We start from the raw sequence: 56,570 nt of genomic DNA, 5'->3' as shown, positions 1-56,570 counted from the left end.
GGGCCTCCGCCCAGTCGCCGCCCTCCGCGTCGTACACCAGCTCGGCATCCGCTTCCGCGCCGATCCGGTACGCGTCCAGCCGTACGCCGTCCGTGTCGGCGATGCGCCGGGCGGCGGCGTGCCAGGCCGCGCCCGCGCTCGACCCGGCGTCGCTGAGCAGCACCAGTGAGCGCTCGTACAGATCGAGCGTGGAGACCCGTTCGCCCGCGCGGCGCAGCCACATGTGCGGGGCCCGGCTGCCCGGCTCCGCGGTCAGGCGCATCCCTTCGGGTACGACCGGCTGGGACGGGTCGGCGCCCACGACGGCGCCCTGCGGGTAGCGGTAGGCGAGGACGATGTTGAGGATGCCGCCGCCCTTGCCGCCGCCGATGCCGGGAGGCGGGGCGAAACCGGGGTGGCTGTGCTCCACCGAGCGGGCCGAGGCACGGGCGCTGGTGGCCATGGCGACGGGCCGGCGCTCGGCCTCGTACGTCTCCAGCAGCCCGGGGCCGGCCCAGCCGCCGAGGACGGCGGACAGCTTCCAGGCCAGGTTGTGGGCGTCCTGGATCCCGGTGTTGGAGCCGAAGGCGCCGGTCGGGGACATCTCGTGGGCGGAGTCGCCGGCGAGGAAGACCCGGTCGGACGCATAACGGTCGGCGACCCGTTCGGCGGCGCGCCAGGACGCCTTTCCGGTGATCTCGACGTCGAGGTCGGGGACACCGACGGCCTGCCGGATGTGCCGGTGCAGCCGTTCCTCGGTGAACTCCTCCAGCGTCTCGCCGTGTTCCGGGTGCCAGGGGGCGTGGAAGACCCAGTTCTCCTTGTTGTCGACGGGCAGCAGCGCGCCGTCCGCCTCCGGGTTGGTGAGGTAGCAGCAGATGAACCGCCGGTCACCGACGACGTCGGCGAGCAGCTTGGACCGGAAGGTGACGCTCACGTTGGCGAAGAGGTCGCCGGGGCCGCTCTGCCCGATGCCGAGCCGGTTCCGGACGGGGCTGCGCGGGCCGTCGGCCGCGACCAGGTAGTCCGCGCGGACCGTGTAGAGCTCGTCGCTGTCACGGTCCCGGACGAACGCCGTCACTCCTTCGGGGTCCTGCTCGAAGGACTCCAGCTCGTGGAAGTAGCGAAGGTCGCCGCCGAGTGCCTGGGCCCCGTTCCTGAGCACCGGTTCCAGGTCGTTCTGGCTGCACAGGCACCACCCCGAGGGGCTGAACCGCGCGAGGCCGCCGCCGGGGTCCATCTCCTTGAACAGCCACTCACCGGCGTCCCCGACCAGGGTCGGGGTCTGCATGATGCCGTGGTTGTCGGCGAGGAGGGAGGCCGCCGTCTTGATGTCCGGCTCGATGCCGGCCACCCGGTACAGCTCCATCGTCCGCACGTTGTTGCCGCGGCCGCGGGGGTGGATCGAGGTTCCGGCGTGCCGCTCGACGAGCATGTGGCGTACGCCGAGACGACCCAGGAAGAGGGACAGGGACAGGCCCACCAGAGAGCCGCCCACGACGAGGACGGGAACCTGGTGATCGGCTTTCTGCTGCATCAAGGACTCCTGAGGCAGTGGGGGGTGTGGAGAGCGTTGGAGTTTCCATGCCCTCTGGGAGGCGTTCCGCGTGCGCAATCACCCGCGTGGTTCACGCGAGTCGCGCACTGAGGGGGACCGGCAGAGGATCAAGAAGCGCTGACGTCGCGTCATCAGCGGCCGGCGTTCGCCTCTGCCTCCAGAGAAGGAGATTGCGCAGCATGACCACCACGTCGGAAAAGGTTTCGCAGCAGCTGACGCGACAGGCGTCGAAACGGGTCTCCACCTCCGTGTTCGACGGCTCCCGCCTCCGGGTCGTCCTGCTGGTCGACGTATACGAGGGTGCCCAGCAGCAGTTCCTGGAGGCCTACGAGCAACTGTGCAACCAGGTCGCCTCGGTGCCCGGCCACGTCAGCGACCAGCTGTGCCAGTCCATCGAGAATCCCTCCCAATGGCTCATCACCAGTGAGTGGGAGAGCGCCCCGCCGTTCCTCGCCTGGGTGAACAGCGAGGAGCACGTGCAGATGGTGCGGCCGCTGCACAGCTGCGTACGCGACACCCGGTCGCTGCGCTTCCACATCGTCCGCGAGATGGGCGGCGCGGCGGCGATGGCCGACGCGGGAACGCGCCGGCTGCAGGTGTCCCCCCGGATCGGCGATGGCCTGATCCGCCACGCACTCACCTTCACGGTCACGCCGGGCAGCGAGCCGGAGGTCGCGAAGATCCTCGCGAACTACGATTCGCCCGAGACGCGGGTCGACGAGACCACCCGTCTGGTCCGCACCTCTCTGTTCATGCACGGCAACCGGGTCGTGCGAGCCATCGAGGTCCGCGGCGACCTGCTTGTGGCACTGCGTCACGTCGCCCGGCAGCCCGAGGTACGGGCGGTCGAGGAGGCCATCAACCCGTACCTGGAGCAGGAGCGGGATCTCAGCGACGACGAGTCCGCGCGGGTGTTCTTCACCCGGGCGGCGCTGCCCGCCGTGCACCACGTCAGCCTGGACGAACAGCCCGAGGGCGAGCGGTACGCCCTGCACTACCCGGCCCGGCCGGGTGAGGGCATGCGGCTGGCCGAGGCGCTCGCACGGCAGGACGAGGCGACCGCGGAGGACCCCGCCGGCCCGGTCCTGCGCAGCACGATCTTCCAGCGGGACGACGTCGTCGTACGGCTGATCGATGTGCGCCCCGGCCTGGGCACCGACGCCGCCCTGCCGAAGCCCGGGGCCCCGGCCCCGCTGAACGCCCTGCTGGACGGCGACGTCGTCCGCATGGAGCTCATCACCGACCGTCGCTCGCCGGATGCCTGACCCCGTCAGGCGCAGCACACCCACGGAGGAACGTCGTGATCAAACCCATTCCGAAGATCGTGGACCTCAGCGAGGTCGAGCCCAACACCCGGCGCGGCGGCGATCTGCGCGCCATGCTCACCCCGACGACGGTGGGCTCCACCAGCGGTTTCATGGGCGTGGCCATCGTGCAGCCCGGCGACCGCATCGCCGAGCACTACCACCCCTACTCCGAGGAGTTCGTGTACGTCGTCTGCGGGCAGCTGGAGGTGGACCTGGACGGCGAACCGCACCCGCTCCGGCCGGAGCAGGGGCTGATGATCCCCGCCCACATGCGCCACCGCTTCCGGAACGTGGGCAATGTGGAGGCGCGCATCGTCTTCCACCTGGGACCGCTGGCCCCGCGCCCGAGCCTGGGACACGTCGACACGGAGGAGACGGAGGTCATCGGGGCCGCCGCGGTGGCCACGGAGCCCGCTGCCGCGGGTGCCGCCCATGACCGAGGTCAGGTCCGGTCATGACCCGGCGCGTGGCGGTCACTGGCATAGGCATCGTTGCTCCGGGCGGGATCGGCGTACCGGCGTTCTGGAATCTGCTCGCCGACGGCCGTACCGCGACGCGGGGCATCACGTTCTTCGACCCGGCCGGTCTGCGCTCCCGGATCGCCGCCGAGTGCGACTTCGACCCCACCGCGCACGGCCTGGATGCCGAGCAGGTCGAACGGGCGGACCGGTACATACAGTTCGCCCTGGTCGCCGGCGAGGAGGCGGTGCGGGACTCGGGGCTCGACCTCGGCCGGGAGGATCCCTGGCGGGTCGGCGTCTCCCTGGGCACCGCCGTCGGCGGCACCACCCGGCTGGAGCACGACTACGTCCTGGTCAGCCATCGCGGGCAGCGCTGGAACGTCGACCACACCGAGGCCGAGCCACAGCTGCACCGGGCGTTCTCGCCCAGCACCGTGGCCTCCGCGGTGGCGGAACGTTTCTTCGCCCAGGGGCCCGTGCAGACCGTGTCCACCGGCTGCACCTCCGGTCTGGACGCCGTCGGGTACGCCTTCCACACCGTCCAGGAAGGCCGGGCCGACATATGCATAGCCGGGGCCTCGGACTCTCCGATCTCCCCGATCACCATGGCCTGCTTCGACGCGATCAAGGCCACCTCTCCGAACAACGACGACCCCGCGCACGCCTCCCGGCCCTTCGACAACAACCGTGACGGCTTCGTCATGGGCGAGGGCGGCGCGGTGCTCGTCCTGGAGGAACTGGAGCACGCCCGGGCCCGCGGTGCCCACGTGTACTGCGAGTTCGGCGGCTACGCCACTTTCGGCAACGCCTACCACATGACCGGTCTGACCAAGGAGGGCCTGGAGATGGCGCGGGCCATAGACACCGCCCTCGACCAGGCGCGGCTCGACCCGACGGCGATCGACTACGTCAACGCACACGGCTCCGGCACCCGGCAGAACGACCGCCACGAGACGGCGGCCGTGAAGCGGGCGCTCGGCCACCACGCCTACGACACCCCGATGAGCTCCATCAAGTCCATGGTGGGGCACTCCCTCGGGGCGATCGGAGCCATCGAGCTGGTCGCTTGTGTGCTGGCCCTCGCCAAGCAGGTTGTACCGCCGACCGCGAACTACGAGATCCCCGACCCCGAGTGCGACCTGGACTACGTCCCACGCGTCGCCCGCGAACGGAAGCTGACCAGCGTGCTGTCCGTGGGCAGCGGGTTCGGCGGCTTCCAGTCAGCGGTGGTCCTGACCCGGCCAAGGGAGTGAGGACAGGATGAGCGAACCACAGGACCGGCGTGCGGCCATCACCGGCATCGGGGTGGTCGCGCCCAACGGCACCAACCCCGACACCTTCTGGAAGGCCACCCGGGAAGGCCTCAGCGTCCTCGACCGGGTCACCCGCGAGGGCTGTGAGCACCTTCCCCTCAAGGTGGCCGGCGAGGTCCGCGCCTTCGACCCGGCGGCGACGATCGAGGAGCGCTTCCTCGTCCAGACCGACCGGTTCACGCACTACGCCATGGCCGCGGCCGACCTGGCGCTGGACGACGCCCGGCTCGGGCTGGCGGACACCCCCGACGCGCCGTACTCCATCGGCGTCGTCACCGCCGCCGGGTCCGGCGGCGGCGAGTTCGGCCAGCGCGAACTGCAGCGACTGTGGGGCAAGGGCAGCCGGTTCGTGGGGCCGTACCAGTCCATCGCCTGGTTCTACGCCGCGAGCACCGGCCAGGTGTCCATCCGCCGCGGCTTCAAGGGGCCCTGCTCCGTCGTCGCCTCCGACGAGGCCGGCGGCCTGGACGCCCTCGCGCACGCGGCACGGGCGGTGCGACGCGGCACCGACGTGATCGTGGCCGGCTCCACCGAGGCGCCGCTCGCGCCGTACTCGGTGGTCTGCCAGCTCGGCTACGAGGAGCTGAGCCGCGAGACGGATCCGACCCGGGCCTACCGCCCGTTCACGGACGCGGCATGCGGGTTCGTGCCGGCCGAGGGCGGCGCGATGCTCGTGGTGGAGGCGGCGGGCGCCGCCCGGGAACGCGGCGCCGAAGTCCGGGCCGTGGTCGCGGGCCATTCGGCCACCTTCACCGGCGCCTCCCGCTGGGCGGAGTCCCGGGAGGGGCTCGCCCACGCGATCCGGCAGGCCCTTCGGGAGGCCGGCTGCGCACCCGAGGAGATCGACGTCGTCTTCGCCGACGCCCTCGGAGTGCCGGAGGCGGACCGGGCCGAGGCGCTGGCGCTCGCCGACGCCCTCGGCGAGCACGGCACCCGGGTGCCGGTCACGGCGCCGAAGACCGGAATCGGCCGGGGGTACTGCGCGGCCCCCGTGCTGGACACCGCGGCGGCCGTGCTCGCGATGGAGCACGGGCTGATCCCGCCGACGCCGAACGTCATCGACGTCTGCCACGACCTCGACCTCGTGACGGGCCGCGCCCGGACCGCAGAGCTGCGCACGGCTCTGGTCCTCAGCCGCGGACTCATGGGGTCGAACTCGGCGCTGGTGCTGCGGCACGGCGCCGTGCAGTGAGCACAGCAAAGGAGGAAGGCACATGTCCCAGATCACCGTGGAGGAACTCGCCGCGCTCATGAAGAAGGCCGCCGGGGTCACCGTCAGCCCGCAGCAGCTCCAGGAGAAGCCGGACACCGGCTTCGACGTCCTCGGCGTCGACTCGCTGGGCCTGCTCGGCATCGTCGGCGAGCTGGAGAACGTCCACGGCACCCCGTTGCCGGTCGACGCGGAGCGCTGCAAGACGCCCCAGCAGTTCCTCAACCTCGTCAACAGCACCCTGATGGCAGGAGCCTGAGATGGCAGGACACACCGAGAACGAGATCACCATCGCCGCCCCGCTGGACCTGGTCTGGGACATGACCAACGACCTGGAGCGGTGGCCGCAGCTGTTCAGTGAGTACGCGTCCGTCGAGATCCTCTCCCGGGAGGGGAACAGGACGACGTTCCGGCTGACCATGCACCCGGACGACAACGGCACCGTCTGGAGCTGGGTCTCCGAGCGCGAGCCGGACCGCGACACCCTCACCGTCAAGGCGCGCCGGGTGGAGACCGGGCCCTTCGCCCACATGAGCATCCACTGGCGCTACGAGGAGGTCCCCGCCGGCACCCGGATGGTCTGGACGCAGGACTTCGCGATGAAGCCGGACGCGCCTGTCGACGACGCCTGGATGACCGACAACATCAACAAGAACTCCAAGATCCAGATGGCCCTGATCCGGGAGAAGATCGAGCAGGCGGCCGCCGGTCACCGGCCCGCCCCGGCCCTGGCCGACTGAGCCGGACGACAGGAGAAGACCGTGCACCAGGCCCTGATCGTCGCCCGCATGGCCCCGGGTTCCGCCCCCGACATCGCCAAGGTGTTCGCGGAGTCCGACCGGGGAGAGCTGCCGCACCTCGTCGGCGTCGTCCGGCGCAGCCTCTTCCAGTTCGGCGATGTGTACATGCACCTCATCGAGTCCGAACGCGAACCCGGACCAGCCATCGCCAAGGTCACCTCGCACCCCGAGTTCCAGGAGGTCAGCGAGCGCCTCTCGGCGTACGTCAGCGCATACGACCCGGAGACCTGGCGGTCCCCGAAGGACGCGATGGCGCAGCGCTTCTACCTCTGGGAGCGCGACGCCGGCGCCTGACCCCCCGTCCGGCCACCGGTGCCGGGCCCGCGTCCGACGCGGGCCCGGCACCGGTGTTCTCCGGGAGCGGGACGCTCACCCGGGGACCGAGCAGTCGAACGCGTGCAGATAGGGGTTGACCGGCCGGATGTCGCCGACGGTCAGGCCCGCGTCGGTCAGCCGCCCGACCATGCTGTCGGTGGTGTGCTTGGCCCCGCCGACGTTCAGGAGCAGCAGCAGGTCCATGGCGGTGCTGAAGCGCATCGACGGGGTGTCGTCGACGAGGTTCTCGATGACCACGACCCGGGTGCCGGGACCGCCCGCCTCGATGACGTTGCGCAGCAGTCTGGCCGTGGACTCGTCGTCCCACTCCAGGATGTTCTTGATGATGTAGACGTCCGCCGCGACCGGGACGGACACGCGGACGTCGCCGGGCACGATGCGCGTCCGGTCGGCGAGATCGCCGCCCTGGCGCAGCCGCGGCACGGCGTTCTCCACCACCCGCGGCAGATCCAGCAGAAAGCCCCGCATCGACGGGTACTTGTCCAGCAGGCTGGCCACCACGTGCCCCTGGCCGCCGCCGACGTCCGCGACGGACGAGGCGCCGGACAGGTCAAGCAGCGCGGCGACATCGCGCGCCGACTGCTCGCTGGAGGTCGTCATCGCCCGGTTGAAGACGTCGGCCGACTCCGGGGCGTCCTCGTTGAGGTAGACGAAGAACTCCTTGCCGTAGAGGTCCTCGACGACGTTCCTGCCGGTGCGCACCGCCTCGTCCAGCTTCGGCCAGGCGTCCCAGGTCCACGGCTCGGTGCACCACAGGGTGATGTCACGCAGGCTGTTGGGGTCGTCCTCGCGCAGCAGCCGGGACATCTCGGTGTGGCTGAACGTTCCGTCGGGCCGCTCGGCGAAGACGCCGTAGCAGGACAGGGCGCGCAGCAGCCGGCGCAGCGGCTTCGGCTCGGTCTTCACCGCGGCGGCGAGGTCCGGCACGGTCATGGGGGTGTCCCCGAGTGCGTCGGCGACGCCCAGCCGGGCGGCCGCGCGGACGGCGGCGGCACACGCCGCCCCGAACACGAGCTCTCTCAGCCGCATCGACGGCGGCGGGGGTGGGGGAGGAGCCGAGAGCCCGGGGGATGGTGCGGTCATGTGCCGCCTTCCTTCCTTCCGTGCGTGGGTGGGATACGGCGTCCGGTCAGCACAGACCCGCGGGCTTGGAGGCTCCGCAGGAGTTGCTGTCGAAGGTGTTGGCGCTCGCGGTGGCTTCCTGGTTGACGAGGTCCGCCGGCGTGTTGCTCAGCAGGTAGTTGCCGGTGATCAGGTTCCGCTCGCTCGTGACGCCCACCATGCTCTTGAACAGGACGATGCCGCCCGACAGCGGGGACTCGCCCGAGTGGCCGGTGACCACGTTCCGGGTGACCAGGGTGTTCTCGGCGCCGGTCAGAACGATGCCGGAGCCCTGCAGGAAGGGCAGCCTCTCGGTCTTCGCGCAGTACTTGTTGTTCCGCACGACGTGGTTGCGGCTGACGGTGATGGCGCCCGCCTTCGGCTTGTTCTCGTCGCCGACGACGAACATGCCGGCGCAGTTGCCGGCGACATGGTTGCGCTGCACGATCAGGTTCCGCAGCCGGCGGACGGTGAGGCCGATCCGGTTGTCCTCCAGGACGTTCCGGTCGATCACCGCGCCCTTGGTGTCCGTGGCGCCCACCTCGGCCTTCACGTTGTTGGCGAGGAACAGGCCCGCGTCACCGTTGCCCCGGGCGGTGTTCTGCCGGAACACGCCGCGGGTGGAGTGCTCCTGGGCGATGCCCCACTGCCCGTTGTCGTCGGCGATCACCCGCTTCACGGTCAGACGGTCGGTCCCCAGGGAGAACACGCCGACCTTGGGGAACTTGGTCACCTTCAGGTCGGCGATGGTGACGTCCGGGAGGGCCTTGTCCTTCTCCCCGATCACACAGATGCCGTTGCCGGCCTCGGCGCAGTTGATGGTGGCCTTCTTCGCCTTGGACGTGGCCTTCTGCTGGGCCGGCTGGATCACCGTGTCCTGGCCCGCGCCGCGCAGGGTCAGTCCTGGCGTCTTCACCGTGACGCTCTCGTGGTAGACGCCGGGCAGCACGAGCACCGTGTCACCGGGCAGGGCGGCGTTCACGGCCTTCTGAATCGACTCACCCGGCGCCACCACGTGGGTCCGGTGGGCGGCCGAGGCCGGGGCGGTACTGACGAGCGCGCCGAGCAGCGCGGTCGTGCATGCGAGATACGTAATATGGCGTTTTGTCACATGCCGAAGGCTAGGAGCGCATCAGCCGATTACCGGCCGGATGCTCCGTTCGACGGCGTGTCACTCCGGAGAGGTAAGTACGGGCTGGGCCCGGGCACCCTGCGCGCCCGGGCCCAGCCCGCACTGGTGATCGGTGACCGAGGTTAGCGGGCCCTCGGCCCGCCCTTCGGCATCCGCATGCCCTTGGGCATGGGCCCCTTCGGCAGCGGCATGTTGCTCATCAGGTCGCCCATCGCCCGCAACCGGTCGTTGGTGGCGGTCACCTGCGGGCCGGTCAGCACACGCGGCAGCTTCAGCATGGTCGTGCGCAGCTTCTTCAGCTCGACCGTGCCCTCGCCGGTGCCGACGATCAGATCGTGCACCGGGACGTCCGCGACGACCCGGTTCATCTTCTTCTTCTCGGCGGCCAGCAGGGACTTCACCCGGTTCGGGTTGCCCTCGGCGACCAGCACGATGCCGGCCTTGCCGACTGCCCGGTGCACGACGTCCTGGCTGCGGTTCATCGCCACCGCGGGGGTCGTCGACCAGCCCCGGCCGATGTTGTCGAGCACGGCCGCGGCGGCGCCCGGCTGGCCCTCCATCTGCCCGAAGGCGGCCCGCTCGGCGCGGCGCCCGAAGACGATCGCCGTCGCGAGGAAGGCGAGCAGCAGGCCCAGGATGCCGAGATAGATGGGGTGACCGATCAAGAAACCGATCGCGAGGAAGACACCGAAGGTGACGATTCCGACTGCCGCGAGTACAAGACCGATCTTCTTGTCGGCCCTGCGGGTCATCTTGTAGGTCAGAGCGATCTGCTTCAGTCGCCCGGGGTTCGCAGCGTCCGCTGCGGTTTCCTTCCTCGCCATGCCACGAAGTCTACGTGGCCCGCGCACCGCCTTCGACGGCGGTGCGTCGGTCAGGACCGACGGGCGAGGGCCTGCTCCACGATTCGCTGCGCCTCGACCCGGTCCTTGGCCCGGCGGCGGTCCTCCAGCACGGAGGTCCAGGCGTTGCGGCGGGCGGTGCGCTGGCCGCTGCTCATCAGCAGCGACTCCACGGCGCGCAGGGCGGTGGTGAAGGACGGAATGGCGGTGGCGCGAACGGGCGCGGCCTGCATGGTGGAGGTCCCCCCTCGACGAGACGGCTGCTGGGACGGGTGTACGTGGCGTGAGTCCAGCGTCACTGATTGGTGTTACCAGGGCGTGTCCGACCGGTCAAACACCAATGAAGCCTTGATGCGACGGCCCCGAACGCTGACGCGGCCCTGACGTACGCCCTCATCTGCGAGGACGGTCAGGACCGCGTCGTATCGGTCACTACTCGTGGGTAGCAACTTGTGCGCGAATTCACACGCTTGCCGGGCATCGTACGGGGCAGGGCGGGTGACGCCGTGTCAGACAGCCTGGGCCGCGACGTACGTGCCGCGCTTCTCGACGGCCATCTGGTACAGCCGCCCGGCGCGGTACGAGGAGCGCACCAGCGGGCCGGACATCACACCGGAGAAGCCGATCTGCTCGGCCTCCTCCTTCAGCTCCACGAACTCCTGCGGCTTCACCCAGCGCTCCACCGGGTGGTGGCGCACGGACGGCCGGAGGTACTGGGTGATGGTGACCAGCTCGCACCCGGCGTCGTGCAGCTGCTTCAGCGCGTCACTGATCTCCTCGCGGGTCTCGCCCATGCCGAGGATCAGGTTCGACTTGGTGACCAGGCCGTAGTCGCGGGCCGCGGTGATGACCTTCAGGGAGCGGTCGTAGCGGAAGCCGGGGCGGATCCGCTTGAAGATCCGGGGGACCGTCTCGACGTTGTGCGCGAAGACCTCCGGGCGCGAGGAGAAGACCTCCTCGAGCTGCTCCGGGACCGCGTTGAAGTCGGGGGCGAGCAGCTCGACCTTGGTCCGGCCGGCCTCGCGGTGCGCGGTCTGCTGGTGGATCTGGCGCACGGTCTCGGCGTAGAGCCAGGCCCCGCCGTCCTCCAGGTCGTCGCGGGCGACGCCGGTGATGGTGGCGTAGTTCAGGTCCATGGTGACCACGGACTCGCCGACCCGGCGGGGCTCGTCGCGGTCAAGCGCCTCGGGCTTGCCGGTGTCGATCTGGCAGAAGTCGCAGCGCCGGGTGCACTGGTCGCCGCCGATGAGGAAGGTCGCCTCGCGGTCCTCCCAGCACTCGTAGATGTTGGGGCAGCCGGCTTCCTGGCAGACCGTGTGCAGGCCCTCGCTCTTCACGAGGTTCTGCATCTTCGTGTACTCGGGGCCCATTTTCGCCCGGGTCTTGATCCACTCGGGCTTGCGCTCGATGGGGGTCTGGCTGTTGCGGACCTCCAGGCGCAGCATCTTGCGTCCGTCGGGTGCGACTGCGGACACGACCGGCTCCCTGTGCTTCGATTCTTCGGCGTACACCAGGGTACGCCCGTGTTTACTCAGCCCTGCCGTCAGGCCAACCCCATCGCCGCAGGGCCCATTCCCGGCGTCAGGCGGTCGCCTTCTCGATCTCCCGCGGCTTCAGTTCCGCGTTCTCCAGTACGTCCCTCAGATGGCGCTCGGCGACCGGGACCACCTCCTCGACTGTGATGTCGCGGCCCAGTTCGTTCGCGAGGGAAGCGACGCCCGCGTCGCGGATGCCGCAGGGGATGATCTTGTCGAACCACTTGTTGTCCGGGTTCACGTTCAGCGCGAAGCCGTGCATGGTGACGCCCTTGGCGACGCGGATGCCGATCGCGGCGATCTTGCGGTCCTCGCGGCGCTGGCCCGCGTTGGACGGGGCGTACTCCGGACCGTTCAGGCGCGGGTCGAACTCCTCGTCGGTGAGGCGCGGGTCGAAGTCCAGGGACAGTCCGCCGAGGGGCGGACGCTGCTCGACCGGGTCGCCCAGGACCCACACCCCGCTACGGCCCTCCACACGCGTGGTCTCCAGGCCGAACTCCGCGCACGTGCGGATCAGGGCCTCCTCCAGCCGCCGTACGTGTGCCACGACGTCGACCGGGCGCGGGAGCTTCTGGATCGGGTAGCCGACCAGCTGGCCCGGGCCGTGCCAGGTGATCTTGCCGCCGCGGTCCACGTCGATGACCGGCGTGCCGTCCAGGGGCCGCTCGTTGTCCGCCGTGCGGCGGCCCGCCGTATAGACCGCGGGGTGTTCGAGCAGCAGGACGGTGTCGGGGATCTCGTCGGCGAACCGCGCCGCGTGCACCCGGCGCTGCTCGTCCCACGCCTCCTGGTACTCGACGGCGTCCGCACCGAATCCCATACGGACGAACCGCAACTCACTCACGGCAAGCGCCTCCCTCGAAGGTCGTAAGGCATGAAACGCGCCTACGCCACTGTACGACTGTCCGAGGCGCGTCAGCCCTGGGGGCAATCCTCACACGATCGGATGAATGAACGTCGAAGTGTGCGATCAGCTGCTCACTCTCCGCTACATTCGCGCCGTTCACGAGGCCATAAGGGCTGCTCACAGGCAATCCGGGCAGCACGGCGGCGTAACCGCCGAAAGCCCGAAGGCAGGAGACCGCACCGCAGATGACGGAACGACCCGCGCAGCGCACTCCCAACCGCCAGCTCGCCGCGCTCATCGCAGAAGCGGGGTTCTCCAACGCAGGTCTCGCCCGTCGCGTGGACCAGCTCGGCCTCGAACACGGACTCGACCTCAGATACGACAAGACCTCCGTCACCCGTTGGCTGCGCGGACAGCAGCCCAGAGGGACGACCCCGGCGCTCATCGCCGAGGTTTTCACGCGCCGGCTCGGCCGCCGCCTCACCGCCCAGGACCTGGGCCTGGACGCCTGCGCCCCGGTGTACGCGGGGCTGGAGTTCGCGGCCGGTCCGGAAGAGGCCGTCGACATCGTCAGCGGACTGTGGCGGAAGGACTCCGGAAGTCATGCCGAGCTGCGCAAGATCGCCTTCACCCCGGCCGGACTGGTCGTGCCCAGCCGGGACTGGCTGATCGGCCGGGCCGACGAGAAGGTCGCCCGGGGCGAGGCCCCGGCCCGGGTGCCCGCGCAGGGCCGCCCGGTGGTGCCCCAGCAACGTGGCCGGGCCGAGCGCGGGCCCGGCCACCGGGTCACCTCCGGCGACATCGCCGCGCTCCGCTCGGTCGCCGAGCTGTTCCGCACCCTCGACAACGCCTACGGCGGCGGCCACGCCCGGCAGGCGCTGGTGCGCTATCTGGAGCACGAGCTCGAACCGATGCTGCGTGGCACCTACGGCGAGCAGACCGGCCGCCGGCTGTTCGCGGCCGCCGCCGACCTCACCCGGCTCGCGGGCTGGACGTCGTACGACATCGCCGCGCACGGCCTCGCCCAGCGGTACTTCGTGCAGGCGCTGCGGCTGTCGCAGGCGGCCGCGGACCGGGCGTACGGGGCGTACGTCCTGGTCACGATGAGCCGGCAGGCCGTGTATCTCAGCCATGGCCGCGAGGCCGTGCAGCTGGCGCGGGTGGCCCAGCAGGGGATGGGCAGCTCCGCGCCGCCCGTGGTGCAGGCGCTGCTGCACGCCGCCGAGGCGCGGGGACACGGGGTGCTGGGGGAGGTACGGGCGTGCACGGCGTCCCTCGTCCGTGCCGAGCGTGCCCTGGAGGCGGCTCGGCCTGGCGACGACGTCCCGTACTGGGCGCGGTTCTTCGACGAGGCGCAGCTCGCCGACGAGTTCGGGCACTGCCACCGGGACCTGCAGCAGTTCCGCGCCGCCGCGCAGCACGCGGAGCGCTCACTGCAACTGCGGCCGCACGGCTTGGCCCGCAGCCGCCTGTTCTGCCGCGTCGTCCTCGCCACCGCCCGCCTCGGCCTCGGCGAACTCGACCAGGCCTGCCAATTGGCCGCCGAGGCTGCCGGTCAGGCGGCGGAGATGCGATCGGTGCGGGCGGTGGAATACGTCAAGGACTTCGAACGCCGCCTGGAGCCGTACAAGGACGCGGCCCCGGCACGGACGTATCGGGACAAGGTGGCGGCGTTGAGCTGAGCGGGGTTGTCAGGTGGCGGCGCTGGGGCTGAGCGGGAGTGTCAGGTGCGGCGCTGGGCTGAGCGGGAGTGTCAGGTGGTGGCGCTGAGTTGAGCGGGATCGTCGTGTGGCGGCGCTGAGCTGATCAGCAGGTGCATGGGTGGCCGCCGCCGCGGCATGGCGAGCGTCGGTCTTTCCGGCGCGACTCACCGCCGGCGCCGGTCGTTCAGGTCCGCCGCCACGGCGGGCAACCACCGTGGCGGCTCCGGGCGGTGCCGAGTCGGGCCGCGGTCTGTCCGCGACCGCCGGTCGTTCGGGGCCGCCGTCACGGCGGGCAACCACCGTGGTGGTTCCCGGCGGTGCTGAGTCGGGCCGCGGTTTGTCCGTGATCGCCGGTCGTTTGGGGCTGCCGCCAGGGTGGGCAACCGCCGTGGCGGTCCACGGCGGTGCCGAGTCGGGCCGCGGTCCGTCCGCGACCGCCGGTCGTTTGGGGCGGTCGGCGCGGCGGGCAACCACCGTGGCGGCTCCCGGCGGTGCCGAACCGGACGCCCCCGTCCCTTACGCCGCCCGCGCCCTGGGCGCCGGGTCCGCCGTGTGCAGTGAGCCCGCCGCGCCCAGGTCCGTCAGGATCGCCGTGGTCGCCCGGTGGGCCGAGTGCAGGGCGCCCTGGACCGTGCTGGTGTCCCGGTGGTCGCCGCACACGTACAGGCCCGCCAGTAGCCGCACCGGCCGGCGCAGATCATGCGGCGGCCGCATCATCGGCACGGCCTCGGCGGTGTGGTGCACGGCGAGCGTCTCCCAGCGTGCCGTCGACGTGCCGTACAGCCGGGCCAGATGCATCCGTACCGCCGTGTCGACATCGCTCGGCGGAGCCCCCAGCACCGTCGACGACACCAGCGCCCGCCCCTGCGGCGCCCGCGTCGGATCCACCGCGCTGACCACCGCCGTGTGCGCCACCGGACCGCCCCGGTCGGCGTCCAGCAGCAGCGACGCCCCGGTCTGTGGCGCCTCGTCGGTCGTGTGATGCACCACCGTCACCGGATGGAAGCCCGGCACCCGCAGCCCCGGCAGCAGCTCGGCCGCCGTCCGCGCGTCGGTCGCCAGCAGCACCGCCCGGCACCGGAACTCCCCGTGCTCGGCCGTGCTCACCGACGTCGTGGACACCCCGGTGACCCGCACCCCGGTGCGCACCGTCCCCGGCGGCAACCCGCGCGCCAGCAGCTCCGGCAGCGCCTCGGCGCCCCCCTCCGGCACGCACATCCGCCCCGCCGCGAACGCCCGCAGCGCCAGGTCCGCGCACCGGCTGGACGTCATCAGCTCCGGGTCGCACAACAGCGCGGCGAGCAGCGGGCGCAGGAAGCCGTCGATCGTCCGGGCGGGCAGCCCGCGCGCCGCCAACGCCTGACCCGCGGGCAACTCCGGGCGGGACAGCAGCCGTTCGACCGGCATCCCGCCGATCCGGGCCAGCGCGGCCCCGAGCCGCGCCTGGTCCACGGCACTGCCCAGCGGCGCCCCCGCCAGTCCACGGCCCCCCGCGACCGGCCGCGCCGTCGAACGGGGGGCGCTCGCCAGGGCGCGCACGGCATGGAGTGCGCCCCTCGCGCTCCGGCCGCCCGCCGGGGCGCCCGCCCGCTGCCGGCGCCCGTCGCTGTGCAGCAGGACACCCGGGGTGAACGCGCGCAGCGCGAGCGCGTCGAGCCCCGGTGTCAGGCGCAGTTCGGGATACGACGTGAACAGAAGCTGTCCGATGCGGTCGAGCCGGAAGCCGTCGACCTTCTCCGTCGCCATCCGCCCACCCACGCAGGGCGTGGCCTCCAGGACGGTGGTGGGGATTCCTGCACCGGTCAGCCGATGCGCCGCGGCGAGACCGGCGACCCCGGCTCCCACGACGACGACGTCCGCCTGATACGCGGGCTCAAGCACGTGCCCCTCCTCGACGTTGCGCGGCCGGTGGAGAGCTGATGCCCTCAACCGGCTGCGGGAATACCCGAGTTCGGGTCGAGGTTAGGGCCGCGCCCGGTCAGGGGCAGTCGCGCATGAACAGGGCACGGTCGCACAGCGGTCGCATACGGTCATGTACGGCCATGGACGCAAGCCCCCACGCACATCCGCCCCACCCCTCACCCCGCCGCCCGAATCGCTTCCTCGATCCCCGGAAACGCGAAGCCGAACCCCGACTCCAACAGCCGCTTCGGCACCACCCGCTGGCTGCCCAGCACATCCCCGGCCATCTCACCCAGCACGGCCCGCAGTACCGGTGCCGGTACTGCGAACAGCGTGGGCCGGCGCAGCACCCGCCCCATCGCCGCGGTGATCTCACGGTTGGTCAGCGGCTGAGGGGCGGTCAGGTTGAACGGCCCCGACAGGTCGTCCCGGTCGATCAGGTGCCGGAGCGCGGCGACCTCGTCGTGCAGCGAGATGAACGACCAGTACTGCCGCCCGTCCCCGAGCCGCCCGCCGAGACCCGCCAGGAACAGCGGGAACAGCCGCCCCCAGGCACCGCCCTTGCGGGACACCACCAGCCCGGTCCGCGCGAACACCGTCCGCACCCCCGCGTCCCGCGCGGGCGCCGCGGCCGACTCCCACTGAACGCACACCTCCGGCAGGAAGCCCGTCCCCGGGGGCGCGTCCTCGTCGACGGCCCGCTCCCCGGTGTCCCCGTAGTAGCCGATCGCGCTGCCGTTGACGAACACCCGCGGCCGCCGCTCCGCCGGCAGCCCCGCGACGGCGTTGGCCAGCGTCGCCGTACCGCGCACCCGGCTGTCGCGGATCCGCGCCTTGTACACCTCCGTCCAGCGCCGGTCGCCCACCCCGGCGCCCGCCAGGTTCACCACCGCGTCGCACCCGGCGAGCCCGGCCGAGTCGACGTACTCGCCCTCGGGGTCCCAGCGGACCTCGTCCGCCGCCCGGGGCTCCCGGCGCACCAGGCGCACCACCTCGTGCCCCTCGGCGGTCAGAGACCGCACGAGCGCACTGCCGATGAGACCGGACGCGCCGGCCACCGCGATTCGTTCCATGCGGCCCATACTGCCGGTCAACGCCGCATAAAGGCCGCACAGGCCCTCGTACCGCCGCCGTAAAGTGACGTCATGCCGGTTCCGTACATACGTCACGCCAGGTACGCCGACGAGGAGGCGCTGGGGCGGCTCGACCGCCGGTGCTGGTCCGTGCTGCACTCCGTCCAGCCGCGCCCCAGGCCGCCGTACGAACCCTTCTTCAGCGACCGTTTCGGGCCGCGCGACCACCTCGTCGCCGAACTCGCCTCGGCGGTCGTCGGCTACATCCGGCTCGGCTTCCCGACACCGCTGGAGAGCAACGCGCACGTCCGCCAGATCCAGGGCCTGGTCGTCGCCGAGGAGGCGCGCGGCGCCGGGGTCGGCCGGGCGCTGCTGCGGGCCGTGCAGGACGAGGCACGGCGGCAGGGCGCCCGCCGGATCACCCTGCGGGTCCTCGGGCACAACACCCCGGCGCGCAAGCTGTACGAGGCCGAGGGGTTCGTGGTGGAGGGGGTGCTGCCGGAGGAGTTCTTCCTCGACGGGGAGTACGTCGACGACGTGCTGATGGGCCGTTCCCTCTGATCCGCCGTGCCGTGCCCGGGCGTTACGACGTCACCAGCGCGCCCGTGTCCACCGGCGCCGTCGCCTCCGCCGCCCGCGCCGCGTCACCGGCGACCTCGTCGGCCGTCAGGACGTAGCCCGTCTCCGCGTCGGAGGTGGAGCGGGCGAAGACGACGCCGTAGACCCTGCCGTCGGTGGTGAGCAGCGGGCCGCCGGAGTTGCCCGGGCGGACCGTGGAGCGGATCGAGTAGATTTCGCGCGTGACGTTCTCGTCGCTGTAGATGTTCTGGCCCGTCGCCCGCACCCGGTTTGCCACCGTGGCGGCCTGCAGATCCAGCCCGCCGTCCTGCGGATAACCGGCGACCACGGCCGCGTCGCCCCGCTCGGCGTCGTCGTCGAACTCCAGGACGGGCGCGCGCAGATCGGGGACGTAGAGCACGGCCACGTCCTTGTCCGGGTCGAACAGCACCACCCGAGCCTCGTACGCCGGCCCGACCCCGCCGATCCGGACGGTCGGCTCGTCGATGCCCGCCACCACGTGCGCGTTGGTCATCACATGCTCGGCCGCGTACACGAACCCGCTGCCCTCACGCCCCTGGCCGTCCGCGACGCCCTCGACCTTCACCGTGCTCAGCTTGGCGGCGTTGGTGGCGGCAGCCGTGACGCTGTCGCCGGAGGGCTTGGCCACCTCGGCGGTCGACTCGCTCTCGAACGGGTTGAACACCTGCGGGAAGCCCGCCTCGGTGAGCGCCGACGTGGCCCGGGAGAACCACGCCGGTGTGGTGTCCGGCATCGCGCTCTGCACCGCGCCGAGCAGCCGGGAGTCCCGGATCGCGCCCGTCAGCAGCGGCGACGAGGACGCCGCCAGCACGCTCGCGGCCACCCACGCCACGATCAGCACGGCGACCGAGTTCGCCGCCGCCCCGCCGACCCCGTCGGCCACCCGGAGCGGCCCCCGGGCCAGCTCCCGCCGCAGCCGCAGCGCCGGCCGCCCCGCCAGCTCGTGGCCCACCACCGCCGGCACCAGCACCGTGAGCACCGCGGTCACCGTCGCCGCCGTCGTCCCCGGCGACACCAGGTCCATCACCCACGGCAGGATCCATACGCCGATCGCCGCGCCGCCCACGAACCCGGCGAGCGAGACACAGCCGGCCACCAGCCCGCGCCGGTAGCCGGAACCGGCGTAGACCAGGATCACCAGTACCAGCAGGATGTCGAGCAGGTCCACGGAGCCGCCTTTCTGTTGGACCCGTCGGCGCGCGCGGATACGCGCCCCAGCACGCATGGGTACGCGCCGGACGGGCCCAGTGATCAGCCACGCGCGCGGTGACCGGTCGGGAACCGGCCACGCGTGCGTGTATCCCGAAAAACGTCACCGACCCGGACGATGGTTCCACCAGGTGGCACAGCGCACATCGCGGGCGGATGCGCTCGGACCGACAGTGGGTCCATGCGTGTCCTCAGACGTGGCAAGAGAAGCAGAAGGGAAGCACGGCGACACGCCGTGCCCATACCTGGCGCCGCCGTGGCGGTGGCGGGCTGTCTGCCCGGCGTCGCCGCGGTGACCGCCCTGGCGCTGTGCGCGGACGCGGTGGACCGGTCGGTGACGGCCGCCCGCACCGCCCACCCGCTCGCCGCCGCCCGGGCAGCCAACCCGCACACCGCCGCCAGGCCGCCGGTCGTCCCCCGGACGGTCTGGCTCGGCCAGGGCGCGGCACCCCGCAAGCAGCCGCCGCCGCGCTACGACGACAAGGTCGTCGCCGTGTTCGTGCACCACACCGACTCGCCCAACACCTACCGCTGCGCCGACGCACCCCGCATCATCCGCGACCTCTACGCCGGGCAGACCGGCGCCCGCGCCTGGGACGACATCGGCTACAACTTCCTCGTCGACCGCTGCGGCACCATCTACGAGGGCCGCGCGGGCGGCGTCGACCGCCCCGTCACCGGCGCCCACACCCTGGGCTTCAACCACCGCACCGCCGGCATCGCGGCCATCGGCACGTTCACGGCGGGAGCCGAGGTGCCGCGCGTGATGACCGAGGCGATCGCCGCGCTGGCCGCCTGGAAGCTGGGCCTGTCGGGCACCGACCCGCGCGCGAAGGTGCGCCTGGTCTCCAGCAACAGCCAGAGCCGTTTCGCCGCCGGCAGCACCCCCACGCTGCCCGCCCTGGCCGGCCACAACGACGGCTACATGACCAACTGCCCCGGCGCCGCCCTGACCGCGCGGCTGCCGGAGATCAGGGAGCTGGCGGCCCGGTTGCAGGGACGGTCATGAAGCCCACAGGAAGACCACAGCCGCCACGCAGGCCGCACAGATGCAGCCGCCCTACCGTCGCAGTCACAAGCCGACCGGAGGTGGGGATCATGAAGAACGGCACCCGTACATGGAGCGCGACCCTGCGCGGCCCCTGGGCAGTGATCTGTACGGCCGCGACGGTCGTCCTGGGCCCGGCCGCCGTCACGGCCTCGGCACTCGACCAGGCCAACGCGGCACCGCTGCACCACGCGGTGAAGGTGGATCAGACGCAGGCGTACATCCCCTCGGACACGAGCCGCCGCAGGATCGCCTGAGCCTGAACCCCTGACCCCCTGAACCCCGTGACCCTGGCGGCGTTCTCACTCCTTGAAGCGGTCCCACAGTCGCGGATACCGCTCCGCGAGCACCGCCTCGTTCTCGAAGTCGACCGCCGTGCCCTCCGGTTCGGCGGCCGCGGGCGCGATGCCGAGGTCGGGGGCGACGGTGCCGGTGAGCTGCTCGTAGGCCTCGTCGGCCGCGTAGCCCAGCTCCTCGCCGTCGCCGTCGACCTCCTCGTCGAAGTCGCCCAGCAGGTCGGCGAGCGAGTCGGGGTCGTGCACCCCGCCCTCGTACACCTCGCGGCCCTGGCCGATCAGCCAGCACCGGAAGAAGTCGAAGGCGTCGTCGCTGGCCCCGTCGAGCAGCACCCAGGCGGCGCCCCACAGGTCCCAGGTGTACGCGCGGTTGTAGCGGGCCTCGAAGTGACGGGCGAAGTCGAGGATCGCCTCGGGATCCAGCTGGAGGAGCCGTTCCACGATGAGGTCGGCCTGCTCCTCGGGGTCACCCTCGGCGGCCTCGCGGGTGGCGTCGATCAGCTCCCAGAACTCCGTCTCGTCCATCACGGGACAAGCATCGGGCCTTCGCGGGTGGGACGCACGTGGAGTGGGGCGGATCGTTATGTCCGGTACAGCTCGGCAAGCCGCCGCGCGTCCGCGGCGAAGCGTGCCCGCAGCGCCTCGGGGGCCAGTACTTCGACCTCCGGGCCCAGGGCGGTGAGCTGGGTGTGGGCGACTTCCTCCGATTCCACGGGGAGCGTCACGGTCACCCAGCCGTCGGTGTCCGGGGCCCCAGCGGCAGCCAGTGCGTCGCGGGCCGACTGCGGGTCGAGGGCATGCGGCAGCCTCCGTACGCCCTCCCCGGACAGCCGTACCACCACCTCCGCGCGCAGGATGGAGCGCGCGAACTGCTCCGCCCGCTCCTCCCAGAACGCGGGCAGTTCGAAGTCCTCGTCGCGCGCGAACCGTTCCTCGCCGGACTCCACCGCCGAGAAGCGGTCGATCCGGTACACCCGGAAGGCTCCGCGGTCCGCCACCCGTGCGCACAGGTACCACACGCCCGCCTTGAGCACGAGCCCGTACGGCTCCAGCTCCCGCTCCACCTCGTCGTCACCCCGGCGATAGCGGGCGACAATCCGCCGGTCGTCCCACACCGCGTCCGCGACCGCGGGCAGCAGCTCGGGCGTCCGGGGCTCCTTGAACCAGTTCGGGGCGTCCAGATGGAACCGCTGCGCCGCCGTCCTGGACGCGTCCCGCAGGGAGGGCAGCAGCGCCGCCGACACCTTCAGCCGGGCCGCCGAGGCCGCGTCCTCCAGGCCCATCTCGCGCAGCGCCCCCGGCACCCCGGACAGGAACAGCGCCTCGGCCTCGCTGCGGTGCAGGCCGGTCAACCGCGTCCGGTACCCGCCGATCAGCCGGTACCCGCCGGCCCGCCCCCGGTCGGCGTAGACCGGCACCCCGGCCTCCGACAGCGCCTGCGCGTCCCGGGTCACCGTCCGCTCCGACACCTCCAGCTCCCGGGCCAGCTCGGCGGCGGTCATGGCGGGCCGGGACTGGAGCAACAGCACCATCTTGATGAGCCGGGCAGCGCGCATGCAGCACATCATGCAGCAGGCCCCCACCGAAGCGGGGGCCTGCCGGCGACCGGGCCTTACAGCCCGTACTTCTCGCGCGCTTCCTTCACGGCCGTCGCCTTGACCTCGCCGCGCTTGGCGAGCTGGGCCAGGCCCGCGACCACGATGGACTCCGCGTCGACGCCGAAGTGGCGGCGGGCGGCCTCGCGGGTGTCGGAGAGGCCGAAGCCGTCGGCGCCCAGCGAGGAGTAGTCCTGCTCGACCCACTGCGCGATCTGGTCGGGGACCTGGCGCATGTAGTCGGAGACCGCCAGCACCGGGCCCTCGGCGCCCTGCAGCGCCTGCCGGACGTACGGCACCCGCTCCTCGCCCCGCAGCAGCGCCGCGTCGGCCTCCAGCGCGTCCCGGCGCAGCTCGCTCCACGACGTCGCGGACCACACGTCGGCCGCCACGCCCCACTCCTCGGCGAGCAGCGCCTGCGCCTTCAGCGCCCAGTGGATCGCCGTACCGGAGCCGAGCAGCTGGATCCGCGGGGCGTTCGCCGCCACCGTCACGCCCGCCGACTCCGCCGTGTTGAAGCGGTACAGGCCCTTGATGATGCCCTCGTCGATGCCGAGGCCCTGCGGCTTCGCGGGCTGCGGCAGCGGCTCGTTGTAGACGGTGAGGTAGTAGAAGACGTCCGGGTCCTCACCCGGCGCCGCCTCGCCGTACATGCGCCGCAGACCGTCCTTGACGATCGTCGCGATCTCGTACGCGAACGCCGGGTCGTACGTCAGCGCGGCGGGGTTGGTGGCCGCGATGACGGGGGAGTGGCCGTCGGCGTGCTGCAGGCCCTCACCGGTCAGGGTGGTCCGGCCCGCCGTCGCGCCGACGAGGAAGCCGCGGCCGAGCTGGTCGCCGAGCTGCCACATCTGGTCGGCGGTGCGCTGCCAGCCGAACATCGAGTAGAAGATGTAGAAGGGGATCATCGCCTCGCCGTGCGTCGCGTACGACGTCGAAGCGGCGATGAAGTCGGCCATCGAACCGGCCTCGGTGATCCCCTCGTTGAGGATCTGGCCGTTCTTGGCCTCCTTGTAGTACATCAGCTGGTCGCGGTCGACCGGCTCGTACGTCTGGCCCTTGGGCGAGTAGATGCCGAGCGACGGGAAGAGCGACTCCATGCCGAAGGTGCGTGCCTCGTCGGGGACGATCGGCACCCAGCGCTTGCCGGTCTCCTTGTCGCGGACCAGGTCCTTGATGAGACGGACGAAGGCCATCGTCGTCGCTACGTTCTGCGAGCCGGAGCCCTTGTCGAAGGAGGCGAAGGCCTTCTCGGCCGGGGCGGGCAGCGGCGCGACCGGGTGGACGCGGCGGGCCGGGGCCGGACCGCCGAGGGCGGCGCGGCGCTCCTGGAGGTAGCGGACCTCGGGGGAGTCGGCGCCCGGGTGGCCGTAGGGCACCACGCCGTCGACGAACGCGCTGTCGGCGATGGGCAGGCCCAGCAGGTCGCGCATCGTCTTGAACTCGTCCACCGTCAGCTTCTTCATCTGGTGGTTGGCGTTCTTCGACGCGAAGCCCTCACCGAGGGTGTGGCCCTTGACCGTCTGGGCGAGGATCACGGTCGGCGCGCCCTTGTGCTCGACGGCGGCCTTGTACGCGGCGTACACCTTGCGCGGCTCGTGACCACCGCGGGAGAAGTGGAAGCAGTCGAGGATCTTGTCGTCGCTGAGCAGCTTCGCCATCTCGGCGAGCGCCGGGTCCTTGCCGAAGAAGTCCTCGCGGATGTAGGCGGCCTCGCGGGTCTGGTACGTCTGCACCTGCGCGTCGGGTACCTCGCGCAGGCGGCGTACGAGCGCGCCCGTGGTGTCGAGCTGGAACAGCTCGTCCCAGGCCGATCCCCACAGCGTCTTGACGACGTTCCAGCCGGCGCCGCGGAACTGGGCCTCCAGCTCCTGCACGATCTTGAAGTTGGCGCGGACCGGGCCGTCCAGGCGCTGCAGGTTGCAGTTGATGACGAAGGTGAGGTTGTCCAGCTGCTCACGCGCGGCCAGCGCGAGGGCCGCCGTCGACTCCGGCTCGTCCATCTCGCCGTCGCCGAGGAAGGCCCAGACGTGGGAGGCTGAGACGTCCTTGATGCCGCGGTTGGTCAGGTAGCGGTTGAAGCGCGCCTGGTAGATCGCGGAGAGCGGGCCGAGGCCCATCGACACGGTCGGGAACTCCCACAGCCAGGGCAGGCGGCGCGGGTGCGGATACGACGGCAGGCCGTTGCCGCCCGACTCGCGGCGGAAGTTGTCGAGGTGGTGCTCGTTCAGGCGGCCGTCGAGGAAGGCGCGGGCGTAGATGCCGGGAGAGGCGTGGCCCTGGATGTAGAGCTGATCGCCCGAGCCGTCGGCCTCCTTGCCCTTGAAGAAGTGGTTGAAGCCGGTCTCGTACAGCCAGGCCGCGGAGGCGAAGGTGGCGATGTGGCCGCCGACGCCGTATTTGCTGCCGCGGGTCACCATGGCGGCCGCGTTCCAGCGGTTCCAGGCGGTGATCCGGGCCTCCATCTCCGGGTCGCCGGGCACGGCGGGCTCGGCGGCGGTGGGGATGGAGTTGACGTAGTCGGTCTCAAGGAGCTTGGGCAGCGCGATGCCGGTGCCCTCGGCGCGCTCCAGCGTGCGGCGCATCAGATACGCGGCACGGTGCGGCCCGGCCGCCTTGGTGACGGCGTCCAGGGAGGCCTGCCATTCGGCGGTCTCCTCCGGGTCGCGGTCCGGGAGCTGGTCGAGCTCGCTCGGCTGGATGGCGTTGGGGTCGGTCATGTCGCCGCCTTCCTCAGTCGAAGGGGGTTCCCTCATCGGTAAGGGTTCGGGGTGCCCTTGGTCTTTGGCAGGACAGGGCGTGAGGCTCGGGTGGGAGCCCGTCGGCGACTGTAACTCCCTGATCGATGATCGATCAAAGGTGTGACCGACAAAACCTCTTGATCGCGAGAAAGTCGGCACGCGGTGCCTCGGACTTGGGCACCCGGTGCCGTGTTTTTGCATGGTTTACGCAGGTGAGAGCGCGTCTGAGTGCACCCGCGCTCGCTTGTTGCCCGACCCTCATGAGGCCGCGTGCGCCGCTTGCCTCTCGCGCCCGCCGGGGTGCCGGTGCGACCAGGTCAGAAACACCGCGCAGGAGACCACCAGCCACCCGGTCAGCACCAGGAAGGGAAAGGCGTGCTGGTGATCGGCGAAGTACACCGCCGTGTGCTGCGCGTTGACCGAGGCGGCCGGCGGCAGCCAGCGCCCGATCGCCCCCAGCACGGACGGCAGCAACGGCCAGGACACGGCGCCGCCCGAGGACGGATTGCCCAGCAGCACCATCAGTCCCCACGTCGGCAGCATCGCCCAGCGCCCGATGAGCGTGTTGAACATGGTGAAAACCATCCCGCTGGTGACCATCGTCAGCGCCAGGATCAGCCACGACTCCACGAACGGCAGATCCAGCGCCCCGAGCAGCCAGTCCGCCGCCGCCGCGATCGCGAACCCGCCGAGCAGCGCGTACGCCACCGTGAAGCCGATCCGCTCCAGCGGATTCAGCTCCCGCGCATGCACGCTCATCTGGATCGAGCCGACGAACCCGATGATCACGGCCGCCAGCGAGATGTAGAAGATCGCCAGCCCGCGCGGATCGCCCTCCTGCAACGGCTTGATGTCCCGCACCGTGACCGCGACCCCGGTCTGCCGCCCCACCGCGACCGCCGCCTCGGCCAGCACTTCGGCCACCGACGCCCCGGACGCCCCCGAGACGTCGAGCGTGACGGCCCGCCTCTCCTCGCGCACGTCGAGGATCGCGAAGACCTCCTGCTCCTCGACCGCGGCCCGGGCCTCGCCCAGGGTGTCGTACGTGTGCACCTGCACGGACGCGTCCAGCGCCCGCTCCATGCCGTCGAGGAACTCCCGCCCCTGCTGCGCCTCGTACTGCCCCACCACCGCTGTCGGAATGGAGCGGGGCGCCGGGTCCGCCATGGAGTAGGTGTACGAACCGGCGAAGAGACCCGCCGCCGCCGAGATGATCAGCACCAGGACCGTGGCGGGCAGAAAGGGCGACTGTTTGAACCGGGCCCACCGCTGCTCGGGCGTGGGCGGTTTGCCGTGAACACCGTGCGCCGCATCGGACATGCCGTCACATTACGGCCGCTTCGGTGGGCCTACGCGCGCGGCGCGCACCCCAGGACGTGGGCCTTCACGATCTCCGCGATACGGGGATCCCGGCGCCGGAAGGCCGCGACCAGCTCCTCGTGTTCCTCGGCGTAGGACTGCTGCACCGTCCCGAGCCAGCGGATCGACAGCGCGGTGAACACCTCGATGCCGAGCCCCTCCCAGGTGTGCAGCAGCACCGAGTTGCCGGCGGCGCGGACCAGCTCGCGGTGGAAGGCGACCGTGTGCCGGACCTGGGCCGTGCCGTCCGACCTGCGGTCGGCCTCGTAGAGCGCGGTGACGTGCGGTTCGAGGGCGGAGCAGTCCTCGGCGAGCTTCGCCGCGGCGAGTTCGGCGGCGATGGCCTCCAGGCCGGCCCGGACCGGGTAGCTCTCCTCCAGGTCGGCCGCGGTCAGGTTCCGCACCCTTACGCCCTTGTTGGGCGCGGACTCGATCAGGCGCAGCGACTCCAGTTCGCGCAGCGCCTCGCGGACCGGGGTCTGGCTGACCTCCAGTTCGGTGGCGATACGGCGCTCCACGATCCGCTCGCCCGGCTTCCAGCGCCCGCTGATGATCCCTTCCAGGATGTGCTCGCGGATCTGTTCGCGCAGCGAGTGGATGACGGGGGCGGTCATGAGGGCTCCTTAGGGCGCGTTTGACGATTAGACAATAAGGCCGTCCTCGGGTGGGGGAGGGGCGCATGGGGGCGCTTTGGTGCAGGTGAGACGAGGCGCACACGCCTAGTGGGGTGGGGGGTTCTTGTGGTTCGGCGGGTGCGGGTTGTGGGGGGTGCTCGCGCAGTTCCCCGCGCCCCCAAACAACGGCGATGCCCTCACCCCGGAATTCCAGGGCGAGGGCATCGGTGTGTGCGTCTGGGGCGTTTACAGGCCGAGTTCTACCTCGAACTCGCCTGCCTCCAGGATCGCCTTGACCGCCGTCAGGTAGCGGGCGGCGTCGGCGCCGTCCACCAGGCGGTGGTCGTAGGAGAGGGTCAGGTAGGTCATGTCGCGGACGCCGATGACCGTGCCCTCCTCCGTCTCGATGACGGCCGGGCGCTTGACCGTGGCGCCGATGCCGAGGATCGCGACCTGGCCCGGCGGCACGATGATCGTGTCGAACAGCGCCCCGCGCGAACCGGTGTTGGAGATGGTGAAGGTCGCGCCGGACAGCTCGTCCGGGGTGATCTTGCTGGCGCGGACCTTGCCGGCCAGCTCCGCCGTGGCCTTGGCGATACCGGCGATGTTGAGGTCACCGGCGTTCTTGATGACCGGGGTCATCAGGCCCTTCTCGGAGTCCACCGCGATACCGATGTTCTCGGCGTCGAAGTAGGTGATGGTCCCCTCGGCCTCGTTGATCTTGGCGTTGATGACCGGGTGGGCCTTCAGCGCCTGCGCGGCGGCCTTGACGAAGAACGGCATCGGGGAGAGCTTGACGCCCTCGCGGGCCGCGAACGCGTCCTTGGCCCGGGCGCGCAGCTTCATCAGGCGGGTGACGTCGACCTCGACGACCGACGACAGCTGGGCCTGCTCGTGCAGCGCCTTGACCATGTTGTCGCCGATGACCTTGCGGATCCGCGGCATCTTCACGGTCTGGCCGCGCAGCGGGGAGACCTCCAGGACCGGCGCCTTCTTCGCGGCAGCGGCGGCCGGAGCGGCAGCGGCCGGAGCCGGGGCGGCAGCGGCGGCCTTCGCGGCCTCGGCGGCGGCCAGGACGTCCTGCTTGCGGATCCGGCCGCCGACGCCGGTGCCCTTGACGGTGGCCAGGTCGACGCCGTTCTCGGCGGCGAGCTTGCGCACCAGCGGGGTGACGTAGGCGCCCTCGTCGGTCGGCTGCGCGGCGGCGGGCGCCGGAGCGGCCGGAGCCGGGGTGACCGGAGCCGGGGCGGCCGGGGCGGGGGCCGGGGCCGCGGGCTGGGCCGGAACCGCGGGCCGGGCCGGGGCGGCGGGAGCCGCGGGGGCCGGGGCCTGAGCGGCCGGAGCCGGGGCGGCGGGGGCGGGCGGAGCGGCGGGCGCGGCCGGGGCCTCGGCGGCGGGCGCCGGGGCCGGGGCGGCGGGAGCCGGGGCAGCGGCCGGAGCCGCACCCGGGGCGCCGATGACGGCCAGCTTGGCGCCGACCTCGGCCGTCTCGTCCTCGCCGACCGTGATCTCCAGCAGCACGCCGGACGCGGGCGCCGGGATCTCGGTGTCGACCTTGTCGGTGGACACCTCCAGCAGCGGCTCGTCGGCCTCGACGGAGTCGCCCACCGACTTCAGCCAGCGGGTGACGGTGCCCTCGGTGACGGACTCGCCGAGCGCGGGCAGCACCACGTCCGTGCCCTCGGCGGCACCGGCCGGAGCGGCGGGGGCGGGAGCCTCAGCAGCGGGAGCCGGAGCCGGAGCGGCGGGAGCCTCGGCGGCAGGCGCCGGAGCGGCCGGGGCCGGGGCGGCCTCGGCGGCGGGCGCCGGGGCAGCGGCCGGGGCACCGGTGCCGTCGTCGATCACGGCCAGCTCGGCGCCGACCTCGACGGTCTCGTCCTCGGCGACCTTGATGGAGGCCAGCACACCGGCGGCCGGGGCCGGGATCTCGGTGTCGACCTTGTCGGTGGAGACCTCGAGCAACGGCTCGTCGGCCTCGACGCGCTCACCCTCGGCCTTCAGCCAGCGTGTGACAGTGCCCTCGGTGACGCTCTCGCCGAGCGCCGGAAGGGTTACGGAAACCGCCATGGTTTCGGTTGCTCCTTACGAATTTGCGGAAGTCTGTGTCGTCGCGCCCGATGACCGAGGGCGTCAGTCGTGGGCGTGCAGCGGCTTGCCGGCCAGGGCCAGGTGAGCCTCGCCGAGCGCCTCGTTCTGCGTCGGGTGGGCGTGGATGAGCTGGGCCACCTCGGCCGGCAGCGCCTCCCAGTTGTAGACCAGCTGGGCCTCGCCGACCTGCTCGCCCATACGGTCGCCGACCATGTGCACGCCGACGACCGCACCGTCCTTGACCTGGACGAGCTTGATCTCGCCCGCGGTCTTGAGGATCTTGCTCTTGCCGTTGCCCGCCAGGTTGTACTTCAGGGCGACGACCTTGTCCGCGCCGTAGATCTCCTTGGCCTTGGCCTCGGTGATACCGACGGAGGCGACCTCGGGGTGGCAGTACGTCACCCGGGGCACGCCGTCGTAGTCGATCGGGACGACCTTCAGACCGGCCAGCCGCTCCGCCACCAGGATGCCCTCGGCGAAGCCGACGTGCGCGAGCTGGAGCGTCGGGACCAGGTCGCCGACCGCCGAGATCGTCGGGACGTTGGTCCGCATGTACTCGTCGACGAGGACGAAGCCGCGGTCCATGGCGACCCCGGCCTCCTCGTAGCCCAGGCCCTGCGAGACCGGACCGCGGCCGACCGCGACCAGCAGGACCTCGGCCTCGAACTCCTTGCCGTCGGCGAGGGTGACCTTGACACCGTCGGCCGTGTACTCGGCCTTCTGGAAGAAGGTGCCCAGGTTGAACTTGATGCCGCGCTTGCGGAAGGCGCGCTCAAGAAGCTTCGAGCTGTTCTCGTCCTCGACCGGGACGAGGTGCTTAAGGCCCTCGATGACCGTGACGTCCGCGCCGAAGGACTTCCACGCGGAGGCGAACTCGACGCCGATGACACCGCCGCCGAGGATGATCGCGGACTTCGGCACGCGGTCCAGGACGAGGGCGTGGTCCGAGGAGATGATCCGGTTGCCGTCGATCTCCAGACCCGGCAGCGACTTCGGCACGGAACCGGTCGCCAGCAGGACGTGGCGGCCCTGGATGCGCTGACCGTTGACATCCACCGAGGTGGGCGAGGACAGCCGCCCCGCACCCTCGATGTAGGTCACCTTCCGGGAGGCGATGAGTCCCTGCAGGCCCTTGTACAGGCCCGAGACCACCTCGTCCTTGTACTTGTGGACCCCGGCGACGTCGATGCCCTCGAAGGTGGCCTTCACGCCGAACTGCTCGCTCTCGCGGGCCTGATCGGCGATCTCGCCCGCGTGCAGCAGAGCCTTGGTGGGGATGCAGCCCCGGTGCAGGCAGGTGCCGCCGACCTTGTCCTTCTCGATCAGGGCGACGTCCAGGCCCAGCTGCGCCCCGCGCAGGGCCGCGGCGTAACCACCGCTACCACCGCCGAGGATCACTAGGTCGAAAACGGTGCTGGCGTCGTTCGCCACGTCACGTCCTCCATGCATGTGCGCCGTACGCCGGTCAACGATGACCGGCTGGCGGCTGGTGTCCGGCCGCTCTACTTCGGCCCTTCGGTGGGGCCCTGTCCTGCCGAGCCCCATCTTCGCACTTGTCAGCACACAACGAGACGCGGGGCCAGGGTGTGATACGTCCCACGCTCATATGTGAAAGGAGCGGGGCGGCAGCCGACGCAAAGGGGCGCGGGGAACTGCGCGACAAGCCACAGTCCACCCGCACCCGCGATACGACACTCAGCCCAGGTCGCCGGAGGCGGTCAGCTCAGCCAGCCGCACCAGCGTCCGCACCCCGGACCCCGTACCGCCCTTCGGCGTGTACCCGAACGGCCCCTGCTCATTGAAAGCGGGCCCGGCGATGTCGAGGTGCGCCCACGTAATGCCCTCACCCACGAACTCCCGCAGGAAGAGCCCGGCGACCAGCCCGCCACCCATCCGCTCACCCATGTTGGCGATATCGGCGGTGGCCGAGTCCATCCCCTTGCGCAGATGTTCCGGCAGCGGCATCGGCCACGCGGCCTCACCGACCTCCTCCGCGGCCTCGTGCACCGCGGAGCGGAACGCCTCGTCGTTGGCCATCACGCCGAACGTCCGGTTGCCCAGCGCCAGCATCATCGCCCCGGTCAGCGTCGCCACATCCACGATCGCGTCCGGCTTCTCCTCCGACGCCGCCCACAGGGCGTCCGCCAGCACCAGCCGGCCCTCGGCGTCGGTGTTCAGCACCTCGACGGTCTTGCCGCTGTACATCCGCAGCACGTCACCCGGCCGCGTGGCCGACCCGGACGGCATGTTCTCGGCCAGCGCCAGCCACCCGGTGACGTTGACCTCAAGCCCGAGTCGCGCCGCGGCGACCACGGCCGCGAACACCGCCGCCGCCCCGCTCATGTCGCACTTCATCGTCTCGTTGTGACCGGCCGGCTTCAGCGAGATGCCGCCCGAGTCGTAGGTGATGCCCTTGCCCACGAACGCGAGGTGCTTCTTCGCCTTCGAGGAGGTGTACGACAGCTTCACCAGCCGCGGCGCCGCCACCGAGCCGGAGCCGACGCCGAGGATGCCGCCGTAGCCGCCCTTGGCCAGCGCCTTCTCGTCGAGCACCTGCACCTTGATGCCGTGCTCCTTGGCCGCGGCCTGGGCGACGGCGGCGAAGGACTCCGGGTTGAGGTCGTTCGGCGGGGTGTTGACCAGGTCGCGGGCGCGGTTGAGCTCCTCGGACACGGCCGTGGCACGCTCGGCCGCCGCCTTGTGCGTCTTGTCGCGCGGCTTGGCACCGAGCAGGGCGACCTCGGCGAGCGGGGCCTTGCCGTTCTTCTTGTCCTTGGCGTCCTTGCCGTTGTCCTTGTAGACGTCGAAGGAGTACGCGCCGAGCAGCGCGCCCTCGCCGATCGCGCCGACCGAGGCCGCGTCCACGACCGGCAGCGCGAAGGCGGCCTTCTTGGCACCGGCCAGTGCACGGGCGGCGGCACCGGCGGCCCGGCGCAGCGCCTCCGCGTCGTACTCCGCGTCCTTCTCCGGCCGGGCACCCAGGCCCACCGCCACCAGGAGCGGCGACTTGAAACCGGCCGGCGCGGGCAGCTTCGTCACCTCGCCCTCGGCGCCGGAGGCACCCAGGGTCTCCAGGACGCCGGCGAGCCCGCCGTCGTACGCCTTGTCCACGGCCTCCGCGCCCGGTGCGACGACCGGGCCCTTGTCGCCCTTGGCGACACCGATCACGATCGCGTCGGCCCGCAGGCCGGGCGCCGCGGCGGTGCTGAGAGTCAGAGCAGTCACGGTGGTGAAATCTCGCTTCCGATGTGAAGTTTCTGTGGCCGAGGGATGGGCCGGCCGGGCCCGACAGCCGACCCTAGATCCCTCGTGCGATGGAGTCTGTACCTGGACAGGTATTGACCTGGCACGAGCCTACGCCCGGTGTCTCTTCGAGCACTCCTACGGGCGTTCACCTGTCAGTGGCGTCGCCGCCATGTACCGATCCTCGCACTCCACCGAACCTGCTGGGCGCCTTCAGCCCAGGACGAGCACCAGCAGCGCCGTCGTGGCCGCCGTCTCGGCGAGCCCGCCGAACACGTCGCCGGTGACCCCGCCGAACCGGCGCACGCAGTGCCGCAGCAGGAGGTCGGCGACGACGGCGGAGGCGACCACCGCGAGGACGGCGCGCAGGATGTCGTACGTCCCGAAGAGCGCCCCACCGGCCGCGGCGGCCACGGTCACCGCGAGTGCCACGCCCACGGCCCCGCCGACCGGGACGACCCCGGCGACGGCCGCCCCCAGGCCCTCCGGGCGGGCGGCGGGTATCCCGGCGCGGGCGGCCAGCGTCAGCGCCAGCCGGGCGGCGGTGGCCGCGACGACCGCGGCGAGCGCACCCCGGGCCCAGGAGCCGTCGTAGGCCTGCGCCAGCGCCGCCACCTGGGCCAGCAGCACGAAGACCAGGGTCAGCACCCCGAACGGCCCGATGTCCGACTGCTTCATGATCCGCAGCGCGTCCTCGGCGGGCTTGCCGCTGCCCAGCCCGTCCGCCGTGTCGGCCAGGCCGTCCAGGTGCAGGCCACGGGTGAGTACGGCGGGTACGGCGACGCTCCCGACGGCGGCGAGCAGCGGGCCCGCGCCGAGCAGGAGCAGCAGCAGACCGGCGCCGGCCGAGCAGAGGCCGACGACGAGCCCGGCGAGGGGGGCGCAGAGCATCCCGTCGCGTGCGGTCTCCCGGTCCCAGCGGGTCACCCGTACCGGCAGGACGGTGAGGGTGCCGAAGGCGAAGCGGAGGCCGTGTGCGGCCGGGATCAAGGGCATCCCGGCAGGGTACGCGACCGCTCACGGAGCATCTCACCCCAATCCTGGGCAGACTTGGACGCATGGGGAACTGGCTGGAACGCAACATCGTCGAGCCCGGCAAGCTCCCCCTGCTGCTCGCCCTCACCGCCTTCGTACTGACCTTCCTGATCACCCGGCTGATCACACGCATGATCCGGGCGGGCAAGGGCCCCTTCCGCAACGTCAGGGCGGGCGGCGTGCACGTCCATCACGTGGTGCCCGGCGTCATCCTCATCCTCATCGGCGGCTTCGGCGCGGTGGCCGGGGGCCGGCAGGGCTTCGGGTCCGCTCTCGCGGCCGTGGTCTTCGGGATCGGCGCGGGACTGGTGCTGGACGAGTTCGCGCTGATCCTGCATCTCGACGACGTGTACTGGACGGAGGCGGGCCGCAAGAGCGTGGAGGCGGTCGTCCTCACCGCCGCGCTGGTCGGCCTGTGGGTGGCCGGTTTCTCGCCGTTCGGCGTCAACGACCTCGACGAGGACGAGGTGCAGAGCAGGGGCTCGGTCATCTCCACGGTCGCCGTGAACTTCCTCCTCTCGCTCATCGCCCTCGCCAAGGGCAAGACCCGCCTGGCGATCCTCGGGGTGATCGTCCCGTTCATCGCCCTGTTCGGCGCGATCCGGCTGGCCCGCCCCGGCTCCCCCTGGGCGAACCGCCTCTACCGCCGCCGCCCCCGCGCCCGGGCCAGAGCCCGCCTGCGCGCCTACCACCACGACCGCCGCTGGCTGGGACCGAGCCGCAAGTTTCAGGACTGGCTCGGCGGCACGCCCGACCGCGAACCCACTCGCCCCCTGGAAAACCGCTGACGCAGCGCGGTCACCGCGCACAGCACCAGCACCGCCGCGATCGCCGCGAGGTGCTCCTTGCCGGCGAGGTTCTCCTTCACCAGCACCTCGACCACCATCGCGACGACCACCGCCCCGGCGGTGACGTACGCGTACCGCCAGCCGACGTACACCGCGAGGCCGACGACCGCGGCCGACGGGCCGGTGTCCACGACCTGCGCGTCCGAGGCGGGCAGGCCCAGGGGGTGGTCGGGGCCGAGGGCGATGCCGAGCCGGGCGTACAGCGTGCCGGCGAGGGTGGCGGTGTAGGCGAGGGCGAGGGTGCGCGGGCGGCCGAGGCAGATCTCCGCGATGCCGAACACCAGCAGGATCTGCAGCAGCGCACCCCACACCGGGAGATCGAGGGCGGGCACGAACAGCGACAGCGGAGTGCGCAGGAGGGCCAGCCAGAGGGGGTCCTCGGCGCGGACGGTCCCGACGTTCTGCACGAACTGGTAGCCCCACGACTGGCCGTGCACGAAGTGCAGCAGCGCGGTGAGGCAGACGGCGCCGATCGCCATCGCCACGGCCCGCGCCCGCCGCACACGCAGCCCCTCACGGACGGTCCGGTACAGCGGCCCCCATTCGGCGCGGGCCCAGCGGGCGAGGGGGTTCATCGGGGGCGGCTCCGGGGTGTGCGGTGGTGCGGATACGTGACGACACGTACAGAGACCGCCCGAAACCTACCGAAAGTTGATCGCAGCCCGTGTGACCCGCACCTCTCGGGCGCCCCTACTCTTCCCCCGGCTCCTCGGTCGGCTGCTTCTCCTCCGGCCGCTCCGGCAGCTCCGCCGCCAACGCCGCCGCGGCCTGCACCAGCGGCAGCGCCAGCAGGCCCCCCGCGCCCTCCCCGACCGACACGCCATGGTCGATCAGCGGCTCCAGCGCCATCCGGTCCAGCGCCTTGGCCTGCCCCGGCTCCCCGCTGTTGTGCCCGGCCAGCCACCAGTCCGGCGCCCGGAACGCGATCCGCTGCGCCACCAGCGCACACGCGGCGGCCACCACACCGTCCAGGATCACCGGCATCTTCCGCACCGCGCACTGCAGCAGGAACCCGGTCATCGCCGCGACATCGGCGCCACCGACCGCCGACAGCAACTGCAACTGATCCCCGAGCACCGGCCGCGCCCGCCGCAACGCGTCCCGGATCGCCGCACACTTGCGCATCCACACCAGGTCGTCGATCGCGAGCCCGCCCCGCCCGGTCACCACCGACGCGTCGGTCCCGCACAGCGCGGCCACCAGCACCCCGGCCACCGTGGTCCCGCCCACGCTCACATCGCCGAGCACCACCAGATCCGTACCGGAGTCGGCCTCCTCGTCGGCCACCGCGACCCCGGCCCGGAACGCGGCCTCGGCCTCCTCGGCCGTCAGCGCGTCCTCGATGTCGATGCGCCCACTGCCACGCCGTACCCGGTGCTTCACCACGTCCTCGGGCAGCGCCTGCGGATCGCAGTCCAGCGCCATGTCCACGACCCGCACCGGCACGCCCAGCCGCCGGGCCAGCACGGACACCGGCCGGCCGCCCTCAAGCACCTCCCGCACCAGCTCCACGGCGCTCCCCGCGGGCCGCGCCGACACCCCCAGCTCCGCGACGCCGTGGTCACCGGCGAACAGCACCACCCGCGGCCGTTCCACCGGCCGCACCGGTACGGCACCCTGTGCCGCGGCCAGCCACTCACCCAGGTCGTCGAGGCGCCCCAGCGAACCGGGCGGCACGATCTGACGCTCCCGGCGCGCCTCCGCGTCGCGGCGCACCCCGCCGTCGGGGCGCTCGATCAGATCGGTGAAGTCGTCGAGATTAAGCGGGCTCATTCGCCGAACAGTACCGGCCCCGATCGAACAGGACGGCGCCACATGGCGACCACGACCCCACCACGTCGTTGCACCCAAGATCGCGATCCCATACGTTCCGGTTTGCAGCGGATTGTCGTACGTCCCTCCCCGCCCCGTCCGTCGCGCCCCGGAGCCGCCCATGTCGTCGTCCGCCCCCCTCGCCCCACCGCCGATCGACCTGCGCCGCGCCAAGTACCTCGCCGAACTCACCCAGGGCACCGAGCGTTTCCACGCACCGCGCCGGGACAACTGCCCCTGGTGCGGCGGGCAGCGCCTGCGCACGCGCCTCACGGCACCCGACGTGATCCAGCGCAAGCCGGGCACGTTCACCCTCGACGAGTGCGAGGACTGCGCGCATGTCTTCCAGAACCCCGGGCTCACGCCCCAGGGCACGGCGTTCTACCACCGGGACCGGGAGCTGTACGAACGCCCGCCCTCCCGCCGCCGCAACCGCGAGCGCGTCCGGGCGATGCTGCACCTCCCGGAACCGGAGAGCTGGCTGGACGTGGGCACCGGCGACGGCGACTTCCCGGCCACCGCGCAGGAGTTGCTCCCGTACACGTCCTTCGACGGCACGGACCCCACCCCGCGCGTCCTGGGCGCCCGCGCGTCGGAACGCGTGGAGGAGGCCTACGTCGGCCGCCTCAGCAGCCCCGGCCTGCTGGCCCACCTGCGCTCCCGCTACGACGTGGTGAGCGTCTTCCACCACCTGGAACAGTCCCCGTCCCCCCGCGAGGACCTCCGGGCGGCGATCGCGGCGCTCCGCCCCGGCGGGCACCTCATCCTCGAACTGACCAACCCGCACAGCACGTTCGCCGCACTGCTGGGCAAGTGGTGGCCCGGCCACGCGCAGCCCCGCCAGGCCCATCTCATCCCGCTCCACAACGTCCACCAGGTCTTGGAGTCGCACAACTGCACGATCCTCACCACGGACGAGGCAACCCCCCACACCCCCACAGACCTCGCCACAGCGGCGACCCGGGCCCTCACCCAGGCCCTCCCTGCCCCCGACACCCCCTGGCGAGTCACCCCGCCCACCGTGCTGCAACACACCATGCGCGCAGCCCTGACGCCGGTGACCGTCCCCGTACGCCTGACGGCCGCAGCCCTGGACCACACGCTGGCGCCCCTCCTCCGGCGCACCGGCTTCTCCAACGCGTACCGGGTGATCGCCCGCAAGAACCCGGTCCCGTAGGAACCCTTACCCCCGCAGCACCACAGCCTGCCCCGCCACCACCAGCAGCACCTGCTCGCACTCACCGGCGAACGCCGCGTTCAGGCGCCCGAGTTCGTCCCGGTAGCGCCGCCCGGACGCGGTGGCGGGGACGATGCCCGAGCCCACCTCGTTCGACACGGCGACCACCACCCGTCGCGTGCCCCGCACCGCCTCCGTCAGCGCGTGCACCCGCGCGCGCAGCGCCTTCTCGCCGCCGTCGGCCCACTCCGCGTCGTCCCACGCGCCCACGGCGTCCATCGCGTCCGTCAGCCACAGCGACAGGCAGTCGATCAGCAGCGGCGGTCCGTCCTCCGCGAGCAGCGGTACCAGGTCGCACGTCTCCACCGTCCGCCACGACCCCGGCCGCCGCTCCCGGTGCGCGGCCACCCGCTCCGCCCACTCGCCGTCCCCGTTACGTGTGCCGCCGGTCGCGACGTACAGCACATGGGGGAACGCCTCCAGCCGACGCTCCGCCTCCACCGACTTGCCCGACCGCGCCCCGCCCAGCACCAGCGTCCGCCGCGGCACGTCCGGCACGTCCTCGTAGGCCCCGACCGCCAGACTCGCCCCGTCCGGCACGGCCCGCGCCCCCGCCGCGGCCAGCCGCCGCCGCAACTCGGCCCCGGGCGGCACGTCGTGATCCAGGTGTACGGCGATGACGTCCGTCGTGGGCCCGACCGCCCCCGCCGACCGCAACCGCGCCAGCGCGTCCGGCCGCCCCACGACATCCACGAGCACCATGTCGTACGGCCCCGCCGACGCGCCCCCCTCCTCCAGCCCGGCCGGTGCACACCCCGGCGGCAGATACAGCAACCGCTGCCCGTCCGGCCCGGTCACCGCGTACCCCGTCCCCGGCGCGTCCATCGCCAACGCCCGCACCCGGTGCCCCGTCAGCAGCGCCAACTCCCGCCCGTCCGGCACCCGCCCGGGCTGCGGCAGCCCGGCCGGCACCTCCACCGGCGGCCCGCCGTGCGGATGCGACAGCAGCACCTGCCGTACCCCTGCCAGCGACCGCCCCGCCCGCGCCGCCGCGAACGCCGCCCCCGGGGTCAGGTCGAGCAGCAGCGCCCCGTCCACGAGCACGGCCGTGGCCGCCCGCGCGTCCGGCCCGAGTGCGGTGGCGCAGGCCGCGCAGGGACAGTCGGGGCGGGGAAGTCCCGCGGGGGCGCCGGTGCCGAGCAGAGTCAGTTCCACGATCCGATTTTCGCCGGTCACGGATCATCCTGCGTGACGGAGACCCACCCAGGGGGTCGGGACTGTGTCCACCGGAGCGAATACCCTCTCCGCAGGGGCCGCACCAAGATCGGCCCCTGCACTGCTGGTGCTGACACGCGGAGGCGACATGGCGGCATGGACGTGGCGGTTCGAGAAGGCCGACGGGACGGAGGTCCAGCCCGCGGTGCAGCCCGAGGAGTTCACCACGCAGGGGGACGCCGAGTCCTGGATCGGCGAGCACTGGAAGGAACTGCTCGCCGGGGGCGCGGACCAGGTACGGCTGTTCGAGGACGCCACCGAGATCTACGGTCCGATGAGCCTGCACGCCGAACAGGCCTAGGGGCGGGACGGGGCGGCCTGAGCGGGCCGCCCTTCTCACTGCTCGCCCAGCGTCACGTCCACGGTCCGCTCCTGGCCGTTCCGCGTGAACGTCACCGTCGTCCGGTCGCCCGGCTTCAGTACCGCCAGCGCCTCGGCGAGTGAGGTGATGGTGGTGATGTCAGTGTCACCCAACCTGGTGATGATGTCCCCGCGCTCGATCCCGGCCTTGTCCGCCGCCCCGCCGGAGCGCACCGCGGCGATGGCCACCCCGGCGGGTTGGTAGTCCGCGTCGACGACGGTACGGCCCGTGATGCCGAGCGCCGCCCGCCCCGAGTCGGTGACCCGGCCCTCCCGGACGATCTGGTCGGCGACCGTCTTCACCATCGACGCCGGAATCGCGAACCCGATACCGGGCGCGGCGCCCTCCCCGAGGCCGGGGTCGATCGCGCCGAGCGTCGGGATGCCGATGACGTGCCCGTCGAGGTTCACGAGGGCGCCGCCGCTGTTGCCCGGGTTGATGGCCGCCGACGTCTGCACCATGTTGGCGATCGTCGCGCCCGGACCGCCGTTGCTGCGGGGCTCCGTGACGGTCCGTCCGGTCGCCGAGACGATCCCCTGCGTCACGCTCGACGACAGCCCGAGCGGCGAGCCCATCGCCAGCACGATCTGCCCGACCTCCACCTTCGCCGAGTCCCCGAAGGTCGCGGGCCGCAGCCCCTTGGGGAGCCGGTCCAGCTTCACCACGGCCAGGTCCTGCTCGGGGTACGAGTAGACGAGCCGGGCGCCGAGCTGGTCCTCGGAGTTGGCGGTCGTCACCTGGAACGTCCGCTGCTCACCGACGACGTGCGCGTTCGTGACGATGTGGCCCTTGTCGTCGTACACCACCCCGGAGCCCAGATCCTCGCGCCCCTGGATCTGCACGACCGACGGCAGGACGTCGCCGATCACCCTCCGGTAGTCGTCCTGCAGATCGTTCGCCGCCACCGGCACAGCGGCCTGCCTGCTCGTCGACCCTTCCCCGGTGCACCCGGAGACGAGGACGAGGACGACGCAGCACAACAGACCCGCGACACGGCGCGGCGCCCGGACAGGGTGAGCTTCCATAACCCGAGTCTGGCTCCCGGACCTCGACGAGGACCCGCGCTGTACGCCCGAACGGGCTCAGTCACGGGGCGAGCCAAGTCCACCGACGGTTCGACCAACGCACGCCAGGGGCGCGGGGAACTGCGCGACCAGCCACGACGGCGCCGCACAAGACCAACGGCCCATAACGGCACCACCAGCGGAGCGCCTAGCCCCGAACCCCGCACAAGTGCAGCAACGCCGCGACCCCCCGGTACGGATCCGTCCGCCCGGCCCGTTCCTCCGCCACCAGCAGCGTCTCCACGTCCGCCGGGACCTCCGCGTCGTCCGCGGCCGTGTCGGTGAAGACCCGTACGCCGTACCAGGCGTGCAGCGGTGCGCCGATCCCGGCGAGTGTGGCCGTCAGCGTGGCCAGGCGGTCCGCCCGGACGTCGAGGCCCAGCCGGTTGCGGTACGCGGTGGTGTCGAAGGCGGCGAGCGCCGCGGCCCAGTCGCCGGACAGCCCCGGCCGGATCGCGAGCGCGTCGCCGTTGCGCACCAGCAGCGACAGCAGCCCGCCCGGCGCGAGCATCCGCGCCAGCCCCGCCAGCAGGGGATCCGGATCGTTGACGTACATGAGTACGCCATGACAGAGCACGACGTCGAAGCTGCCGGGCAGGAAGTGCACCCCCGTGTCCCGGCCGTCGCCCTCGATGAGCCGGACCCGCTCCTGGATCCCCACCGGCTCCTCCGTCAGCGCGGAGCGCGCCGCGGCGAGCATGGTGGCGTCCTTCTCTATGCCGGTCACCTGGTGCCCGGCCCGGGCCAGCCGCAGCGCCTGCGTGCCCTGACCCATCCCCACGTCGAGCACCCGCAGCCGCTGCCCGACCGGGAACCGCCCGGCTATCTGCTCGTCGAGCTGCCGGGCCACCAGCTCCTGCCGTACGACATCACGCAACCCGCCGAGCCCGCTCAGCCAGGCGTGCGCCGCACCCCCCGAGAAAGGCGTCGCGCTCAGGGCCGCTCTCCGCGCTTGACCTGCGGCTTGGGCAGCCGGAGTCGGCGCATCTGGAGGGAGCGCATCAGCGCGTAGGCGACCGCGCCGCGCTTGTTCTCGTCGGGGAAGCGCTCGGCCAGCCGCTTCTTCAGCCGGTACCCGGTGACGAACGAGTCCAGGACGATGAGCACGATCACCACCAGCCACAGCAGCAGCGCGATGCTCTGCAGCGCCGGCACCCGCACCATGCTCAGCACGAGGATGACCACGGCCATCGGCAGGAAGTACTCCGCGATGTTGAACCGCGAGTCGACGAAGTCACGGGCGAACCGGCGCACCGGACCCTTGTCGCGCGCCGGCAGATACCGCTCGTCACCGCCCGCCAGCGCCTGGCGCTGCCGCTCCATGGCGGCACGGCGCTCCTCGCGCTGCCGCTTGGCGGCCTCCTTGCGCGTCATCGACGTATTGGCGACGCTGCGGCGCTGGGACTGGGCCTCACTGCGCTTGGGCGTCGGCCGGCCCTTCGGGGCCTGCGGGTCACGGGGCTGCTTGGAGTCGGTCAGCTGCGCCTGGGCGGCGACGGCGGCCTTCTCGTCTTTGGCACGGCTACGGAACACAAAACCCAAGGGTACGGGGTCCCGGGGCATGGACCCCAGTCCGGCGGGGAACGATCCCGCAACACCACTCGTCTCTAAGGGGACAGAGGGGACGATGTGTACGCCCTCGGGTCCCCCGGGGCATACCCGGGGACCACCTACTCCCTACGCCGGAGCGGGAGCGCACTCAGTCGTCCTTGGGGATGAGCGCATCCGTCCCCGAACAGTGCGTCAATGGATGCAGGGCCCGTACTGTGGGTTCTGTCGCAGACCGGTGAGCTGGAGTCCGTCAGAAGGGGGCGCGCGAAGCCCATGAGCGGTGTCATGAAGCGTATGGGGATGATCTTCCGCGCGAAGGCGAACAAGGCCCTTGACCGGGCCGAGGACCCGCGCGAGACCCTCGATTACTCGTACCAGAAGCAGCTGGAGCTGCTCCAGAAGGTCCGCCGTGGCGTCGCGGACGTGGCGACCTCGCGCAAGCGCCTGGAGCTCCAGCTGAACCAGCTGCAGACCCAGTCGACCAAGCTGGAGGACCAGGGCCGCAAGGCGCTCGCGCTGGGCCGTGAGGACCTGGCCCGCGAGGCCCTCTCCCGCCGGGCCGCCCTCCAGCAGCAGGTGACGGACCTGGAGACCCAGCACGCGACGCTCCAGGGCGAGGAGGAGAAGCTCACCCTGGCGGCCCAGCGCCTCCAGGCCAAGGTCGACGCCTTCCGCACCAAGAAGGAGACGATCAAGGCGACCTACACCGCGGCCCAGGCCCAGACCCGGATCGGCGAGGCCTTCACCGGCATCTCCGAGGAGATGGGCGACGTCGGGCTGGCCATCCAGCGGGCCGAGGACAAGACGGCCCAGCTCCAGGCCCGGGCCGGCGCGATCGACGAACTGCTCGCCTCCGGCGCGCTCGACGACCCCACCGGCATGGCCAAGGACGACATCCAGGCCGAGCTGGACCGGCTCTCCGGTGGTACGGATGTGGAGCTGGAACTGCAGCGCATGAAGGCGGAGCTGGCCGGAGGCACCGGTGGCCAGCAGGCCATCGAGGGCGGCAAGGACGAGTCCCAGGCCCAGCAGCAGCCGCAGGACACCCCGCGCTTCGACAAGCAGTAGTCACTCACCGGAGGGCGACATGATCGTACGGATCATGGGGGAGGGACAGGTGAGGCTGGCCGACAGCCACCTCACCGAGCTGAACAAGCTGGACGACGAACTCCTGGCGGAAATGGAGAACGGCGACGGTCCCGGATTCCGCCGCACCCTCCAGGCCCTCCTCACCCAGGTCCGCGAACTGGGCGAGCCCCTCCCGGACGACTCCCTGGAACCCTCGGAACTGATCCTCCCGTCCCCGGACGCGACCCTGGAAGAGGTACGGGAGCTGCTGAGCGACGATGGACTGATCCCGGGGGGCTGACGAACAGCGGGACCGACCGCCGGCCCCGTTCCACGCCCCGCGAGGTACCCGTACCGTTGACAGCCGTGAGCACCCTCGAAAGCGCCCGGCGCCATCTGAAGGCGCACCCCACGGCGCTGGACGCGGCGCTGGCGGCCGGCGTACTGGTCTGCATGGTGGCCGCCTCCCTGGTGGACCCGCATGGCAAGCACGGCGTCAACTGGGTGCTGCGCACCCCGGACATCCTCAGCCTCGTCCTCATGGTGCTCGGCGCCGCCGCCCTGGTGTTCCGCCGCCGCGCCCCCATGCGGGTCCTCGGCATCACCGGCACCCTCTCCGTCGTCGAGTTCATCACCGGCGACCCCAGAGCCCCGGTCGCCATGTCCGCCGTGGTCGCCCTCTACACCGTCGCCGCCAGCACCGACCGCTCCACCACCTGGCGCGTCGGCCTGCTCACCATGACCGTGCTGACCGGCGCCGCCATGCTCGCCGGCCCGCTGCCCTGGTACACCCAGGAGAACCTCGCCGTCTTCGCCTGGACCGGCATGGCCGCGGCCGGCGGCGACGCGGTCCGCAGCCGCCGCGACTTCGTGCAGGCCATCCGCGAGCGCGCCGAGAAGGCCGAGCGCACCCGCGAGGAGGAGGCACGCCGCCGCGTCGCCGAGGAGCGGCTGCGCATCGCCCGCGATCTGCACGACGTGGTCGCCCACCACATCGCCCTGGTCAATGTGCAGGCCGGGGTCGCCGCACATGTCATGGACAAACGGCCCGACCAGGCCAAGGAGGCCCTCTCGCACGTACGCGAGGCCAGCCGCTCCGCGCTCAACGAGCTGCGCGCCACCGTCGGCCTGCTCCGCCAGTCCGACGATCCGGAGGCCCCCACCGAACCCGCCCCCGGCCTGGACCGCCTCGACGAACTCGTCGGCACCTTCCGCAGCGCCGGCCTGCACGTCGAGGTGGCCCGCGCCGACCACGGCACCAGCCTCCCCGCCGCCGTCGACCTGGCGGCGTACCGCGTCATCCAGGAAGCCCTCACCAACGTCCAGAAACACGCCGGTACGGCGGCGAAGGCCGAGGTCAGCGTCGTCCGCGTGGGGCCCAACATCGAGATCACCGTCCTCGACAACGGCTCCGGCGACGACGACGGCCCCGTCTCCGGCGGCGGCCACGGACTGCTCGGCATGCGCGAACGCGTCACCGCCCTGCGCGGCACCCTCACCACCGGTCCCCGCTACGGCGGCGGCTTCCGCGTCCATGCGATCCTGCCGGTCAAGACCCGCACCGCCCCAGCGAAGGACCCTGTATGACGATCCGTGTCCTGCTCGCCGACGACCAGGCGCTGCTGCGCAGCGCCTTCCGTGTGCTCGTCGACTCCGAGCCCGACATGGAGGTCGTGGGGGAGGCCTCCGACGGCGCGGAGGCGGTGCGGCTGGCGAAGGAGCAGCGCGCCGACGTGGTCCTGATGGACATCCGGATGCCCGGCACCGACGGGCTCGCCGCCACCCGCATGATCAGCTCCGACCCCGGCCTCGCCCACGTCCGGATCGTCATCCTGACCACCTTCGAGGTCGACGACTACGTGGTGCAGTCACTGCGCGCGGGCGCCTCCGGCTTCCTCGGCAAGGGCTCCGAACCGGACGAGCTGCTCACCGCCATCCGGGTCGCGGCCGGCGGTGAGGCGCTGCTGTCCCCGGCCGCCACCAAGGGTCTGATCGCCCGCTTCCTCGCGCAGGGCGGCGACACCCACGACGGCGACCGCGACCCCGCCCGTTCCGAGCGGCTGGACGCGCTGACGGGGCGCGAGCGCGAGGTCCTCGTCCAGGTCGCGGGCGGGCACTCCAACGACGAGATCGCCGAGCGGCTGGAGGTCAGCCCGCTGACGGTGAAGACGCACGTCAACCGGGCCATGGCCAAGCTGGGCGCGCGCGACCGGGCGCAGCTGGTGGTGATCGCGTACGAGTCGGGGCTGGTACGCCCAAGGGTGGACTGACCCCGCGCCGGGTGTACTGCGGCCGGAGTATGCGCCGTATAAGGAACTGGACCCAGGGGCGACGGATCACCGGGGGGCGATGGCTCAGGGTGTAGGTACGGGCGCTCACATGTGCCCGTTCTCCGCTCACGGCCACAGAAGAGAGACGCTGACCCATGTCCTGGCTGTCCAGATTCAGCCTCGCGCAACGGGCCCTGATAGGGCTGATGTCGATCGTTGCGCTCGCCTTCGGTGCGATCGCGATCCCACAGCTCAAGCAGCAACTGCTGCCCACCATCGAACTGCCCATGGTGTCGGTGCTCGCGCCGTACCAGGGCGCGTCCCCGGACGTGGTCGAAAAGCAGGTCGTCGAGCCGATCGAGGACAGCCTCGAAGCCGTCGACGGCATCACCGGCGTCACCTCCACGGCGAGCGAGGGCAACGCCCTGATCATGGCGTCCTTCGACTACGGCCCCGACACCCAGCAGCTCGTCGCGGACGTCCAGCAGGCCGTCAACCGGGCCCGCGTCCAGCTCCCGGACGACGTGGACCCGCAGGTCATCGCCGGTTCGACGGACGACATCCCCACCGTCGTCCTCGCCGTCACCTCCGACGAGGACCAGCAGGCGCTGGCCGACCGGCTGGACCGGACCGTCGTACCGGCCCTGGAGGACATCGACGGCGTCGGCCAGGTCACCGTCGACGGCGTGCGGGACCTCCAGGTCGCCGTCACCCCCGACGACCGTGAGCTGGCCCGGGCCGGCCTGAACACCCAGAGCCTCGTCCAGGCCCTCCAGGCTGGCGGCGCCACCGTCCCGGCCGGCTCCTTCGACGAGGACGGCAGCAACCGCACCGTGCAGGTCGGCGGCGGCTTCACCTCGCTGGGGCAGATCGAGGACCTGATGATCACCGGCGAGGGCGTCGACAAGCCCGTACGGCTGGGTGATGTCGCCGAGGTGACCGAGGAGCAGGCCAGGGCCGACTCCCTCACCCGCACCAACGGCAAGCCCAGCCTCGCCGTCGCCGTCACCATGGACCGCGACGGCAGCGCGGTCGCCATCTCCGACGCGGTCGAGGACAAGCTGCCCGAGATGCGCGCCGACCTCGGCTCCGGCGCGACCGTCACGGTCGTCAGCGACCAGGGCCCGGCGGTGTCCAAGTCCATCCAGGGCCTCACCACGGAGGGCGGGCTCGGCCTGCTCTTCGCGGTCCTGGTGATCCTGGTCTTCCTGGCGTCGATCCGCTCCACCCTGGTCACGGCGGTCAGCATCCCGCTCTCCGTCGTCCTCGCCCTGATCGTGCTGTGGACACGGGACCTGTCCCTGAACATGCTCACGCTGGGCGCCCTGACCATCGCCATCGGCCGGGTCGTCGACGACTCGATCGTGGTGCTGGAGAACATCAAGCGGCACCTCGGCTACGGCGAGGAGCGCCAGGAGGCCATCCTCAAGGCGGTCCGCGAGGTCGCGGGCGCGGTGACGTCCTCGACGCTCACCACGGTCGCGGTGTTCCTGCCGATCGGCCTGGTCGGCGGCATGGTGGGCGAGCTGTTCGGCTCGTTCTCGCTGACCGTCACGGCCGCCCTGCTGGCCTCCCTGCTGGTCTCGCTGACGGTCGTACCGGTCCTGTCGTACTGGTTCCTGCGCGCCCCCAAGGGCACCCCCGAGGACGCCGACGAGGCGCGCCGCCAGGCGGAGGAGAAGGAGGCGAGAAACAGGCTCCAGCGGTTCTACGTCCCCGTCCTGCGCTTCGCCACCCGGCGCCGCCTGACCAGCGTGGCCATCGCGGTCGTGGTCCTGATCGGCACCTTCGGCATGGCGCCGCTGCTGAAGACCAACTTCTTCGACCAGGGCGAGCAGGAAGTCCTCACCATCAAGCAGGAGCTGAAGCCCGGCACCAGCCTGGCCGCGACCGACGCCCAGGCGAAGAAGGTCGAGCAGCTGCTCGCCGACACCGAGGGCGTCAAGGACTACCAGGTGACGATCGGCTCCTCCGGCTTCATGGCCGCCTTCGGCGGCGGCACCGACACCAACCAGGCCTCGTACTCGGTGATGCTGGACGACTCCGCCTCGTTCGAGGACGTCCAGGACCGCATCGACGCGGGCCTGAAGAAGCTCGACGGCGTCGGTACGACCACCGTCGCGGCCGGTGACGGCTTCGGCAGCCAGGACCTCAGCGTGGTCGTGAAGGCGGCCGACGCGGACGTACTGCGCGAGGCCTCCGAGGAGGTCCGCAAGACGGTGGCCGGCCTGGACGACGTCACGGACGTCACCAGCGACCTGGCGACCAGCGTGCCGCGCATCTCCGCGACGGCCAAGGACGCGGCGGCCGCCGCCGGGTTCAACGACCAGACGCTGGGCGCGGCCGTGGCCCAGGCGGTGCGCGGCACTCAGGCTGGCAAGGCGACGCTGGACGACACCGAGCGCGACATCGTCATCAAGTCGGCAGAGCCGGCCCAGACCATCGCCGAGCTGCGCAACCTCCCGCTGGGCCCGGTGAAGCTGGGTGAGATCGCGACCGTGAAGCTGGTGGACGGGCCGGTCTCCATGACCCGGATCGACGGTCAGCGCGCGGCCACCATCACCGCCAAGCCGACCGGCGACAACACGGGCGCGGTCAGCACCGAGCTTCAGTCGAAGATCAACGCCCTGGACCTCCCGGCGGGCGCCACGGCCCGGATCGGCGGCGTCTCCGAGGACCAGGACGACGCCTTCGCCAACCTGGGCCTGGCCATGCTGGCGGCCATCGCGATCGTCTTCATGCTGCTGGTCGCGACCTTCCGCTCGCTGGTCCAGCCGCTGATCCTGCTGGTCTCCATCCCGTTCGCCGCGACGGGCGCGATCGGCCTGCTGGTCGCCACCGGCACCCCGATGGGCGTCCCCGCGATGATCGGCATGCTGATGCTGATCGGCATCGTGGTGACCAACGCGATCGTGCTGATCGACCTGATCAACCAGTACCGCAGGCAGGGGTACGGCGTCGTCGAGGCCGTGGTCGAGGGTGGCCGGCACCGGCTCCGCCCGATCCTGATGACCGCCCTGGCGACCATCTTCGCCCTGCTCCCGATGGCGCTGGGCATCACCGGCGAGGGCGGCTTCATCGCCCAGCCGCTGGCGGTGGTCGTGATCGGCGGCCTGATCACCTCCACCCTGCTGACCCTGCTCCTGGTCCCGACGCTCTACGCGATGCTGGAGCTCCGCAAGGAGCGCCGGGCGAAGAAGCGGGCGGCGAAGAAGCAGACGAAGCCCGAGGAAGTACTGGAGCCTGCGGGAGTCTGACAGACGGCGAAAGGGCCGGGTCTCCTACGAGACCCGGCCCTTTCGGCACTACTACGGCAGCGCCAGCATCCGCTCCAGAGCCAGCTTCGCGAACGCCTCCGTCTCCTTGTCCACCTCGATGCGGTTGACCAGGTTGCCCTCGGCCAGCGACTCCAGCGCCCAGACGAGGTGCGGCAGGTCGATGCGGTTCATGGTCGAGCAGAAGCAAACCGTCTTGTCGAGGAAGACGATCTCCTTGTCCTCCGGCGCGAAACGGTTCGCCAGACGGCGGACCAGGTTCAGCTCCGTGCCGATGGCCCACTTGGAGCCGGCCGGGGCCGCCTCCAGCGCCTTGATGATGTACTCCGTCGAGCCCACGTAGTCCGCGGCCGACACCACCTCGTGCTTGCACTCGGGGTGGACCAGCACGTTCACGCCCGGGATGCGCTCGCGCACGTCGTTGACCGAGTCGAGGCTGAAGCGGCCGTGCACCGAGCAGTGGCCGCGCCAAAGGATCATCTTCGCGGCCCGCAGCTCCTCGGCGGTCAGGCCGCCGTTCGGCTTGTGCGGGTTGTAGACGACACAGTCGTCGAGGGACATGCCCATGTCCCGCACGGCGGTGTTGCGGCCCAGGTGCTGGTCGGGCAGGAACAGCACCTTCTCGCCCTGCTCGAACGCCCACTCCAGGGCCCGCTTGGCGTTGGACGAGGTGCAGATGGTGCCGCCGTGCTTGCCGGTGAACGCCTTGATGTCGGCGGAGGAGTTCATGTACGAGACGGGCACGACCTGCTCGGCGATCCCGGCCTCGGTCAGCACGTCCCAGCACTCGGCGACCTGCTCGGCCGTGGCCATGTCGGCCATCGAACAGCCCGCGGCCAGGTCCGGCAGCACGACCTTCTGGTCGTCGGACGTCAGGATGTCCGCGGACTCGGCCATGAAGTGCACGCCGCAGAAGACGATGTACTCGGCCTCGGGCCGCGCGGCCGCGTCCTTGGCCAGCTTGAAGGAGTCGCCCGTGACGTCCGCGAACTGGATGACCTCGTCGCGCTGGTAGTGGTGGCCGAGCACGAAGACCTTGTCGCCCAGCTTCTCCTTGGCCGCGCGGGCGCGCATCACCAGGTCCGGGTCGGACGGCGAGGGCAGGTCGCCGGGACACTCGACGCCGCGCTCGCTGCTCGGGTCGGCCTCACGGCCGAGCAGCAGCAGGGCGAGGGGCGTCGGCTGTACGTCGAGCTCCTGGGTCTGGGCGGTGGTCACGACACGCACCCTTTCTGTTCTGCGGCTCGCCGACCCGGGGAGGCCGGATCGGCGGGACATACGGGACACCTTTTCGACTTTTCGTCGAAATGACGCTATCTATCATAACCGGTTCACGTCAGTTTGACGACGGCCATATTGTCGATGTGACGTGAATCCCGACACCTCCTCGTCGTATGGCGTTGTCCGGTTGTCCACAGGCCTGCTGTGCGCTCACGGAGGCATGTGCGAGCATGAAGAGGACGCCAAGGAGAAAAGACACGGGCCCGCCCCGGAATGAATCCGCGGCCCCGCCGGTTGCAACCGTCGGCAAGCAGTCTCCGTACAACCCGGGAGAGATGTAGATGTCCGTATCGGACGAGACCACCACCGTCACCGACGGCATCATCCTGACCGACGCCGCCGCGTCCAAGGTCAAGGCGCTGCTCGACCAGGAAGGCCGCGACGACCTCGCGCTGCGTGTCGCCGTCCAGCCCGGCGGCTGCTCCGGCCTGCGCTACCAGCTCTTCTTCGACGAGCGCTCGCTCGACGGCGACGTGGAGAAGGACTTCGGTGGGGTCAAGGTCGTCACCGACCGGATGAGCGCTCCGTACCTGGGCGGCGCGACCATCGACTTCGTGGACACCATCGAGAAGCAGGGCTTCACGATCGACAACCCGAACGCGACGGGTTCCTGCGCCTGCGGCGACTCCTTCAGCTGAGCGACGCCCACCAAGGCATGAGTGAAGGCGGCGGCCCCCCTTTTGCGGGGCCGCCGCCTTCATGCTGTGCTCGGCTACTTCGGCAGCCGCGCTCCCGGCTTCTCCAGGGGAATGCCCTTGCCGTCCGAGCCGATCACCTTCCGGTCGCCGAGCGGCTCGTCCAGTTGCACGGTCCGGTAGTGGACCTTGGCGATCAGGATGCAGACCTTGTCCGGCCACGGCTTCTCGGTCACCGTCACGGTCACCGTGTCGGGCCCCTCGACCGCCTTCGCCTCGTAGTCGGCGCACACCCCGCCCGTGAAGCTCACGGTCAGCTCCCGGCCCTCGGCGGTGTAGCCCTCCACCTGGACGTCCCGGGTGCGCGGCGCGTCCCCCGGCTCGGACGGGCGCGGACTGGGCTGCCCGCCCGACTGGGCCGAGGTCAGGTACTTCGGGTCGATCGCCGGATACGTCACCGTGAAGCTGTCCTGCGCCCCCGGCGCCCGTACCTCGAACAGCCAGGACGGCACCAGCGCCGGCCGGGCGTCCACCGAGTGCGAGGCCAGCCCGAAAACCGCGTCCTCGACGGTGACCTGCTCCTGCCGGGGCGCGCCGGCCGCCGCGTCGCAGGGCACTTCGCGCTCCAGCGGTACGGGACTGGCGCAGCCGCCGATGCCACCGCGCGGGGCGGGCGCCTGCGCCACGTTCATCAGCTCCAGCGTCCGCTCCGCGCTCAGCACGGGGTACGTCGCCCCCTGCACCGGCGCGGTCAGCTGGCCGCTCGCGGCCACCACGTCGCCCTGGGCGCCGACCGTGACCCCGGTCGGCCAGCCGTGGGTCGGCAGCCCGCCGACCACCGGATCGGCGTTCACGACCCGCTGTGCGCCGATGACCTGGCCGGCGTCCACCTTGGCGGAGTCCTGGCCGACCGCCTTCAGGATCGGCGCGGCCGCCTTCCTCGCCGCCTCCTCGCTCACCGGATCGGCGCCACCGGCGGAGGACTCCTTGCTGCACACCGTGGTGCTCTGGCAGTTGTCGGTGCCGGGGGCGTACCGGTGGAAGGTCCAGGTGCCGGGCGCCTGCCGGTTCACCTGGAGGCTGGGGCCCTGACCGTCCTGGCCGCCGATCTTCCAGGCCTGCCCCTCGGCGACGGGCGTCCCGTCGAGGTCGAGCGCCTCGGCGAGCCTCGCCACGTCCTCCTTGGTGACCTCGCCCTTCGGCCAGTGCACGGCCGCCGAGCGCGGGCCGTCCGGGAGGGCGCCGTCGGCCTGGTAGGTGACGCCGTTCGGGTCGGGTTCGCCGGGGGCGATGCCGTTCGGGGCGCCGGAGGAGTAGCCGTCGAGGGCGAGTGGCGGGGGAGTGCCGTTGCCCGCCGGGGCACCGGACCCCGTAGCGCCGCCGGAGCCGCCACCGGCTGACGCCGCGAGATAGGCTCCGCCGCCACCGACCAGCAGAACGGCGGCGGCGACGGAGGCGATGACGGCGGGGGAGCGGCGACGGGCGGGGCGGGGGGCATCGTGCTCTTCGCCCTGGTCCGCGCGGGTGACGTCCTGGTCCGCGCCCTGCTCGTTATGGGCGACGTCCTGGTCCGCGCGGTTGGCGTCCTGATCCGCGCCCTGCTCGTCACGGGCGACGTCCGGCTCCTGACGGTCGGCGCCCTCCTCGGTGTCGCCCGTGGTTCGCCCGTCGTCGGTCGGCTCGGCGGCGTCGGGCCCACCCGCGACGTCGTCGTCGTTGTCGGGTCGCTCGGTGTTCACCGCATCGCTCCTTCGGCTGCACAGCTCACGCTGGTGGGTCGTATCCCGTATCCCCTTTACGGGGGACAGCGATGGGACGCAGCGGGGGAGCGCACGGTTCCCGAAAGCGGGTCGGCTCAGTCGCCGTAGTCCGACATCGCGTCCAGCAGCCGGGCCGACTTCGGCGGCACGGTCACGCCGTGGATCAGCGACAGCGGGACCGGGCGGGTGGCGCCCCGGTCGGGGGCCGACCAGTGCGGGACCATCCGGGCGCAGTCACCGCGCAGCGAGGCCAGGTCGCCCTCCAGGTCGGCGGGGGTGGGGGCCGGGTCGTCGAGTTTCGTCATAGCGGCACCGTACACGCCGAGGCAGGCGAAGAAAGATCTACTATCGGGTAGTTTTGGCGGCTTCGAAGCAGTCCGCGGCCCCTTTGTCGACACCCGGCCGTCTCCCGGCCGTCTCTCCACACCATCCGGCCATCCGCTTCAGCGCCGGTGCCGCAACCGGGTAGCGTGAATCGTCAACCCCCCTCCACCCGGGAGATTCCACGCCGTGCGCATCGCAGTCACCGGCTCCATCGCCACCGACCACCTCATGACCTTCCCCGGCCGCTTCTCCGACCAGCTCGTCGCGGACCAGCTGCACACGGTCTCGCTGTCGTTCCTGGTCGACAAGCTCGATGTCCGCCGGGGTGGCGTGGGCGCCAACATCGCCTTCGGGATGGGCCAGCTCGGCACCCGGCCGATCCTGGTCGGCGCGGCCGGCGCCGACTTCGACGAGTACCGCGCCTGGCTGGACCGGCACGGCGTCGACACCGCCTCCGTGCGTATCTCCGAGACCCTGCACACCGCCCGCTTCGTGTGCACCACGGACGCCGACCACAACCAGATCGGCTCCTTCTACACCGGCGCCATGAGCGAGGCCCGCCTCATCGAGCTGAAGACCGTCGCGGACCGCGTCGGCGGCCTCGACCTCGTCCTGATCGGCGCGGACGACCCGGAGGCGATGCTCCGGCACACCGAGGAGTGCCGCTCCCGCACCATCCCGTTCGCCGCCGACTTCTCCCAGCAGATCGCCCGCATGGACGGCGAGGAGATCCGGATCCTGCTGGACGGGGCGACGTACCTCTTCTCCAACGAGTACGAGAAGGGCCTGATCGAGAACAAGACCGGCTGGAGCGACGAGGAGATCCTCGGCAAGGTCGGCCACCGCGTCACCACCCTCGGCGCCCGGGGCGTCCGTATCGAGCGGGCCGGCGAGGACCCGATCGAGGTCGGCTGCCCGCAGGAGGAGCGCAAGGCCGACCCCACCGGCGTCGGCGACGCCTTCCGCGCCGGTTTCCTGTCGGGACTTGCCTGGGGGGTTTCCCTTGAGCGGGCCGCGCAGGTTGGCTGCATGCTGGCGACTCTCGTTATCGAGACCGTGGGGACGCAGGAGTACGCGTTGCGGCGGGCGCACTTCATGGATCGGTTCACCAAGGCGTACGGCCATGACGCCGCCGCCGAAGTGCAGGCTCACCTGGTTTAGCGATTCGTCTGCGGGTGCGTGGGGGCTGGTCGCGCACACGCGGCGGTAGCCGCATATCGATACAGCCCCGCGCCCCCAGGTGCGTCACAGCGTCCGGCGGACCACGTAAGCCGTTCCCTTTTCTGCCGGCTCTTCGCCTACGTACTCCTGCCCCCGCATCGCGCACCACGCCGGGATGTCCAGCCGTGCCGCCTCGTCGTCCGCGAGTACCCGCACCGTCCCGCCCACCGGCACGTCGCCGATGACCTTGGCCAGCTCGATCACCGGGATCGGGCACAGCTTGCCCACCGCGTCCACGACGAGCGCGTCCTCCCGTACGACCGTGCTGGGGACCGGCGCCCCGAGCTTCTCCCGCACCGCCGCGACCGCCCCCGGCAGTACCTGAAGGAACCGGTCGACGTCGTCCTCCGCCGCCCCGAGCGGCAGTGACACCCGTACGTTGCCCTCGCTCAGCACCCCCATCGCCTTCAGCACATGGCTCGGCGTCAGCGTGCTGCTCGTGCAGGACGATCCGGACGAGACGGAGAAACCGGCGCGGTCCAACTCGTGCAGCAAAGTCTCCCCGTCGACATAGAGACACGAGAAGGTGACGATCCCCGGCAGCCGCCGTCGCGGATCGCCCACCACCTCGACATCGCCCAGCAGTTCCGGAACCCGCGCCCGGATCCGCTGCGTCAGCTCCCGCAGCCGTACCGCCTCCTGGGCCGCCTCGGCCCGTACGGCCCGCAGCGAAGCCGCCGCCGCGACGATCGCCGGGATGTTCTCGAATCCGGCGGCCCGCCCCGACTCCCGCTCGTCCGCGGGCCCTTGTGGCGCGAACCGCACCCCCTTGCGCACCACCAGCAGCCCCACCCCCGACGGCCCGCCCCACTTGTGCGCACTCGCCGTCAGCAGCGACCAGTCACCCTCCACCGGCCCCCACGCCAGCGACTGCGCCGCGTCCACCAGCAGCGGCACCCCGGCCTGACGGCACACCGACGCCACCTCGGCCACCGGCTGCACGGTCCCCACCTCGTGGTTGGCCGACTGCAGACACGCCAGCGCGGTATCGGGCCGCAGCGCCTCCGCGTACGCCTCCGCACGCACGGCGCCCTCGCGGCCCACCGCCACCTGAGTGGTCGTACCGCCGTCCGCCTCGTGCACCTCAGCCGCATGGAGCACCGAGGAGTGTTCGACCGCTGACACGATCAGGTGACGCCCGACCCGCCGCCGCCCGGCCAACGCGCCCGCGACACCGGTGTGCACGGCCCGCGTCCCGGACGAGGTGAACACCAACTCGTCCGCCCGGCACCCGACCGCCTCCGCGGCGGCCTCCCGTGCGGCATCCAGCAGCATCCGCGCCCGCCGCCCCTCCCGGTACAACCGCGCAGGATCGGCCCACCCTTCATCGAGGGAGGCCTGCAGGGCCTGCCGGGCAACAGGATGAAGAGGAGCAGCAGAGGCGGCGTCGAAGTAGGCCATACAGCAACGCTAAATCGCCGTGCAGATCGGCGTCCCCCAGGGGCGCGGGGAACTGCGCGAGCAACCACAAATCACCCGCAGCCGCCAAACCAGCGAACCACCCGAGCTACTAGGCCCCCCTCCTCGCGAACGCTCGAAGAGCGTCGGCTAGGGTTTGGTCCGCATAAACATCCAAACCCCTGCCCGACGCAGGGCGGCGACCGACCACCGAGTAAGGCAGGCCGCAGCCACAACGCGCGGGCGAGACTCTCGGGAAGGCGCTACGTGAGTCCCAACGGCTCCGACCGCTCGCCGCGGCGCCCGATGCGGCGGAAGCTGCTGCAGGCACTGACCGCGGGCCTGGTCCTGGCGACCGCCACCGGTTGCACATGGGAGGACTTCCCCCGCCTTGGTATGCCCACCCCGACCACGGAAGAGGCGCCGATCGTCCTCTCCCTGTGGCAGGGATCCTGGGCTGCCGCGCTCGCCGTCGGCGTGCTGGTGTGGGGCCTCATTCTGTGGAGTGCGATCTTCCACCGGCGCAGCCGCACCAAGATCGAGGTTCCTCCGCAGACCCGGTACAACGTCCCGATCGAGGCGCTGTACACGGTGGTTCCGATCATCATCGTCTCGGTCCTCTTCTACTTCACGGCACGCGACGAGTCCAAGCTCCTCGACATGTCCAAGAAGCCCGACGTCACGGTGAACGTGGTCGGCTTCCAGTGGAGCTGGTGCTTCAACTACATCGAGAACGTCGAAGGTTCCACGGGCGACGCCAGGACCGCCAAGGAACTGGACGCCATCCCGGACCGCTACAAGGAGGACTTCCCGGCGGACGCCGGCGGGGTCTACACCTGCGGTACGCCGGGTGAGCGGAACCCGCAGACGGGCAACCCGGGCCCGACCCTGTGGCTCCCCGAGGGCAAGACGGTCCGCTTCGTCCTCACCTCGCGTGACGTCATCCACTCCTTCTGGGTGGTGCCGTTCCTGATGAAGCAGGACGTCATCCCGGGCCACACCAACGCCTTCCAGGTGACCCCCAACAGGCAGGGCACCTTCCTGGGCAAGTGCGCCGAGCTGTGCGGCGTCGACCACTCCCGGATGCTGTTCAACGTCAAGGTCGTCTCTCCCGAGCGCTACGAGCAGCACCTCAAGGACCTCGCCAAGAAGGGGCAGACCGGTTACGTTCCCGCGGGCATCGAGCAGTCGAGCCACGAGAAGAACCGGGAGACGAACCAACTGTGAGCATCCTCAACGAACCCGCGGGTGCCGCCGAGGCCGGCTCGTACGAGAACGAGCTGCCGGTGCGGCGCAAGCAGCCCGGCAACGTCGTCGTCAAGTGGCTGACGACCACTGACCACAAGACGATCGGCACGCTGTACCTGGTCACGTCGTTCGCGTTCTTCTGCATCGGTGGCGTGATGGCGCTCTTCATGCGCGCCGAGCTCGCCCGCCCGGGTACGCAGATCATGTCGAACGAGCAGTTCAACCAGGCGTTCACGATGCACGGCACGATCATGCTGCTGATGTTCGCGACGCCGCTGTTCGCCGGTTTCGCGAACTGGATCATGCCGCTGCAGATCGGCGCGCCGGACGTGGCGTTCCCGCGGCTGAACATGTTCGCCTACTGGCTCTACCTGTTCGGCTCGCTGATCGCGGTGGCCGGCTTCCTCACCCCGCAGGGTGCGGCCGACTTCGGCTGGTTCGCCTACTCCCCGCTGTCGGACGCGGTCCGCTCGCCGGGTGTCGGCGCCGACATGTGGATCATGGGTCTGGCCTTCTCCGGCTTCGGCACCATCCTCGGCTCGGTCAACTTCATCACCACGATCATCTGCATGCGCGCCCCCGGCATGACGATGTTCCGGATGCCGATCTTCACCTGGAACGTGCTGCTGACCGGTGTGCTGGTCCTGCTCGCCTTCCCGGTCCTCGCGGCGGCGCTGTTCGCGCTGGAGGCGGACCGCAAGTTCGGTGCGCACGTCTTCGACGCGTCCAACGGTGGAGCGCTGCTCTGGCAGCACCTCTTCTGGTTCTTCGGCCATCCAGAGGTGTACATCATCGCGCTGCCGTTCTTCGGCATCATCAGTGAGGTCATCCCGGTCTTCTCCCGCAAGCCGATGTTCGGCTACTCGGGTCTGATCGCGGCGACCATCGCGATCGCGGGTCTGTCCGTGACGGTGTGGGCCCACCACATGTACGTCACCGGTGGTGTGCTGCTGCCGTTCTTCGCCTTCATGACGTTCCTGATCGCCGTCCCGACCGGTGTGAAGTTCTTCAACTGGATCGGCACGATGTGGAAGGGCTCGCTGTCCTTCGAGACGCCGATGCTCTGGGCCACCGG

Annotated in this window: 52 protein-coding genes; 23 read left to right on the top strand and 29 right to left on the bottom strand. The window is 71.4% G+C overall.

Going from position 1 to position 56,570, the window contains the following annotated elements:
* Positions 1-1,516, bottom strand: a 1,516-nt coding sequence (locus SSP24_RS32555; RefSeq protein ID WP_141313563.1) for an FAD-dependent oxidoreductase, incomplete at its 3' end; no start/stop codon positions are given.
* A gap of 200 nt (positions 1,517-1,716) precedes the next feature.
* Here SSP24_RS32555 and SSP24_RS32550 point away from each other — a divergent pair.
* Genes SSP24_RS32550 through SSP24_RS32520 form a run of 7 tightly spaced genes read left to right on the top strand, consistent with a single transcriptional unit; the run spans position 1,717 to position 6,922 of the window.
* A complete protein-coding gene (locus SSP24_RS32550) occupies positions 1,717-2,802 on the top strand; it encodes a SchA/CurD-like domain-containing protein (RefSeq protein WP_141313562.1) in 1,086 nt (361 codons plus the stop codon).
* A gap of 35 nt (positions 2,803-2,837) precedes the next feature.
* Positions 2,838-3,302 (top strand): cupin domain-containing protein, encoded by a 465-nt coding sequence (locus SSP24_RS32545; protein WP_229864854.1) that lies wholly within the window; start codon positions 2,838-2,840, stop codon positions 3,300-3,302.
* Complete coding sequence (locus tag SSP24_RS32540; protein WP_141313561.1) at positions 3,299-4,558, top strand: beta-ketoacyl-[acyl-carrier-protein] synthase family protein; 1,260 nt, start codon at positions 3,299-3,301, stop codon at positions 4,556-4,558. The genes SSP24_RS32545 and SSP24_RS32540 overlap by 4 nt, the downstream gene beginning before the upstream one ends.
* A gap of 7 nt (positions 4,559-4,565) precedes the next feature.
* Positions 4,566-5,810, top strand: a complete 1,245-nt coding sequence (locus tag SSP24_RS32535; RefSeq protein WP_141313560.1) for a beta-ketoacyl synthase N-terminal-like domain-containing protein — start codon at positions 4,566-4,568, stop codon at positions 5,808-5,810.
* A 22-nt stretch (positions 5,811-5,832) separates the two neighbouring features.
* Complete coding sequence (locus tag SSP24_RS32530) at positions 5,833-6,087, top strand: acyl carrier protein (RefSeq protein WP_141313559.1); 255 nt, start codon at positions 5,833-5,835, stop codon at positions 6,085-6,087.
* Position 6,088: 1 nt separating this feature from the next.
* Positions 6,089-6,568 carry an SRPBCC family protein gene (locus tag SSP24_RS32525; protein WP_141313558.1) on the top strand — a complete coding sequence of 160 codons (480 nt, stop codon included), beginning with the start codon at positions 6,089-6,091 and terminating at the stop codon, positions 6,566-6,568.
* A gap of 21 nt (positions 6,569-6,589) precedes the next feature.
* On the top strand, positions 6,590-6,922 hold the full coding sequence (locus SSP24_RS32520; protein ID WP_141313557.1) for a TcmI family type II polyketide cyclase: 333 nt from the start codon (positions 6,590-6,592) through the stop codon (positions 6,920-6,922).
* Positions 6,923-6,997: 75 nt separating this feature from the next.
* Here the strand turns inward: SSP24_RS32520 and SSP24_RS32515 are convergent, their stop codons facing one another.
* The 6 genes from SSP24_RS32515 to lipB form a co-directional block, all read right to left on the bottom strand.
* Positions 6,998-8,047, bottom strand: coding sequence for a methyltransferase (locus tag SSP24_RS32515; protein WP_373306652.1), 1,050 nt, complete (start codon positions 8,045-8,047; stop codon positions 6,998-7,000).
* Between the two features lie 46 nt (positions 8,048-8,093).
* The gene (locus SSP24_RS32510; RefSeq protein ID WP_141313556.1) at positions 8,094-9,176 is read right to left on the bottom strand and encodes a right-handed parallel beta-helix repeat-containing protein; all 1,083 of its coding nucleotides are present in this window, start codon (positions 9,174-9,176) and stop codon (positions 8,094-8,096) included.
* A 143-nt stretch (positions 9,177-9,319) separates the two neighbouring features.
* On the bottom strand, positions 9,320-10,021 hold the full coding sequence (locus tag SSP24_RS32505; RefSeq protein WP_141313555.1) for a DUF4191 domain-containing protein: 702 nt from the start codon (positions 10,019-10,021) through the stop codon (positions 9,320-9,322).
* 50 nt (positions 10,022-10,071) lie between these two features.
* Positions 10,072-10,272 carry an SCO2195 family GlnR-regulated protein gene (locus SSP24_RS32500; protein WP_141313554.1) on the bottom strand — a complete coding sequence of 67 codons (201 nt, stop codon included), beginning with the start codon at positions 10,270-10,272 and terminating at the stop codon, positions 10,072-10,074.
* A gap of 276 nt (positions 10,273-10,548) precedes the next feature.
* Entirely contained in the window at positions 10,549-11,514 is a 966-nt protein-coding gene (gene lipA, locus SSP24_RS32495) for a lipoyl synthase (RefSeq protein ID WP_141313553.1), read from the bottom strand.
* A gap of 106 nt (positions 11,515-11,620) precedes the next feature.
* Positions 11,621-12,418, bottom strand: a complete 798-nt coding sequence (gene lipB, locus SSP24_RS32490) for a lipoyl(octanoyl) transferase LipB (protein ID WP_141313552.1) — start codon at positions 12,416-12,418, stop codon at positions 11,621-11,623.
* A 248-nt stretch (positions 12,419-12,666) separates the two neighbouring features.
* Between lipB and SSP24_RS32485 the strand changes: the two genes are divergently transcribed.
* Positions 12,667-14,103 carry an NsdA family TPR-like regulatory protein gene (locus SSP24_RS32485; RefSeq protein WP_141313551.1) on the top strand — a complete coding sequence of 479 codons (1,437 nt, stop codon included), beginning with the start codon at positions 12,667-12,669 and terminating at the stop codon, positions 14,101-14,103.
* Positions 14,104-14,640: 537 nt separating this feature from the next.
* Here the strand turns inward: SSP24_RS32485 and SSP24_RS32480 are convergent.
* Positions 14,641-16,005, bottom strand: coding sequence for an NAD(P)/FAD-dependent oxidoreductase (locus SSP24_RS32480; protein ID WP_141313550.1), 1,365 nt, complete (start codon positions 16,003-16,005; stop codon positions 14,641-14,643).
* A 197-nt stretch (positions 16,006-16,202) separates the two neighbouring features.
* Positions 16,203-17,099, bottom strand: a complete 897-nt coding sequence (locus SSP24_RS32475) for a TIGR01777 family oxidoreductase (RefSeq protein WP_141313549.1) — start codon at positions 17,097-17,099, stop codon at positions 16,203-16,205.
* A gap of 72 nt (positions 17,100-17,171) precedes the next feature.
* Here SSP24_RS32475 and SSP24_RS32470 point away from each other — a divergent pair, with 72 nt between their 5' ends.
* A complete protein-coding gene (locus tag SSP24_RS32470; protein ID WP_141313548.1) occupies positions 17,172-17,660 on the top strand; it encodes a GNAT family N-acetyltransferase in 489 nt (162 codons plus the stop codon).
* A 22-nt stretch (positions 17,661-17,682) separates the two neighbouring features.
* Here the strand turns inward: SSP24_RS32470 and SSP24_RS32465 are convergent, their stop codons facing one another.
* Positions 17,683-18,867: a MarP family serine protease gene (locus tag SSP24_RS32465; RefSeq protein ID WP_141313547.1), complete on the bottom strand. Its 1,185-nt coding sequence runs from the start codon at positions 18,865-18,867 to the stop codon at positions 17,683-17,685.
* Positions 18,868-19,149: 282 nt separating this feature from the next.
* On the opposite strand from SSP24_RS32465, the gene SSP24_RS32460 reads away from it, so the two are divergent.
* Both SSP24_RS32460 and SSP24_RS32455 read left to right on the top strand, forming a co-directional pair.
* A complete protein-coding gene (locus SSP24_RS32460; protein WP_229864867.1) occupies positions 19,150-19,917 on the top strand; it encodes a peptidoglycan recognition protein family protein in 768 nt (255 codons plus the stop codon).
* An 89-nt stretch (positions 19,918-20,006) separates the two neighbouring features.
* On the top strand, positions 20,007-20,213 hold the full coding sequence (locus tag SSP24_RS32455; RefSeq protein ID WP_141313545.1) for a hypothetical protein: 207 nt from the start codon (positions 20,007-20,009) through the stop codon (positions 20,211-20,213).
* 45 nt (positions 20,214-20,258) lie between these two features.
* On the opposite strand, the gene SSP24_RS32450 is transcribed toward SSP24_RS32455, so the two are convergent.
* From SSP24_RS32450 to SSP24_RS32410, 9 genes are all read right to left on the bottom strand, one after another.
* Positions 20,259-20,777 carry a DUF4240 domain-containing protein gene (locus SSP24_RS32450; RefSeq protein WP_141313565.1) on the bottom strand — a complete coding sequence of 173 codons (519 nt, stop codon included), beginning with the start codon at positions 20,775-20,777 and terminating at the stop codon, positions 20,259-20,261.
* Between the two features lie 56 nt (positions 20,778-20,833).
* A complete protein-coding gene (locus SSP24_RS32445) occupies positions 20,834-21,808 on the bottom strand; it encodes a helix-turn-helix transcriptional regulator (RefSeq protein ID WP_141313544.1) in 975 nt (324 codons plus the stop codon).
* 56 nt (positions 21,809-21,864) lie between these two features.
* A complete protein-coding gene (gene aceE, locus SSP24_RS32440) occupies positions 21,865-24,567 on the bottom strand; it encodes a pyruvate dehydrogenase (acetyl-transferring), homodimeric type (RefSeq protein WP_141313543.1) in 2,703 nt (900 codons plus the stop codon).
* 279 nt (positions 24,568-24,846) lie between these two features.
* A complete protein-coding gene (locus SSP24_RS32435) occupies positions 24,847-25,908 on the bottom strand; it encodes an ABC transporter permease (RefSeq protein ID WP_141313542.1) in 1,062 nt (353 codons plus the stop codon).
* Between the two features lie 29 nt (positions 25,909-25,937).
* Positions 25,938-26,561, bottom strand: a complete 624-nt coding sequence (locus SSP24_RS32430) for a GntR family transcriptional regulator (RefSeq protein WP_141313541.1) — start codon at positions 26,559-26,561, stop codon at positions 25,938-25,940.
* Between the two features lie 246 nt (positions 26,562-26,807).
* Positions 26,808-28,628 carry a 2-oxoglutarate dehydrogenase, E2 component, dihydrolipoamide succinyltransferase gene (sucB, locus tag SSP24_RS32425; protein ID WP_141313540.1) on the bottom strand — a complete coding sequence of 607 codons (1,821 nt, stop codon included), beginning with the start codon at positions 28,626-28,628 and terminating at the stop codon, positions 26,808-26,810.
* Positions 28,629-28,691: 63 nt separating this feature from the next.
* Positions 28,692-30,080, bottom strand: a complete 1,389-nt coding sequence (gene lpdA / locus SSP24_RS32420) for a dihydrolipoyl dehydrogenase (protein WP_167529761.1) — start codon at positions 30,078-30,080, stop codon at positions 28,692-28,694.
* Positions 30,081-30,344: 264 nt separating this feature from the next.
* Positions 30,345-31,874 (bottom strand): leucyl aminopeptidase, encoded by a 1,530-nt coding sequence (locus SSP24_RS32415; protein ID WP_141313538.1) that lies wholly within the window; start codon positions 31,872-31,874, stop codon positions 30,345-30,347.
* 231 nt (positions 31,875-32,105) lie between these two features.
* The gene (locus SSP24_RS32410; RefSeq protein WP_141313537.1) at positions 32,106-32,888 is read right to left on the bottom strand and encodes an adenosylcobinamide-GDP ribazoletransferase; all 783 of its coding nucleotides are present in this window, start codon (positions 32,886-32,888) and stop codon (positions 32,106-32,108) included.
* Positions 32,889-32,950: 62 nt separating this feature from the next.
* On the opposite strand from SSP24_RS32410, the gene SSP24_RS32405 reads away from it, so the two are divergent.
* Positions 32,951-33,715, top strand: a complete 765-nt coding sequence (locus tag SSP24_RS32405) for a hypothetical protein (RefSeq protein WP_141313536.1) — start codon at positions 32,951-32,953, stop codon at positions 33,713-33,715.
* Here SSP24_RS32405 and SSP24_RS43410 read toward each other — a convergent pair.
* The gene (locus SSP24_RS43410; protein ID WP_174864763.1) at positions 33,655-34,350 is read right to left on the bottom strand and encodes a hypothetical protein; all 696 of its coding nucleotides are present in this window, start codon (positions 34,348-34,350) and stop codon (positions 33,655-33,657) included. The two genes, SSP24_RS32405 and SSP24_RS43410, sit on opposite strands and share 61 nt — an antisense overlap.
* A 115-nt stretch (positions 34,351-34,465) precedes the next feature.
* Positions 34,466-35,548, bottom strand: coding sequence for a nicotinate-nucleotide--dimethylbenzimidazole phosphoribosyltransferase (gene cobT, locus SSP24_RS32395; protein ID WP_141313535.1), 1,083 nt, complete (start codon positions 35,546-35,548; stop codon positions 34,466-34,468).
* A 160-nt stretch (positions 35,549-35,708) separates the two neighbouring features.
* On the opposite strand from cobT, the gene SSP24_RS32390 reads away from it, so the two are divergent.
* Positions 35,709-36,764: a class I SAM-dependent methyltransferase gene (locus SSP24_RS32390; protein ID WP_141313534.1), complete on the top strand. Its 1,056-nt coding sequence runs from the start codon at positions 35,709-35,711 to the stop codon at positions 36,762-36,764.
* Between the two features lie 6 nt (positions 36,765-36,770).
* Here SSP24_RS32390 and SSP24_RS32385 read toward each other — a convergent pair whose 3' ends face one another.
* Positions 36,771-37,979, bottom strand: coding sequence for a bifunctional adenosylcobinamide kinase/adenosylcobinamide-phosphate guanylyltransferase (locus SSP24_RS32385; protein WP_141313533.1), 1,209 nt, complete (start codon positions 37,977-37,979; stop codon positions 36,771-36,773).
* Positions 37,980-38,127: 148 nt separating this feature from the next.
* On the opposite strand from SSP24_RS32385, the gene SSP24_RS32380 reads away from it, so the two are divergent.
* A complete protein-coding gene (locus SSP24_RS32380) occupies positions 38,128-38,340 on the top strand; it encodes a hypothetical protein (protein WP_141313532.1) in 213 nt (70 codons plus the stop codon).
* Between the two features lie 35 nt (positions 38,341-38,375).
* Here SSP24_RS32380 and SSP24_RS32375 read toward each other — a convergent pair whose 3' ends face one another.
* From SSP24_RS32375 to SSP24_RS32365, 3 genes are all read right to left on the bottom strand, one after another.
* The gene (locus SSP24_RS32375; RefSeq protein WP_141313531.1) at positions 38,376-39,425 is read right to left on the bottom strand and encodes a S1C family serine protease; all 1,050 of its coding nucleotides are present in this window, start codon (positions 39,423-39,425) and stop codon (positions 38,376-38,378) included.
* Between the two features lie 187 nt (positions 39,426-39,612).
* Positions 39,613-40,314: a class I SAM-dependent methyltransferase gene (locus SSP24_RS32370; RefSeq protein WP_141313564.1), complete on the bottom strand. Its 702-nt coding sequence runs from the start codon at positions 40,312-40,314 to the stop codon at positions 39,613-39,615.
* Positions 40,315-40,397: 83 nt separating this feature from the next.
* On the bottom strand, positions 40,398-41,027 hold the full coding sequence (locus SSP24_RS32365) for a DUF3043 domain-containing protein (RefSeq protein WP_167529760.1): 630 nt from the start codon (positions 41,025-41,027) through the stop codon (positions 40,398-40,400).
* Between the two features lie 261 nt (positions 41,028-41,288).
* Here SSP24_RS32365 and SSP24_RS32355 point away from each other — a divergent pair, with 261 nt between their 5' ends.
* The 5 genes from SSP24_RS32355 to SSP24_RS32335 all read left to right on the top strand — a co-directional run bounded on the left by SSP24_RS32355 (position 41,289) and on the right by SSP24_RS32335 (position 47,610).
* Entirely contained in the window at positions 41,289-42,083 is a 795-nt protein-coding gene (locus SSP24_RS32355) for a PspA/IM30 family protein (RefSeq protein ID WP_141313529.1), read from the top strand.
* Positions 42,084-42,102: 19 nt separating this feature from the next.
* Positions 42,103-42,384, top strand: a complete 282-nt coding sequence (gene pspAA, locus SSP24_RS32350) for a PspA-associated protein PspAA (protein WP_141313528.1) — start codon at positions 42,103-42,105, stop codon at positions 42,382-42,384.
* A 65-nt stretch (positions 42,385-42,449) separates the two neighbouring features.
* Positions 42,450-43,670 (top strand): sensor histidine kinase, encoded by a 1,221-nt coding sequence (locus SSP24_RS32345; RefSeq protein WP_141313527.1) that lies wholly within the window; start codon positions 42,450-42,452, stop codon positions 43,668-43,670.
* Positions 43,667-44,353 (top strand): response regulator, encoded by a 687-nt coding sequence (locus SSP24_RS32340; RefSeq protein WP_141313526.1) that lies wholly within the window; start codon positions 43,667-43,669, stop codon positions 44,351-44,353. Before SSP24_RS32345 ends, SSP24_RS32340 begins: the two co-directional genes overlap by 4 nt.
* A gap of 155 nt (positions 44,354-44,508) precedes the next feature.
* Positions 44,509-47,610 (top strand): efflux RND transporter permease subunit, encoded by a 3,102-nt coding sequence (locus SSP24_RS32335; RefSeq protein ID WP_141313525.1) that lies wholly within the window; start codon positions 44,509-44,511, stop codon positions 47,608-47,610.
* A gap of 51 nt (positions 47,611-47,661) precedes the next feature.
* On the opposite strand, the gene nadA is transcribed toward SSP24_RS32335, so the two are convergent.
* The gene (gene nadA, locus SSP24_RS32330) at positions 47,662-48,846 is read right to left on the bottom strand and encodes a quinolinate synthase NadA (RefSeq protein ID WP_141313524.1); all 1,185 of its coding nucleotides are present in this window, start codon (positions 48,844-48,846) and stop codon (positions 47,662-47,664) included.
* A gap of 344 nt (positions 48,847-49,190) precedes the next feature.
* Here nadA and SSP24_RS32325 point away from each other — a divergent pair, with 344 nt between their 5' ends.
* Positions 49,191-49,547, top strand: coding sequence for a HesB/IscA family protein (locus tag SSP24_RS32325; protein ID WP_006135694.1), 357 nt, complete (start codon positions 49,191-49,193; stop codon positions 49,545-49,547).
* 74 nt (positions 49,548-49,621) lie between these two features.
* Here SSP24_RS32325 and SSP24_RS32320 read toward each other — a convergent pair whose 3' ends face one another.
* Both SSP24_RS32320 and SSP24_RS32315 read right to left on the bottom strand, forming a co-directional pair.
* The gene (locus SSP24_RS32320; protein ID WP_141313523.1) at positions 49,622-51,283 is read right to left on the bottom strand and encodes a hypothetical protein; all 1,662 of its coding nucleotides are present in this window, start codon (positions 51,281-51,283) and stop codon (positions 49,622-49,624) included.
* A 116-nt stretch (positions 51,284-51,399) separates the two neighbouring features.
* A complete protein-coding gene (locus tag SSP24_RS32315; protein WP_141313522.1) occupies positions 51,400-51,609 on the bottom strand; it encodes a hypothetical protein in 210 nt (69 codons plus the stop codon).
* A gap of 205 nt (positions 51,610-51,814) precedes the next feature.
* Between SSP24_RS32315 and SSP24_RS32310 the strand changes: the two genes are divergently transcribed.
* The gene (locus tag SSP24_RS32310) at positions 51,815-52,789 is read left to right on the top strand and encodes a carbohydrate kinase family protein (RefSeq protein WP_141313521.1); all 975 of its coding nucleotides are present in this window, start codon (positions 51,815-51,817) and stop codon (positions 52,787-52,789) included.
* A gap of 84 nt (positions 52,790-52,873) precedes the next feature.
* On the opposite strand, the gene SSP24_RS32305 is transcribed toward SSP24_RS32310, so the two are convergent.
* Positions 52,874-54,250 carry a cysteine desulfurase/sulfurtransferase TusA family protein gene (locus tag SSP24_RS32305; RefSeq protein WP_141313520.1) on the bottom strand — a complete coding sequence of 459 codons (1,377 nt, stop codon included), beginning with the start codon at positions 54,248-54,250 and terminating at the stop codon, positions 52,874-52,876.
* Positions 54,251-54,514: 264 nt separating this feature from the next.
* Between SSP24_RS32305 and ctaC the strand changes: the two genes are divergently transcribed.
* Together ctaC and SSP24_RS32295 are read left to right on the top strand one after the other, a co-directional pair.
* Positions 54,515-55,474, top strand: a complete 960-nt coding sequence (gene ctaC, locus SSP24_RS32300) for an aa3-type cytochrome oxidase subunit II (RefSeq protein WP_141313519.1) — start codon at positions 54,515-54,517, stop codon at positions 55,472-55,474.
* Positions 55,471-56,570, top strand: a 1,100-nt coding sequence (locus SSP24_RS32295; RefSeq protein WP_174864762.1) for a cytochrome c oxidase subunit I, incomplete at its 3' end; no start/stop codon positions are given. The genes ctaC and SSP24_RS32295, both read left to right, overlap by 4 nt.

Source organism: Streptomyces spinoverrucosus (assembly GCF_006539505.1).
Lineage (GTDB): Bacteria > Actinomycetota > Actinomycetes > Streptomycetales > Streptomycetaceae > Streptomyces > Streptomyces spinoverrucosus.
The sequence above is the reverse complement of the archived record's forward strand: the minus strand, read 5'-3'. Positions and strand labels throughout refer to the sequence as shown.

Excerpts from the sequence above, each read along its gene's own strand:
- SSP24_RS32550 (WP_141313562.1), top strand. The coding sequence starts at position 1,717 with ATGACCACCACGTCGGAAAAGGTTTCGCAGCAGCTGACGCGACAGGCG.
- SSP24_RS32540 (WP_141313561.1), top strand. The coding sequence starts at position 3,299 with ATGACCCGGCGCGTGGCGGTCACTGGCATAGGCATCGTTGCTCCGGGC.
- SSP24_RS32535 (WP_141313560.1), top strand. The coding sequence starts at position 4,566 with ATGAGCGAACCACAGGACCGGCGTGCGGCCATCACCGGCATCGGGGTG.
- SSP24_RS32530 (WP_141313559.1), top strand. The coding sequence starts at position 5,833 with ATGTCCCAGATCACCGTGGAGGAACTCGCCGCGCTCATGAAGAAGGCC.
- SSP24_RS32525 (WP_141313558.1), top strand. The coding sequence starts at position 6,089 with ATGGCAGGACACACCGAGAACGAGATCACCATCGCCGCCCCGCTGGAC.
- SSP24_RS32515 (WP_373306652.1), bottom strand. The coding sequence starts at position 8,047 with ATGACCGCACCATCCCCCGGGCTCTCGGCTCCTCCCCCACCCCCGCCG.
- SSP24_RS32505 (WP_141313555.1), bottom strand. The coding sequence starts at position 10,021 with ATGGCGAGGAAGGAAACCGCAGCGGACGCTGCGAACCCCGGGCGACTG.
- SSP24_RS32500 (WP_141313554.1), bottom strand. The coding sequence starts at position 10,272 with ATGCAGGCCGCGCCCGTTCGCGCCACCGCCATTCCGTCCTTCACCACC.
- SSP24_RS32485 (WP_141313551.1), top strand. The coding sequence starts at position 12,667 with ATGACGGAACGACCCGCGCAGCGCACTCCCAACCGCCAGCTCGCCGCG.
- SSP24_RS32475 (WP_141313549.1), bottom strand. The coding sequence starts at position 17,099 with ATGGAACGAATCGCGGTGGCCGGCGCGTCCGGTCTCATCGGCAGTGCG.
- SSP24_RS32470 (WP_141313548.1), top strand. The coding sequence starts at position 17,172 with ATGCCGGTTCCGTACATACGTCACGCCAGGTACGCCGACGAGGAGGCG.
- SSP24_RS32455 (WP_141313545.1), top strand. The coding sequence starts at position 20,007 with ATGAAGAACGGCACCCGTACATGGAGCGCGACCCTGCGCGGCCCCTGG.
- SSP24_RS32450 (WP_141313565.1), bottom strand. The coding sequence starts at position 20,777 with ATGGACGAGACGGAGTTCTGGGAGCTGATCGACGCCACCCGCGAGGCC.
- SSP24_RS32445 (WP_141313544.1), bottom strand. The coding sequence starts at position 21,808 with ATGCGCGCTGCCCGGCTCATCAAGATGGTGCTGTTGCTCCAGTCCCGG.
- aceE (WP_141313543.1), bottom strand. The coding sequence starts at position 24,567 with ATGACCGACCCCAACGCCATCCAGCCGAGCGAGCTCGACCAGCTCCCG.
- SSP24_RS32435 (WP_141313542.1), bottom strand. The coding sequence starts at position 25,908 with ATGTCCGATGCGGCGCACGGTGTTCACGGCAAACCGCCCACGCCCGAG.
- SSP24_RS32430 (WP_141313541.1), bottom strand. The coding sequence starts at position 26,561 with ATGACCGCCCCCGTCATCCACTCGCTGCGCGAACAGATCCGCGAGCAC.
- sucB (WP_141313540.1), bottom strand. The coding sequence starts at position 28,628 with ATGGCGGTTTCCGTAACCCTTCCGGCGCTCGGCGAGAGCGTCACCGAG.
- SSP24_RS32410 (WP_141313537.1), bottom strand. The coding sequence starts at position 32,888 with ATGCCCTTGATCCCGGCCGCACACGGCCTCCGCTTCGCCTTCGGCACC.
- SSP24_RS32405 (WP_141313536.1), top strand. The coding sequence starts at position 32,951 with ATGGGGAACTGGCTGGAACGCAACATCGTCGAGCCCGGCAAGCTCCCC.
- SSP24_RS43410 (WP_174864763.1), bottom strand. The coding sequence starts at position 34,350 with ATGAACCCCCTCGCCCGCTGGGCCCGCGCCGAATGGGGGCCGCTGTAC.
- cobT (WP_141313535.1), bottom strand. The coding sequence starts at position 35,548 with ATGAGCCCGCTTAATCTCGACGACTTCACCGATCTGATCGAGCGCCCC.
- SSP24_RS32390 (WP_141313534.1), top strand. The coding sequence starts at position 35,709 with ATGTCGTCGTCCGCCCCCCTCGCCCCACCGCCGATCGACCTGCGCCGC.
- SSP24_RS32380 (WP_141313532.1), top strand. The coding sequence starts at position 38,128 with ATGGCGGCATGGACGTGGCGGTTCGAGAAGGCCGACGGGACGGAGGTC.
- SSP24_RS32375 (WP_141313531.1), bottom strand. The coding sequence starts at position 39,425 with ATGGAAGCTCACCCTGTCCGGGCGCCGCGCCGTGTCGCGGGTCTGTTG.
- SSP24_RS32365 (WP_167529760.1), bottom strand. The coding sequence starts at position 41,027 with ATGCCCCGGGACCCCGTACCCTTGGGTTTTGTGTTCCGTAGCCGTGCC.
- SSP24_RS32355 (WP_141313529.1), top strand. The coding sequence starts at position 41,289 with ATGAGCGGTGTCATGAAGCGTATGGGGATGATCTTCCGCGCGAAGGCG.
- pspAA (WP_141313528.1), top strand. The coding sequence starts at position 42,103 with ATGATCGTACGGATCATGGGGGAGGGACAGGTGAGGCTGGCCGACAGC.
- SSP24_RS32340 (WP_141313526.1), top strand. The coding sequence starts at position 43,667 with ATGACGATCCGTGTCCTGCTCGCCGACGACCAGGCGCTGCTGCGCAGC.
- SSP24_RS32335 (WP_141313525.1), top strand. The coding sequence starts at position 44,509 with ATGTCCTGGCTGTCCAGATTCAGCCTCGCGCAACGGGCCCTGATAGGG.
- SSP24_RS32325 (WP_006135694.1), top strand. The coding sequence starts at position 49,191 with ATGTCCGTATCGGACGAGACCACCACCGTCACCGACGGCATCATCCTG.
- SSP24_RS32315 (WP_141313522.1), bottom strand. The coding sequence starts at position 51,609 with ATGACGAAACTCGACGACCCGGCCCCCACCCCCGCCGACCTGGAGGGC.
- SSP24_RS32305 (WP_141313520.1), bottom strand. The coding sequence starts at position 54,250 with ATGGCCTACTTCGACGCCGCCTCTGCTGCTCCTCTTCATCCTGTTGCC.